The organism is Psychrobacter sp. 1Y11 (assembly GCF_052259045.1).
Lineage (GTDB): Bacteria > Pseudomonadota > Gammaproteobacteria > Pseudomonadales > Moraxellaceae > Psychrobacter.
In genome coordinates this window covers 1-57,671 of sequence record NZ_JBQQER010000004.1, presented here as the reverse complement: position 1 = coordinate 57,671, position 57,671 = coordinate 1, and the positions used below count along the sequence as shown (strand labels likewise).

53 protein-coding genes, 1 tRNA gene and 1 other RNA gene (1 of these 55 running past the window's edge) are annotated in these 57,671 nt (G+C 44.8%); 23 read left to right on the top strand and 32 right to left on the bottom strand.

The window, feature by feature from the left end; all coding sequences use genetic code 11:
- The 4 genes from mnmG to ispF all read right to left on the bottom strand — a co-directional run.
- Positions 1–1,345: the 5' portion of a tRNA uridine-5-carboxymethylaminomethyl(34) synthesis enzyme MnmG gene (mnmG, locus tag ACTXGJ_RS04750; protein WP_439243342.1), read on the bottom strand. Its footprint begins 551 nt before the window's first position; 1,345 of the gene's 1,896 nt are visible here — the first part of the coding sequence; its start codon is at positions 1,343–1,345; its stop codon lies off the left edge, out of view.
- Between the two features lie 135 nt (positions 1,346–1,480).
- Complete coding sequence (locus ACTXGJ_RS04745) at positions 1,481–2,008, bottom strand: hypothetical protein (protein WP_439243344.1); 528 nt, start codon at positions 2,006–2,008, stop codon at positions 1,481–1,483.
- A gap of 174 nt (positions 2,009–2,182) precedes the next feature.
- Positions 2,183–2,533 (bottom strand): Grx4 family monothiol glutaredoxin, encoded by a 351-nt coding sequence (gene grxD, locus ACTXGJ_RS04740; RefSeq protein WP_439243346.1) that lies wholly within the window; start codon positions 2,531–2,533, stop codon positions 2,183–2,185.
- 254 nt (positions 2,534–2,787) lie between these two features.
- The gene (gene ispF, locus ACTXGJ_RS04735) at positions 2,788–3,291 is read right to left on the bottom strand and encodes a 2-C-methyl-D-erythritol 2,4-cyclodiphosphate synthase (RefSeq protein WP_439243471.1); all 504 of its coding nucleotides are present in this window, start codon (positions 3,289–3,291) and stop codon (positions 2,788–2,790) included.
- A gap of 237 nt (positions 3,292–3,528) precedes the next feature.
- Between ispF and mnmA the strand changes: the two genes are divergently transcribed.
- The 4 genes from mnmA (at position 3,529) to ACTXGJ_RS04715 (ending at position 8,798) form a co-directional block, all read left to right on the top strand.
- Positions 3,529–4,734 (top strand): tRNA 2-thiouridine(34) synthase MnmA, encoded by a 1,206-nt coding sequence (gene mnmA, locus ACTXGJ_RS04730; RefSeq protein WP_443565310.1) that lies wholly within the window; start codon positions 3,529–3,531, stop codon positions 4,732–4,734.
- 80 nt (positions 4,735–4,814) lie between these two features.
- Complete coding sequence (locus ACTXGJ_RS04725) at positions 4,815–6,602, top strand: hypothetical protein (RefSeq protein WP_443565273.1); 1,788 nt, start codon at positions 4,815–4,817, stop codon at positions 6,600–6,602.
- A gap of 146 nt (positions 6,603–6,748) precedes the next feature.
- Positions 6,749–8,140: an adenylosuccinate lyase gene (gene purB, locus ACTXGJ_RS04720; protein ID WP_443565272.1), complete on the top strand. Its 1,392-nt coding sequence runs from the start codon at positions 6,749–6,751 to the stop codon at positions 8,138–8,140.
- Between the two features lie 19 nt (positions 8,141–8,159).
- Complete coding sequence (locus tag ACTXGJ_RS04715; protein ID WP_443565271.1) at positions 8,160–8,798, top strand: DUF2238 domain-containing protein; 639 nt, start codon at positions 8,160–8,162, stop codon at positions 8,796–8,798.
- Between the two features lie 7 nt (positions 8,799–8,805).
- On the opposite strand, the gene ACTXGJ_RS04710 is transcribed toward ACTXGJ_RS04715, so the two are convergent.
- A complete protein-coding gene (locus ACTXGJ_RS04710) occupies positions 8,806–8,991 on the bottom strand; it encodes an NF038104 family lipoprotein (protein ID WP_439243354.1) in 186 nt (61 codons plus the stop codon).
- A 149-nt stretch (positions 8,992–9,140) separates the two neighbouring features.
- On the opposite strand from ACTXGJ_RS04710, the gene ACTXGJ_RS04705 reads away from it, so the two are divergent.
- Positions 9,141–10,319 (top strand): JmjC domain-containing protein, encoded by a 1,179-nt coding sequence (locus ACTXGJ_RS04705; RefSeq protein WP_443565270.1) that lies wholly within the window; start codon positions 9,141–9,143, stop codon positions 10,317–10,319.
- Positions 10,320–10,524: 205 nt separating this feature from the next.
- Positions 10,525–10,686, top strand: a complete 162-nt coding sequence (locus ACTXGJ_RS04700) for a hypothetical protein (RefSeq protein ID WP_198013373.1) — start codon at positions 10,525–10,527, stop codon at positions 10,684–10,686.
- Between the two features lie 195 nt (positions 10,687–10,881).
- Here the strand turns inward: ACTXGJ_RS04700 and ACTXGJ_RS04695 are convergent, their stop codons facing one another.
- Positions 10,882–11,562, bottom strand: a complete 681-nt coding sequence (locus ACTXGJ_RS04695; RefSeq protein ID WP_443565268.1) for a YoaK family protein — start codon at positions 11,560–11,562, stop codon at positions 10,882–10,884.
- Between the two features lie 181 nt (positions 11,563–11,743).
- The gene (locus tag ACTXGJ_RS04690; protein ID WP_439243360.1) at positions 11,744–12,553 is read right to left on the bottom strand and encodes an enoyl-ACP reductase FabI; all 810 of its coding nucleotides are present in this window, start codon (positions 12,551–12,553) and stop codon (positions 11,744–11,746) included.
- Positions 12,554–12,815: 262 nt separating this feature from the next.
- On the opposite strand from ACTXGJ_RS04690, the gene folE reads away from it, so the two are divergent.
- Positions 12,816–13,412, top strand: coding sequence for a GTP cyclohydrolase I FolE (gene folE, locus ACTXGJ_RS04685; RefSeq protein ID WP_439243362.1), 597 nt, complete (start codon positions 12,816–12,818; stop codon positions 13,410–13,412).
- Between the two features lie 107 nt (positions 13,413–13,519).
- On the opposite strand, the gene msrB is transcribed toward folE, so the two are convergent.
- From msrB to ffs, 10 genes are all read right to left on the bottom strand, one after another.
- Positions 13,520–14,737: a peptide-methionine (R)-S-oxide reductase MsrB gene (msrB, locus tag ACTXGJ_RS04680; RefSeq protein WP_439243364.1), complete on the bottom strand. Its 1,218-nt coding sequence runs from the start codon at positions 14,735–14,737 to the stop codon at positions 13,520–13,522.
- Between the two features lie 254 nt (positions 14,738–14,991).
- Positions 14,992–16,305, bottom strand: coding sequence for an iron-containing alcohol dehydrogenase (locus ACTXGJ_RS04675; RefSeq protein WP_443565266.1), 1,314 nt, complete (start codon positions 16,303–16,305; stop codon positions 14,992–14,994).
- Between the two features lie 413 nt (positions 16,306–16,718).
- A complete protein-coding gene (locus ACTXGJ_RS04670) occupies positions 16,719–18,356 on the bottom strand; it encodes an ABC transporter ATP-binding protein (protein WP_443565265.1) in 1,638 nt (545 codons plus the stop codon).
- 1 nt (position 18,357) lies between these two features.
- On the bottom strand, positions 18,358–19,431 hold the full coding sequence (locus ACTXGJ_RS04665; RefSeq protein ID WP_439243370.1) for an ABC transporter permease: 1,074 nt from the start codon (positions 19,429–19,431) through the stop codon (positions 18,358–18,360).
- Entirely contained in the window at positions 19,431–20,501 is a 1,071-nt protein-coding gene (gene yejB, locus ACTXGJ_RS04660) for a microcin C ABC transporter permease YejB (protein ID WP_443565264.1), read from the bottom strand. Before yejB ends, ACTXGJ_RS04665 begins: the two co-directional genes overlap by 1 nt.
- A gap of 218 nt (positions 20,502–20,719) precedes the next feature.
- Positions 20,720–21,499, bottom strand: a complete 780-nt coding sequence (gloB, locus tag ACTXGJ_RS04655; protein WP_439243374.1) for a hydroxyacylglutathione hydrolase — start codon at positions 21,497–21,499, stop codon at positions 20,720–20,722.
- Positions 21,500–21,631: 132 nt separating this feature from the next.
- Complete coding sequence (locus ACTXGJ_RS04650; protein WP_443565263.1) at positions 21,632–23,485, bottom strand: extracellular solute-binding protein; 1,854 nt, start codon at positions 23,483–23,485, stop codon at positions 21,632–21,634.
- A 260-nt stretch (positions 23,486–23,745) separates the two neighbouring features.
- On the bottom strand, positions 23,746–24,855 hold the full coding sequence (gene serC / locus ACTXGJ_RS04645; protein WP_439243378.1) for a 3-phosphoserine/phosphohydroxythreonine transaminase: 1,110 nt from the start codon (positions 24,853–24,855) through the stop codon (positions 23,746–23,748).
- Positions 24,856–24,997: 142 nt separating this feature from the next.
- Positions 24,998–25,846 (bottom strand): hypothetical protein, encoded by an 849-nt coding sequence (locus ACTXGJ_RS04640; protein ID WP_443565262.1) that lies wholly within the window; start codon positions 25,844–25,846, stop codon positions 24,998–25,000.
- A 195-nt stretch (positions 25,847–26,041) separates the two neighbouring features.
- Positions 26,042–26,138, bottom strand: an RNA gene (gene ffs, locus ACTXGJ_RS04635) — signal recognition particle sRNA small type.
- 233 nt (positions 26,139–26,371) lie between these two features.
- Here ffs and ACTXGJ_RS04630 point away from each other — a divergent pair.
- A complete protein-coding gene (locus ACTXGJ_RS04630; RefSeq protein WP_439243382.1) occupies positions 26,372–27,085 on the top strand; it encodes an SIMPL domain-containing protein in 714 nt (237 codons plus the stop codon).
- 79 nt (positions 27,086–27,164) lie between these two features.
- Here the strand turns inward: ACTXGJ_RS04630 and ACTXGJ_RS04625 are convergent, their stop codons facing one another.
- On the bottom strand, positions 27,165–28,841 hold the full coding sequence (locus ACTXGJ_RS04625; protein ID WP_443565261.1) for an isovaleryl-CoA dehydrogenase: 1,677 nt from the start codon (positions 28,839–28,841) through the stop codon (positions 27,165–27,167).
- Between the two features lie 152 nt (positions 28,842–28,993).
- On the opposite strand from ACTXGJ_RS04625, the gene ACTXGJ_RS04620 reads away from it, so the two are divergent.
- On the top strand, positions 28,994–29,866 hold the full coding sequence (locus ACTXGJ_RS04620; protein WP_443565260.1) for a PaaX family transcriptional regulator C-terminal domain-containing protein: 873 nt from the start codon (positions 28,994–28,996) through the stop codon (positions 29,864–29,866).
- A 6-nt stretch (positions 29,867–29,872) separates the two neighbouring features.
- Here the strand turns inward: ACTXGJ_RS04620 and ACTXGJ_RS04615 are convergent, their stop codons facing one another.
- The 3 genes from ACTXGJ_RS04615 to ACTXGJ_RS04605 all read right to left on the bottom strand — a co-directional run bounded on the left by ACTXGJ_RS04615 (position 29,873) and on the right by ACTXGJ_RS04605 (position 33,270).
- Positions 29,873–31,240 carry an MBL fold metallo-hydrolase gene (locus tag ACTXGJ_RS04615; RefSeq protein WP_443565259.1) on the bottom strand — a complete coding sequence of 456 codons (1,368 nt, stop codon included), beginning with the start codon at positions 31,238–31,240 and terminating at the stop codon, positions 29,873–29,875.
- Between the two features lie 170 nt (positions 31,241–31,410).
- Entirely contained in the window at positions 31,411–32,820 is a 1,410-nt protein-coding gene (gene nhaC, locus ACTXGJ_RS04610; RefSeq protein WP_439243390.1) for a Na+/H+ antiporter NhaC, read from the bottom strand.
- A gap of 102 nt (positions 32,821–32,922) precedes the next feature.
- Positions 32,923–33,270, bottom strand: a complete 348-nt coding sequence (locus tag ACTXGJ_RS04605) for a 4a-hydroxytetrahydrobiopterin dehydratase (RefSeq protein ID WP_443565258.1) — start codon at positions 33,268–33,270, stop codon at positions 32,923–32,925.
- A gap of 115 nt (positions 33,271–33,385) precedes the next feature.
- Between ACTXGJ_RS04605 and ACTXGJ_RS04600 the strand changes: the two genes are divergently transcribed.
- The 5 genes from ACTXGJ_RS04600 to ACTXGJ_RS04580 all read left to right on the top strand — a co-directional run bounded on the left by ACTXGJ_RS04600 (position 33,386) and on the right by ACTXGJ_RS04580 (position 38,028).
- The gene (locus ACTXGJ_RS04600) at positions 33,386–34,786 is read left to right on the top strand and encodes a flavin-containing monooxygenase (protein ID WP_443565257.1); all 1,401 of its coding nucleotides are present in this window, start codon (positions 33,386–33,388) and stop codon (positions 34,784–34,786) included.
- Positions 34,783–35,676, top strand: a complete 894-nt coding sequence (locus tag ACTXGJ_RS04595; protein WP_443565256.1) for a bile acid:sodium symporter family protein — start codon at positions 34,783–34,785, stop codon at positions 35,674–35,676. The genes ACTXGJ_RS04600 and ACTXGJ_RS04595 overlap by 4 nt, the downstream gene beginning before the upstream one ends.
- Positions 35,669–36,601: an SDR family oxidoreductase gene (locus ACTXGJ_RS04590; RefSeq protein WP_443565255.1), complete on the top strand. Its 933-nt coding sequence runs from the start codon at positions 35,669–35,671 to the stop codon at positions 36,599–36,601. The genes ACTXGJ_RS04595 and ACTXGJ_RS04590 overlap by 8 nt, the downstream gene beginning before the upstream one ends.
- Before the next feature lie 35 nt (positions 36,602–36,636).
- Positions 36,637–37,422, top strand: a complete 786-nt coding sequence (locus ACTXGJ_RS04585) for an SDR family oxidoreductase (protein ID WP_443565253.1) — start codon at positions 36,637–36,639, stop codon at positions 37,420–37,422.
- 90 nt (positions 37,423–37,512) lie between these two features.
- On the top strand, positions 37,513–38,028 hold the full coding sequence (locus tag ACTXGJ_RS04580) for a DUF302 domain-containing protein (RefSeq protein ID WP_443565252.1): 516 nt from the start codon (positions 37,513–37,515) through the stop codon (positions 38,026–38,028).
- A gap of 256 nt (positions 38,029–38,284) precedes the next feature.
- Here ACTXGJ_RS04580 and ACTXGJ_RS04575 read toward each other — a convergent pair whose 3' ends face one another.
- Together ACTXGJ_RS04575 and ACTXGJ_RS04570 are read right to left on the bottom strand one after the other, a co-directional pair.
- Positions 38,285–38,710, bottom strand: coding sequence for a PACE efflux transporter (locus tag ACTXGJ_RS04575; RefSeq protein WP_439243403.1), 426 nt, complete (start codon positions 38,708–38,710; stop codon positions 38,285–38,287).
- Between the two features lie 73 nt (positions 38,711–38,783).
- Positions 38,784–39,320 carry a cytochrome b gene (locus ACTXGJ_RS04570; RefSeq protein WP_443565251.1) on the bottom strand — a complete coding sequence of 179 codons (537 nt, stop codon included), beginning with the start codon at positions 39,318–39,320 and terminating at the stop codon, positions 38,784–38,786.
- Positions 39,321–39,807: 487 nt separating this feature from the next.
- Between ACTXGJ_RS04570 and ACTXGJ_RS04565 the strand changes: the two genes are divergently transcribed.
- The 4 genes from ACTXGJ_RS04565 to ACTXGJ_RS04550 all read left to right on the top strand — a co-directional run bounded on the left by ACTXGJ_RS04565 (position 39,808) and on the right by ACTXGJ_RS04550 (position 44,043).
- Positions 39,808–41,301, top strand: coding sequence for a DUF4331 domain-containing protein (locus tag ACTXGJ_RS04565; RefSeq protein ID WP_443565250.1), 1,494 nt, complete (start codon positions 39,808–39,810; stop codon positions 41,299–41,301).
- A gap of 27 nt (positions 41,302–41,328) precedes the next feature.
- Positions 41,329–41,607, top strand: a complete 279-nt coding sequence (locus ACTXGJ_RS04560; RefSeq protein WP_439243410.1) for a hypothetical protein — start codon at positions 41,329–41,331, stop codon at positions 41,605–41,607.
- Positions 41,608–41,683: 76 nt separating this feature from the next.
- Positions 41,684–42,841, top strand: a complete 1,158-nt coding sequence (locus tag ACTXGJ_RS04555; protein WP_443565249.1) for a tetratricopeptide repeat protein — start codon at positions 41,684–41,686, stop codon at positions 42,839–42,841.
- The gene (locus ACTXGJ_RS04550; RefSeq protein WP_443565248.1) at positions 42,838–44,043 is read left to right on the top strand and encodes a HupE/UreJ family protein; all 1,206 of its coding nucleotides are present in this window, start codon (positions 42,838–42,840) and stop codon (positions 44,041–44,043) included. The genes ACTXGJ_RS04555 and ACTXGJ_RS04550 overlap by 4 nt, the downstream gene beginning before the upstream one ends.
- Before the next feature lie 101 nt (positions 44,044–44,144).
- On the opposite strand, the gene ACTXGJ_RS04545 is transcribed toward ACTXGJ_RS04550, so the two are convergent.
- Positions 44,145–45,254 carry an energy transducer TonB gene (locus tag ACTXGJ_RS04545; protein ID WP_443565247.1) on the bottom strand — a complete coding sequence of 370 codons (1,110 nt, stop codon included), beginning with the start codon at positions 45,252–45,254 and terminating at the stop codon, positions 44,145–44,147.
- A gap of 456 nt (positions 45,255–45,710) precedes the next feature.
- Between ACTXGJ_RS04545 and ACTXGJ_RS04540 the strand changes: the two genes are divergently transcribed.
- Positions 45,711–46,364, top strand: coding sequence for a DsbA family oxidoreductase (locus ACTXGJ_RS04540; protein ID WP_443565246.1), 654 nt, complete (start codon positions 45,711–45,713; stop codon positions 46,362–46,364).
- Between the two features lie 99 nt (positions 46,365–46,463).
- On the opposite strand, the gene ACTXGJ_RS04535 is transcribed toward ACTXGJ_RS04540, so the two are convergent.
- The 7 genes from ACTXGJ_RS04535 to ACTXGJ_RS04505 form a co-directional block, all read right to left on the bottom strand.
- Positions 46,464–46,730: a DUF4031 domain-containing protein gene (locus tag ACTXGJ_RS04535; protein WP_443565245.1), complete on the bottom strand. Its 267-nt coding sequence runs from the start codon at positions 46,728–46,730 to the stop codon at positions 46,464–46,466.
- Between the two features lie 30 nt (positions 46,731–46,760).
- Positions 46,761–47,165, bottom strand: coding sequence for a RidA family protein (locus ACTXGJ_RS04530; RefSeq protein ID WP_439243428.1), 405 nt, complete (start codon positions 47,163–47,165; stop codon positions 46,761–46,763).
- 84 nt (positions 47,166–47,249) lie between these two features.
- Entirely contained in the window at positions 47,250–48,908 is a 1,659-nt protein-coding gene (locus ACTXGJ_RS04525; protein WP_443565309.1) for an alpha-keto acid decarboxylase family protein, read from the bottom strand.
- A 250-nt stretch (positions 48,909–49,158) separates the two neighbouring features.
- Positions 49,159–52,671 carry an ESPR-type extended signal peptide-containing protein gene (locus ACTXGJ_RS04520; RefSeq protein WP_439243431.1) on the bottom strand — a complete coding sequence of 1,171 codons (3,513 nt, stop codon included), beginning with the start codon at positions 52,669–52,671 and terminating at the stop codon, positions 49,159–49,161.
- A gap of 330 nt (positions 52,672–53,001) precedes the next feature.
- Positions 53,002–53,562 (bottom strand): hypothetical protein, encoded by a 561-nt coding sequence (locus tag ACTXGJ_RS04515; protein ID WP_439243434.1) that lies wholly within the window; start codon positions 53,560–53,562, stop codon positions 53,002–53,004.
- Positions 53,563–53,616: 54 nt separating this feature from the next.
- Positions 53,617–54,171: a hypothetical protein gene (locus ACTXGJ_RS04510; RefSeq protein ID WP_439243437.1), complete on the bottom strand. Its 555-nt coding sequence runs from the start codon at positions 54,169–54,171 to the stop codon at positions 53,617–53,619.
- A gap of 164 nt (positions 54,172–54,335) precedes the next feature.
- Entirely contained in the window at positions 54,336–55,532 is a 1,197-nt protein-coding gene (locus ACTXGJ_RS04505) for a helix-turn-helix transcriptional regulator (protein WP_439243440.1), read from the bottom strand.
- Between the two features lie 301 nt (positions 55,533–55,833).
- Between ACTXGJ_RS04505 and ACTXGJ_RS04500 the strand changes: the two genes are divergently transcribed.
- Positions 55,834–55,908: transfer RNA gene (locus ACTXGJ_RS04500), tRNA-Gly, on the top strand.
- Positions 55,909–56,337: 429 nt separating this feature from the next.
- Here ACTXGJ_RS04500 and ACTXGJ_RS04495 read toward each other — a convergent pair.
- Entirely contained in the window at positions 56,338–56,565 is a 228-nt protein-coding gene (locus ACTXGJ_RS04495; RefSeq protein WP_439243443.1) for a helix-turn-helix domain-containing protein, read from the bottom strand.
- A 198-nt stretch (positions 56,566–56,763) separates the two neighbouring features.
- Between ACTXGJ_RS04495 and ACTXGJ_RS04490 the strand changes: the two genes are divergently transcribed.
- From ACTXGJ_RS04490 to ACTXGJ_RS04480, 3 genes are all read left to right on the top strand, one after another.
- Complete coding sequence (locus ACTXGJ_RS04490) at positions 56,764–56,910, top strand: hypothetical protein (RefSeq protein ID WP_443565314.1); 147 nt, start codon at positions 56,764–56,766, stop codon at positions 56,908–56,910.
- Between the two features lie 53 nt (positions 56,911–56,963).
- Positions 56,964–57,275 carry a transposase gene (locus tag ACTXGJ_RS04485; protein WP_443565243.1) on the top strand — a complete coding sequence of 104 codons (312 nt, stop codon included), beginning with the start codon at positions 56,964–56,966 and terminating at the stop codon, positions 57,273–57,275.
- On the top strand, positions 57,272–57,671 hold a 400-nt coding region (locus tag ACTXGJ_RS04480), incomplete at its 3' end, for an IS3 family transposase (protein ID WP_443565242.1). The genes ACTXGJ_RS04485 and ACTXGJ_RS04480, both read left to right, overlap by 4 nt.

Sequence of the window (57,671 nt, the reverse complement as noted above, 5' to 3'; positions counted from 1 at the left end):
GATCAGCATTATCTTCGCGTAGGAGCAGACGATACTCAGCACGGCTGGTAAACATGCGATACGGCTCAGTAGTGCCATGAGTGATCAAATCATCGACGAGCACGCCCAGATAAGCCTCATCACGGCGCGGCGTCCACGTCTCATAATTGCTGTTATTAGTGGTCTCCAAAGCAGCATTAGTTCCTGCTAGTAGCCCTTGCACGCCAGCTTCTTCGTAGCCGGTAGTACCATTGATCTGACCGGCGAAATAAAGCCCATCAATAGACTTAGTTTCCAGCGTCGGCTTGAGGTTTTGCGGATCAAAATAGTCGTACTCAATGGCATAACCAGGGCGAGTAATATGCGCGTTCTCAAGTCCTTTCATACTATGAATAAACTCAAGCTGTACATCGAACGGCAAGCTGGTTGAGATACCGTTGGGATAAAGCTCATGAGTAGTGAGACCTTCAGGCTCAATGAATATTTGATGACTATCTTTATCGGCGAAACGATGAATTTTATCTTCAATCGATGGACAATAACGCGGGCCCACACCTTCGATCTTACCTGAGAACATCGGCGAGCGATCCAGACTCTCACGAATAATGTCATGAGTACGCGCGTTGGTATGGGTAATGTAGCAATTAACTTGCTCAGGGTGCATTTGGGCATTGCCCATGTAGCTCATCACTGGCAATGGCGTATCGCCCGGCTGTACGGTCATGACACTAAAGTCCACCGTGCGCGCATCGATACGCGCTGGTGTGCCCGTCTTAAGGCGACCCACAGGAAGTTTTAACTCGCGCAGACGATCGGCAAGTTTAATAGAGGGCTGATCCCCTGCGCGGCCGCCTTTAGAGTTCTCAAGACCGATATGTATGACCCCGCCTAAGAAGGTTCCTGAGGTCAATACAACGGTCTGAGTTTTAAAAATAATACCGGTTGAAGTCACAACAGCGGTCGCGCGACCATTCTCAACTAAAATGTCGTCTGCGCCTTGCTGAAATAAATCAAGATTCGGCTGATTCTCAAGGGTATGACGGATAGCCGCTTTATAAAGAATGCGATCGGCTTGCGCTCGCGTGGCACGAACTGCTGCACCTTTACGACTATTTAGCACGCGAAACTGAATGCCCGCCTTGTCGGTCGCCAAAGCCATAGCACCGCCTAACGCATCAATCTCACGCACTAAGTGCGATTTACCGATACCGCCGATAGCAGGGTTACAGCTCATCTGGCCTAAGGTCTCGATATTGTGCGTCAATAGCAAGGTCTGCGCACCCATACGCGCTGCTGCTAGAGCGGCTTCGGTCCCCGCATGACCGCCGCCGATGACGACTACGTCGTAATGTTTTGGGTATTGCATTTGTGCCTCGCTTGATAGATATCGACCCAAAAATAAGGACATCAACATCTATCGTATTCAGTGATTTAAAAAATGGCTAGAGAGTTGAAATTGGTGCTAATTATAGCAATTTTTTGCCGTTATTAGTGAGCCGCATTAATCAAACTTTATATTCTTACCCGCGCTAAGTGGCACGATCTGATCGGAATGACCACTTACTAGCATATGCTGACTACCATGACCTTCTGGATTAATTTGTAAATAAGCATTCATCTGTCCAATCGCTTCGCCATCATCAGTTGCCAGTATTTTCTCTTTAATCAAATCGACAGGCGGTAGCGGCAGGTTCTTTAATAAGGCCAAGCGCTGCTCATTGTCGCCTTTGTTGACGACAATATCGATAAGCTGACGCGCATCGACCGGTAGATCTGGCGTATTTTGTGCGAGCAATGCCAAATGATAAGCACCCGCTGCATCTTGATCAGCGACGATACGCTGCTCGATTGCGGTATAAGTACCCTCTGTCGCACCGCCTGCGACGCTGAGCTGGTGAATACATCTGAGTGCTGAGAAGTCTTCGTTGTTTGCCATCTCAATAATGCGCGTTGATTCATTCTTTAGATGCTCGCGTCGTTTTTCTAAAGCGGCATCTTCATAAGCTTGTGCATTCGTTTGATTAGTCATAATACCCTCTTATTGTTTATATCGTTATGCAGCCATATATGGGGATAAATACGCCAAAAACAATAAAGCCTGAGTCAGCAGCGCATGGCTGACTCAGGCTTCGACTTCAAAGCTTAGTGTTGTTCCAGGTTTCTACTCAAGATTTATATGGTATCCATACAATCTTGTTGATAACTAGGCCGCCGGGCTATTGGCTTCAACTAACGGCTTAAGCTCGCCTGATTGATACATCTGCAAGATAATATCTGAGCCGCCCATAAGCTCACCATCGATCCACAACTGCGGGAAAGTCGGCCAATTAGCCACTTTTGGCAAGGTCGCGCGAATCTCTGGATTTTCTAAGATATTAACAAAGGCAAACGGACGACCGATTTGGGTTAATACTTCGATAGAACGCGCTGAAAAGCCGCATTGCGGAAACTGCGGTGTGCCTTTCATGTAGATCAATACTTTGTTGTCTTTAATTTGATCACGAATCAATTGTTCGACATCGTTGGCAGCGGTATTTGGGGTTTGCTCGCTCATAAAAGCTCCTATTAACGGCGGTTATTAAAGATATTGCTTAGCGTTATGTGCTACATGGGGTAGAGATAAATTTATTGCAAGCCGTTTGACTGCAATTTATTTTTGTAGATTATTTTTGGTTAGGCATCTGATGCTTAACTGATTACTTAACTGAATATTTAAAAGACAGCTTTTTTCTCAAATAGAGCATTGAGCTTGTTCATAAGCCTTATTTTAAAAATTTATTATTAATAACTATTCTTAAAAACTAGCCTTCAGGACTTATCAGTCATTAAAAGGACTACGGCACTTGCCATGATGCCCTCTTGGCGACCGGCAAATCCTAGCTTTTCAGTGGTCGTGGCTTTGACACTGATATTGCCAATATCAGTTTGCAGATCGCTTGCGATATTAGTCCGCATCGCTTCATTATACGGCGCAAGCTTGGGGCGCTCACACATCACGGTAATATCAGCATTACCAATCTTGTAACCAGCATCGATTATTTTGCCATACACATAACGCAGTAACACTCGAGAATCAAGCCCAGCATGCGCGCTATCGGTATCAGGGAAATGCTGACCGATATCACCCATCGCCAGAGCGCCAAGCAGAGCATCTGCGAGTGCGTGCAGCACCACATCGCCGTCCGAATGCGCCAGCAAGCTATGGGTGTGTTCAATCGGTACACCCGCTAGTATCACGTATTGCTGCTGTTCACCATTATTATGAAAAGCATGCACATCGATACCTTGACCTATTTTTATCATAATTATTATTCCAATTTTCCAAAATGAATTTATTATTTAAAAATGCGCTTCGTTATATAGCAAGTCAAAATATTCAAAATCTAAAAAACAGCTATTGAGTTAATCAACTGAGTTTTCGAGCGTTTAAAGGGCAAGACACGCCACTGATTTGAATTAACTGGTATAATATGACGCCTATATTATCACAAATTGTTGAGCGCTCTTTTTATGCCCGTTACGTCAACTATGCAAAATACTTCTACCGCCATGCTCGAGCTTATTCACGCCCATCGCGCTTTAAACCTTGCTGACATTCCAGACCCAAGTCAGGTGCGAGTGATTGTAGGTATGTCAGGCGGTGTCGATTCGTCAGTATCAGCCGTTCTCTTACAGCAAGCAGGGTTTATGGTCGAAGGTCTGTTTATGAAAAACTGGGAAGAGGACGATGGCACCGAGTATTGCACTGCTATGGACGATCTGGCCGACGCGCAAGCAGTCTGTGACAAAATCGGTATGAAGCTGCATACCGCCAACTTTGCGATGGAATACTGGGACAGAGTTTTCGAGCATTTCTTAGCAGAGTATCAAGCGGGTCGTACCCCCAACCCTGACATCTTATGTAATAAAGAGATTAAATTCAAAGCCTTTTTGGACTATGCATTAACCTTAGGCGCTGACTATATCGCCACTGGCCACTATACACGTCGCAGCGTCAACTATACCAATGATAACGACGTAGAAGTGGCGCAGCTATTACGTGGTCTTGATAATAATAAAGATCAAAGTTACTTCTTGCATGCGGTTGGCGGTGACAAAATCGCTAAGACTTTATTTCCTGTTGGCGAGCTTGAAAAACCAGTCGTACGTCGCATCGCCGAAGAGCATGATTTAGCGACTGCAAAGAAAAAGGACTCAACGGGTATCTGCTTCATCGGTGAGCGTCGTTTTAAAGACTTTTTGCAGCAATACTTGCCGGCACAAAAAGGCGAGATCGTCACTGATGATGGTCATGTTATCGGTCAGCATGATGGGCTAATGTACTACACCTTAGGACAGCGCGGCGGTATCGGTATCGGCGGCGTAAAAGATCGTCCTGAGGAGCCTTGGTTTGTGCTAGCCAAAGACTTAGATAACAACCAGCTAATCGTTGGCCAAGGTCACGAGCATCCGATGCTCATGAGTACTGAATTACAAGCTTATAAAATGGACTGGGTCGATGGTCTTGCGCCCAAAGCTGTTTTTACTAGTGAAGGCTTAAGCTGTATGGCAAAGTCACGCTATCGTCAGCCTGATCAAGCGTGCCGTGTGTTTGCTATCGATGAGCAAGGTCTGCAAGTAAAAGTCGTCTTTGATGAGCCGCAGCGCGCCGTAACTCCTGGTCAATCGGCCGTGTTTTATATCGATGAAGTGTGCTTAGGCGGCGGGGTTATTGAGTCTATCAATGCGCCGCGCTCAATAACGTCTGACTCATAAATAATTTTGTTGCCTTAGGATATTTCATGAGTTATCGTTTTTCATCTATTATTTCTTCTAAAAAGATTTCAAATGAGACTATGAAATACCCTATTGCATTTGCTGTAGCTATTGCTTCTTGTCAAACCTACGCAGCGCCATCGCCAACGGGTTTTGGTACGTTTACTCGTGATGCAACCCCGAAAGCTGGAAGCGTCGTCTCTGGTCGTTATACTACCCTAACAGGCGCTAAAGGTACCTATACTATCTCAGCAGGCGCTAGTATAGGTTATAGTGGTAGAACCTTTGCCGTTGGTAATAACGGCGTTGAGATCAAAAATGAGGCCGATACTAATATCGCGAATGATAGCTTTACTTATACCTTTGCGATTACTCCTGATGATAATACTGCTATTCATACTATAAAGATTGGTCAAGCAAGCTATACCACAGGAGGTAACTCGGAGGTTGCGCGTCATACGCTTAGCTATACGCCAAGCTCTGCTATTGACGCTCCTAGTCGTGTTTACGTCAAAGAAAACGCAAGTGTTCCTTTTTATTACCAAGCGATGGGCGACTACTTCATGGGTAGAAGAGAAACCTCTACTTCTGACAGCTTTGTTTATAATGACCCTAACACCCTGCCTTCACCACAACTACGTGCAAATAGTAATAGTGAGTTATATTTTTATCGCTTAGATTTCCTCAACGGTACTAATCTAGGCAATAACAGATTTAGACCTAGCACTAATAATAGTGGTCAAGTTAGTATCAGAAACAACGCCAATGGCTTTTTGCCTAGCCCTGCAACCTTTACTAACATCCTAAAATCAACCTCAACTAATCCTAACAATCAAAATACCTTTTCTCCACTATCCGTCGGTGCCAGTAGCAGCAATACTCGAAACGTACAATATATCAGTTATGGTATTGCCAATGCTGATAGTAGTTATGTGGTAGCGGTTGAAAATGCCAGTTCTGTTGAGCTGACCTACGAAGGCATCATGAAGGGTAGCAACGCTATCCCAGGGGAGACTATCGGTGAGACATTTAACGAATGGATCAGTTTCGGGGTCGAGAGCGAACTAGTCAATTATAAGTTTTCCGGATCGGTATATAACGACAACGGAAATATAAATGATCAATTTGCAAAAGACAATCCCGATACAATAGGCGGTGTCTATAATAACGAGCAGTATTTTAACGGTATTTTTGATAGCAATGAGTCAGGTATCGCCGGTAGTACAGTTAGCTTGGCAAGTAACTGTAACAGTTCCACACCCAATATTATTGCCAATCAAACGGTGACGGCAGCGAATGGTAAGTATAACTTTATAGTCCCAATCAGAACGATTAATAATAGCAATTCTATCTGTATCATCGAGAATGACAATAGCAACTATCCTATCCGTACTACCATCGCTAAACAACCTATTTTATTTAATACTAATCAGTACCTTTATGAAGATATCAACTTTGGCAGAGTTATAGCAGCCAATAAAGCCTTGGTTCTTTTAAAAGAACAAGCCGTTAATGATTGTACTATCTCAACATTGATGCCTTCCTCGCAAAATAATCTCAGTTATAGTAAAAAGGAGTTGGAAGGTGTAGATCCTGGACAATGTATCGCTTATAGAATCACTGCGACCAACCGCGCCAATTTGCCAATCACTGACTTTGTAATGCAAGATGTTCTACAAAAAGCTGGTATCAACAATGCGACTGTCACTTCGGTACTGGCCAATCCAGCACGTACATCAGGCGATTTTAATGACGGCTTAAATGTCGGTGAAAATGGCACTGTTAAAACCGCACCTTTAGCCTTAGACGCAAAAAGCCAACGTAACTTTTATTTTAATACTAAATACGGTACGACCACGACGCCCTAATTAAAGGCTGACATCAATAGATTCCTTTATTAAATCTGTATTTCTGCTATATTACGCGCATCAAATTTAACCACTCACTTATGTAGCGATTTTCAATGGCTATAACTTTTGCAGTTTTTAATTTCATAACTATTTGAGGCATGACTATGACTCCACTTACCGCACTCTCCCCTATCGATGGTCGCTACGCGTCAAAGGCCGATAGCTTACGCCCCTATCTATCAGAGTTTGGACTAATAAAAGCCCGCGTCACCGTTGAGATTCGTTGGTTACAGTCTTTGGCAGACAATCAAGCTATCGGTGAGCTGGTCGCATTTGATGATGAGACTAATGATTTTTTAAACAGTATTGTTGATAATTTTAGTGAAGACGACGCGCAAGCAATCAAAGATATCGAAGCGACGACCAATCATGATGTTAAAGCGGTTGAGTACTTTATTAAAGATAAGTTCCGCGGTAATCAACAACTAGAAAACAGCCTAGAATTCATCCACTTTGCCTGCACCAGTGAAGATATCAATAACCTATCGTATGCATTGATGCTGAAAGATAGCCGCGAGCTGGTAGTTGCCAAAATGCAGCAAGTCACCGATAGCATTGTCGATTTAGCCATTACTCATAGCGATCAGCCGATGCTCTCACGTACACATGGGCAAACAGCAAGTCCAACAACGCTCGGTAAAGAGATGGCCAATGTCGCTTACCGCTTAGCGCGTCAAATCAAACAAGTCGGTCAAGTCGAACTATTGGGTAAAATTAATGGCGCAGTTGGCAACTACAACGCGCACTTCTCAGCCTATCCTAATGTAGACTGGCAGACGCATGCTGAGCAGTTTATCGATCAGCGCTTAGAGCTAAGCTTTAACCCTTATACCACGCAGATTGAGCCGCATGATTATATTGCTGAGCTGTTCGACGTGGTTAAACGCTTCAATACTATCTTAATCGATTTTAACCGCGATATCTGGCAGTACATTAGCTTAGGCTATTTTAAGCAGCGTCTAAAAGACGGTGAAGTGGGCTCATCCACTATGCCGCATAAAGTCAACCCTATCGACTTTGAAAACTCAGAAGGCAACTTGGGCGTCGCTAATGCCATGCTTGCCCACTTAGGTGAGAAGCTACCTATCTCGCGTATGCAGCGCGATTTATCAGATTCTACAGTACTACGTAATATCGGTGTCGGCCTTGCGCAAAGCATGATCGCTTATGATGCTTGCCTAAAGGGTGTAGGGAAATTAGAAGTCAATCCTCAGCGTTTAAATGATGATCTTGAGCAAGCACAAGAAGTACTCGCAGAGCCCATTCAAACCGTGATGCGCCGCTATCGTGTTGAGAACCCTTATGAAAAATTAAAAGCCTTAACTCGTGGTAATGCGATGACACGTGAAGCGATGCTCACCTTTGTAGAGAGCGATGAGCTGTCTGCCGTTAGTGACGCCGATAAAGAGCGCTTACGTAACCTAACGCCTGCCACTTATACCGGTAATGCTGCAGAACAAGCACGGTCTATCAATGACTGGATTGCCAAGCTGTAGTTTATGATTTAATTTAGTCATGATTTTACTGCCAAAGGCCATACTGGCTAGCACTGTTCTAGTATTGATTACCATAGTGCTAGCGAGTATTGAGCCCCTGGCTTGGTCGAGTTACCTACTCCACCAAGCCGGTACTTTGCTGTTTATGGCTGTGATGCTCTTTTTGTATCGTCACTGGCATCTTAGTAACAGCGCTTATGTACAAGCCATGATGTTTTTAATCATTCATATTATTGGGGCGCGTTATCTATATTCGTACGTGCCTTATGATGAGTGGACGCAGGGATTAATTGGCGTTAAGGTAAGCGATATATTTGGCTGGCAGCGCAATATGTATGACAGACTTGTACATTTTAGCTATGGGCTGCTATTATTTGCGGCGATGTATGAAAGTTTGGAACATATTTTTAAAATTAAATCAGTAAAAGCACTGATTGCCATCACCCTAATGCTTAACATGTCCACTAGCTTACTTTACGAGTTGTTTGAATGGAGCCTTGCGATGACGATGTCACCCGAAGCGGCCGAAGCCTACAACGGTCAACAAGGCGATATGTGGGACGCCCATAAAGATATGGCTTTGGCACTCTTCGGCGGGCTCATAGCGGCAGGAGGTTTTGTCCTAAATGCTCGATATTCGCAAATAATGGCTAAATAAGCGCGAATTAATCGTCTTTTTTATCATCATCACTATCGCCTGGTATGATGGCTTTGCCGACAGCAACTGTACCTTTAACAACCCCTTTGGTAGTTTTATAAGCGACTTTAGCCGGTACAGTAACAATTTTGTGTACACAAGCTTGTAGGACAAACATGCTTGCGATAATAACGATAAAATGCAGTTTTTTCATAACATTCCTATGAGTTGAAAAGCTTTTATTAAAAGCGTTGATAACATCAGTATGAGCGTTCAGCTAGGCGATAATCATAAACTATAAAACCCCTTCTATAAACCCATCCTCATTATTAATCTTATCCCTATTTTAGATATGGACTAGCTATGACTTTTATTCCCCCTTGTTTACCCGACACTATCACGCCTGAGCAGTTCTTGAGCGAATACTGGCAAAAAAAGCCGTTACTTATTAAGCAAGGTCTGCCGCAACTGATCGATATGTTTGAGCCTGACGATATGCTCGGCCTAGCGTTAGAAGAAGACGCTTCGGCGCGGCTGCTGACCCAAGCGGCAACTAAGCCAGCAGATAAGCCGCAGTGGCAGCTTAAAAAAAGCCCCTTAAGCGAAGCTGATTTTGACAACCTGCCAGCACAGTGGACCGTACTCGTTCAGAATATGGAACAGTGGTCGCCTGAGCTTGGACAGTTATGGCAAGCGTTTGACTTTATACCTCAGTGGCAACGTGATGACATCATGGTCTCTTACGCGCCCAAAGGCGGCTCTGTCGGCAAACACTATGACGATTATGATGTGTTTTTAGCGCAAGGCTACGGGTCTCGCCGTTGGCAGCTGGGAAAATACTGTGATAAGAATACGGAGTTTGTTGCTGATGAACCGATAAGGCTGTTTGATGACATGGGCGATATTATCTTTGATGAGGTGCTACAAGCAGGAGATGTCTTATACGTACCGCCCAAGCTCTCGCATTTCGGCGTGGCCCAAGAGGATTGCCTAACTTTTTCTTTCGGCTGCCGTCGTCCAAACTTAATGCAAATTATTGATAGTCTAGCTGATATCGCCACCAGTGATAGCAATTTATTTATCCCAATGCTACTACCACAAGCGCAGCAACCCTCTGGCGAACTACAAGCGGAGAGTATTAAAGCGATAAAAATCCAGTTATTACAAATGCTACAATCCGCGCACGGTGATAATATAATTGGTCAAGCGGTAAGCGAGGTCGTCAGCAAGCGCCAATATGATGCGCTCGTTCCAGAAGAGACGTTAGATACTGATGAGCTGATGCAAGCCCTAGCGGATGGCGCGACCCTACAAGCTGATTATAGTAATCGGCTGCTCTATCATAAAAGCGCCGATGGATTAAGCTTATACGCCAACGGTCAACGCCTTGACGGTCTTGATACTATTGCAAAACAAATACTGCAGCGTTTGGCAGATGGTGAGGCTCTGCAAATAGATGATGTCGCAGACATTGAGCCTGATGACTTAATGGAATGGCTAGAAAACGGCTGGATATGGGTAAATGTTGCTGATGAGTTTTGAATATGACTACTACTTGTATGACTAAAAGACCTAAGTGTTTTCTGAAGTAAATCTATTGAATGAGTTACAGTTCCAGCGCATTAGAGAGATATGTTACACTCAGACACTAAAGTTATGCAGTTATACCGTGTACATGTCTTTAGGCTTCAATCATACTTATTGGGTATACTTATGAATATGAAACAACATCCACTAGGAGTACCTCATGTCAAATCGCGATAAAACTGATGCAACTACCAAGATGGCACCTAATGATATTAATCAAGACGGTCTTTCTGAAAAAGATCAACAACGTACTGACGATTCAGCTCTCGATATGATGCAAGGTATGCATGAGCATGAAGATCATGAAGACGAGAATGAATAAAGCAGACAAAAGACAGACAAGTCGTTGATAACACTTATCATTTAGCCTTTTTTAGAGCAATAGTGATATATAGACTTTTATAGCTAACTAGTATAGCTAATAAGTAATCGAAATTAAGGAGCGCTTATCATTAACGATAAGCGCTTTTTAATGGATAGATACTTTGTTGTATGCTCTATAGCAGTGTGATGGACTTTATAAAGCAGGCGGACGTCTCTCAGGTAGCCGGTCCAAAGTTTGGTTATATAAAAATGCCGCTGCTAACACGATAACGATAGGAACGATAAAAGCAGCATAGTTGACTTTAGCAAATAAAAAAGCCCCTACTACGCCGCCGCCACAAAAGCAGTACCAAATAATGGCTTGAAAGCCTAAAGTGGGCTTACTAATAGCGCGTCCTGCTAGCCAATTACCAATAGCAGCACCCATATCTGAAGTCAGTCCTGTTAAATGCGTCGTACGAATCACCGCGCCACTATAAGTCGCTACCATGGCATTTTGTAATCCGCAAGCCATCGCTGCAGTGAGCTGACCTAGATAAGCATGCTGCTGATAGAGCCAGTAGCTCGCTATTAACAGGAGCGCTTCTAAATATAGCGCGCGTCCGTAACGCCGGCCTAATTTTAAAGAGTTTTGTCCGATGATAAAGCCGCTTAATACCGCGCCTATCAAAAAAGCGATTAAAGATGCGCCAATGAACAATACACTAGGACCATCAAAATGAGCGATGGCGGCCGAGAATAAACTTACATTACCCGTCACATGCGATACGGATAAATTGGTAAAACCCATAAGCGCCACACTGTTGACGCTGCCAGCACTGAACGCTAGCACCGCCCCGCCCCAGAGTATCCATTTCGGTAGTTTGGTTATCATAGCTCTCGCCTACGCACTGTTTAAAAACAGCTCATCATACACTAAATATCGCTCATAAAAAAAGGCAGCTAGGCAGCCGCCTTAATATTAGATAACAAGCATTATGATAGCTTTTTAGAAACAACCATTTAAAGCTATCTTTTAGGATTGATAGTACCTTTAGGACTGACAGTAATCTACGTTATTTATCCGTCTCATCCAGCATCATCAGCTGCTCGCTGATCGCAACGGTATTGAAGCCGGCATCAACGAACATAATCTCACCGGTGATACCAGATGCCCAAGGTGATAATAAAAATAGCGCGGCGTTACCGACTTCCATCTGATTAATATTGCGCTGCAAAGGCGCTATTTTTTCGCTGATATCAAGCATCTTACGAAAGGACTTGATACCACTAGCAGCAAGAGTGCGGATAGGGCCTGCTGAGATGGCATTGACCCGGATACCTTCTCCGCCCATAGAGGTTGCTAGATAGCGTACGCTCGCCTCTAAGCTTGCTTTTGCCATGCCCATGACATTGTAGTTAGGTAGTACTGAGATGCTGCCTTCATAGGTTAGTGTCAGCATAGAGCCGTGACGCATCGCTAATAATTCGCGGGCCGCTTTGGCTAAAGCGACAAAGCTATAGCTTGAGATGTCATGAGCGATATGGCTGCCCTCGCGGGTGGTGGCGCTGACAAAATCGCCGTCTAATTGCTCCATAGGGGCAAAGCCGATAGCATGAACCACCCCATCGATACCATCACCCCAATGCGCTGTCACTTGCTCAAAGCAAGCAGCGATAGAAGCATCAGAGGCGACATCACATTCAAGGACTAAGTCTGCTTCAAACTTCTCAGCAGCCATATCGACGCGTTTTTTGATTTTGTCATTAGGGTAAGTCAGAATTAATGAGGCACCTTCACGGTGTAATGCCTCAGCGATAGCCCAAGCAATAGAGAGTTTGCTGGCGATACCAGTAACGACAAAACGTTGGCCTTGAAGTAACATAATAGGTCCTTATAAAGCAGTTATAATTATCTAAATCTTCGGGTTCTTATTATACACGAATCAATTTAAGTAAACAGTCGTAAACTAAAATACTACTAGCGTAATTGACAGCGGTATGAAGTTGCGCTGATTTCAAGTATAATCACAACCCTTCCAAGCTTGCACATTCTTTATAAACCCTCAGCAGTCCAAGATAAACGCTCTTGGGTGCGAAAGGCTTTAGCGTTAAGCGATACCCACATTTTGGATGGCTGTCAAAATTATGAGTAATGACTCAACTCTAGCATCAAACTATCAAGAAACCATCGAATCTTATCGTCAACTGATAGGGTCAACCGGTGAAGACCTAGAACGTCCGGGCTTACAAGATACGCCTATGCGGGCGGCAAAAGCTTTTGCTCATCTGACCCAAGGCTATCATCAAAACCTAAGCGATATCGTCAATGATGCGGTATTTCCATCGAGTAATCGTGAGCTGGTGTTGGTCCAGAATATAGAGTTTTATTCTCTGTGTGAGCACCATATGCTACCCTTTCATGGTCTTGCGCATATTGGCTACTTGCCCAATGGCCAAGTCTTAGGACTATCAAAATTTGCTCGGATTGTGGATGTATTTGCGCGTCGCCTGCAAATTCAAGAGAACTTAAGCGAGCAAGTGGCGCAGGCCATCATGGATGTGACTGGCTGCCGCGGGGTAGCAGTGGTGATGGATGCCTCGCATATGTGTATGATGATGCGCGGTGTTAGTAAGCAGCACTCTACGACTCGTAGTACGGCTATGCTTGGCGAATATGTGCATGATAATCAAGCGCGTAATGAATTTTTAAATGCGCTGCCTACCCGTCGAGCGGCGTTTTAATTTTTGAAACGATTATAAATCATTAAATAGCTGACAAATACAAAGTTAGAGTCAATAAAAAGGACGCTCGAGTGCGTCCTTTTATTATTGAAATATAATCTTAGAGCTTAACTCGTTGCTTTTACTTCATCGATCCACTTACCATACCCTTCTGCTTCCATATCCGCTAAAGGAATAAAGCGCATCGCCGCTGAATTCATACAGTAACGTTTGCCCGTTGGCGCAGGACCATCATTAAATACATGACCGACGTGTGAATCTGCATAGCGACTACGGATCTCGGTACGAGTTGAGAAAAACCCTTTGTCTTCTTTTTCAACGATCATCTCAGGATCCAACGGACGTGTAAAGCTCGGCCAGCCGGTACCAGATTTGAATTGATCGCGAGAAGAGTACAAAGGCTCTCCTGATATCACATCAACGTATAGTCCTGGTTCTTTATTGTCCCAATATTCATTGTTAAAGGCGCGCTCAGTCCCCTCTTCTTGCGTGACTTTATATTGGATATCGCTTAAAGACTGCTTCAGCTCTTCTTTACTGGGCTTTACGAATGATGCAGGGTTAAAACCTGGGCTTGCCGCTGTTGTTGAGGTGATTTGCTGTGTATTATTCATAGTAACCTCAGCGTCTTTGGGTTTAAACTGACTAAAGTCTAGCTCATAATCCTTGCCATAGACACTCTCAATAAACTGATAGCGTCCCGAGTTGAAGGTATAAGCCTTATAACGTAGCGGATTCTTTTTATAATAATCTTGATGATACTCTTCGGCAGGATAAAAGGTTGTAGCAGGTACGATCTCTATTACTACTGGTTTTTCGTATACGCCAGAGGCTTGCAGATCTTTTTTAGCTGCTTCTGCTATTTGTCTTTCTTGCTCATTGTTATAGAAAATTGCCGGACGATACTGAGTGCCTCTATCGACAAACTGGCCTTGATCATCAGTAGGGTCAGCAATACGCCACAAGGCTTGTACGATACCATTATAAGTTATTTTGGTAGGGTCATAATAGACCTGAGCGGCCTCAGTATGGCCAGTGCCACCCGCTGACACATCACTATAAGTTGGGTTGTCAGTCTGGCCACCACTATACCCTGAAACGACTTCTACTACGCCAGGAATCTTCTCATAGCCTGCTTCTACACACCAAAAACAACCACCCGCTAGCGTCGCTACTGCTAAATTGGGATCTGTAGGAGCATAAGGATTATCAGCACTAGGGTTTTTTATGGTAGAGCTACTCTCTGTGGAGGCACAGCCCGCTACTAGAGCGCTACTAGCCAATACCGCCATACTCATAACTTTGATTTGTCGTTGAAAACTCATAAAACACTCCTAACAGTTTTGTTTGGATAATATAGCCTTATTAAACTATAGTAACGCTTAAGCATCACATAAATATTCTATTCTTGTTATATATTTATTATTTATGGTTTCTAAATAGTCAATCATTCTAGTTAACGTCTATTAAACGCTTTGTAAGAGTTGTTTTGAATAGAAAAGAGCCTATTACCTTGCGGTGATAGACTCTAATTATACTAATAATACATTGATTTAAACTAGATCAATTATGGAAGCGATTAAGCAGTTTTTTTATTTTGAGTGTCACTATTAGACCGATCTTCACTGGTGGTTTGTATTTTTTGTAAGATCTTCTTGATACCCGCTGGTGGCATATAAGTGGGCACTGCATAAGTGTCGCTGACTTCCTTGGCGGCAGCTTTGGCGATGTCATCGTAATCCGTCTTTTTCATGCCTTTAACGGTAGGATCAATGCCGACTGTTTCGATTAGCTGACGGACTTGCTCGATAAAGTAATGGGCCAGCTCCTTATCCGTTTTGGTCGCTTGACCACTCTCAACGATGCCTGTTTTTCTAGCGAGCTTCGCCAATCTTTTCTCTGATCCTTTACGGTTGACCTCTAACACATAAGGCAGAACGATAGCGTTAGCGCGCCCGTGAGGAATACTATAATGCGCGCCTAATTGATGAGCGATGGCATGCACATAGCCCAAACCCGCTTTATTAAAAGCGATACCGCCATAATGCGCGGCTATGCCCATCTCTTCACGAGCCTGCAAGTCCTCACCGTTCTCATAAGCGATTGGCAGATATTGCATTACCGCTTTGGTGGCAGAAGCGGCATAATAGTCCGTCTCAACGCTAGCATTAGCACTCATCCAAGCCTCTAAAGCGTGAGTCAAAACGTCAATACCCGTATCAGCAGTGATGTGCTTAGGCATCCCTTTCATAATAACTGGATCGATAGCCGCCGCTAATGGAATCATTCTAGGATCGATTGATAGCGCTTTTTGATGCGTGTCATTGTCCGATACTACTGCGCCAAGCGTCGCCTCTGAACCGGTACCGGCGGTCGTTGGAATACAATACAGCGGCACTCCTTTCTTTCTTGCCTTAAGGATACCGATAAGCTTTTGCGGCTTACAGTTATTGCCTTGTGACATTGCGATCATCTTGGCTGCATCAATGACTGAGCCGCCGCCGATAGCGATTATCGCATCGCACTTAGCACTGACCGTTTGGCTTAGCCCTTCTTCTACTACGGCAAAAGTAGGGTCTGGAGTGATGCCATCATAAACCTGGTAGCTGATATTGTGCTTGTCTAAATAGTCAGTGACTTTTGCTGGAATACCAAGCTTATTGAGTACCGCATCGGTCACGATAAAGACGTTAGTGCCGCCTTCATTAATAACCATGTCGCAAAGCTCAGCACAAGCGTCTTCACCGACAAATAATAAAGGTCTTGGTAACGGAATAAGGTGCGAGAATACTTTTAGCGCTTTAGCACGCGTTTTTGCAACGGCTAAGTAGCCGGCATGCTGCAATTTATCGTTGTTCATGAGTTTTGCAAGAGGAGAGTTTGTAGCGGCCATAGAAATATCCTTTTCAATAATGCGGCGATAAGTGAAGCAAACACTAAACGACTGTTTGTGTGAATTGTACCATTGTCATTATAGATATATTGCGATTATTATGAACTCACATGTTTTAGTCAATATTTAGTAGTGACTGCTTATATACTCTGGTAGTTGTCATAAACAAATAACAATCGATACTAAATAGTAAATTAAAAAAGTAAATGATCATCCGCTTATAGTCAGATCAAAATAAAGTTGTTATAACTTTGAACGCGCTACTGTTATAAATTTCACTTGCGTGCTGTTATCACAGAGGCTGCGTAAAATTCATCCTAGCAGCGCTATGACACTTTCAAAGTAATTCGACTATAGAATAATAGCCCTTTCTGGAAGCCAAAATAACTTTTATTGACGGTTAGCATCTTATACTATGAAGCACTGGCCTGTAACAAGCGCTGAGAATAAGGATGCTGCGGATGGTTAAATAACTTCTCTGTCGCCCCTGTTTCTACGCAAACGCCTTGTTTTAGCACCATAGTATGCTGACACAACGCCCGCACTACCTTTAAGTCATGGCTAATAAACACGTAACTGATGTTAAATTTAGCTTGGATCTCGCGTAATAACGTCACCACCGTCACTTGTGTGGTGCTATCGAGCGCGGAGGTCGGCTCATCCAATATCAGCAGCTTCGGCCTCATCACTAGCGCTCTTGCTAACGCAACCCGCTGGCGCTGACCACCAGATAGCTCATGCGGATAACGATGGACAAAATTAGCTGGTAGATGCACTGTTTCAAGACTCTCCAACACGGCTTGCTGACGCGCCGCCTTAGCAACGCCCTGCACTAATAGCCCCTCTTCGACCACCTGCATCACAGTCATGCGCGGATTAATACTAGCAAAGGGGTCTTGAAACACCATTTGAATCTGAGAGCGAAACTGGCGGAGTTGGCTGCTACTCAAAGCGAAAAGATCCTGACCATCGATGAGCACTTGTCCGCGCACACGTGCTTGATTACTCAGCAGTTTACTCAGTGCCAATGCAATGGTGGTCTTACCAGACCCCGACTCACCAACGATACCCAACGCTTGACCAGCAGGTAAGGTCATGTCGACCGTTTTTACCGCTTCAAACCAGCGTTTAGTGCCGCCAAATAAGTTTTTTTCTATCGGAAAATCAACTTGTAGATGATTAACCTGCAATACGGGAGTTTTATTATTAATCGTATCCGCTCCAAGTCTTAGGGCTTGCCCAAAGTCTTGCTGCATTAGCGTGCGGGTATAGTCCGCTTTTGGCTGGGCAAAAATAGCTGCGGTTTTGCCTTGCTCAATTGTTTGACCTTGTTGCATAACGATAATCTCATCGCTGTAGCGCTTGACTAGATTAAGGTCATGACTGATTAAGATCATCGCCATATTATGCTCAGACTTTAGGCTATTTAATAGCGCTAATATCTCGTGTTGCAAAGTCACATCGAGCGCGGTAGTTGGTTCATCGGCGATTAGAATATCAGGCTGCTGTGCCAATGCCATCGCAATCATCACCCGCTGGCGTTGACCGCCTGAGAGCTCGTGCGGATAGCGGTTTAGCTTATCAATAGGATCAGTAATATTGACGTCATTTAACAGCTGGACGGTGTGCTCGCTCCACTTCGACTTTGCTATGCCGTTTAGGCGCAGCGATTCGGCGATTTGCTTGGCGACAGTATGTAGCGGATTGAGCGCAGTCATCGGCTCTTGGAATATCATGCCAATGCGCTGACCACGAATGGATCTGAGCGCTCTATTTTGCGCCTTATCTTTGCTGTGGTTATTAGTAATGGGCAGGTGCGTTACTCCATCGAGTAAGACATGGCCACTGGCGCTTAGGCTATTTGGCAGTAATCCTAACAGTGCTAGGCTGGCGATTGACTTGCCTGAGCCCGACTCACCAACGATAGCGAGCGTCTGACTTTGATGCAGCTGATAGGTTAAATTATCGACTAATATGGTCTTGTTATCTGCCGTGATAGTCAGGTCTGTGACGCTTAAAACAGGTAAGTTTGGCTTAGTATTATCAGTCATATCAGCTGCGCCTTGGGTCAAAGGCATCACGTAACGCTTCGCCAATAAAGATAAGCAAGGATAAAATAAAGGTTAAACTAAAAAATCCTGATAGCGCAAGCCACGGTGCATCGAGATTGTTTTTGCCTTGTACCATCAGCTCCCCTAATGACGGTGAGCCGGGCGGCAATCCGTAACCTAAAAAATCAAGCGCAGTCAGTGCAATGATATTCGCGGTTAAGATAAACGGCAGCTGCGAAAGGCTGGAGGCTAAAGCATTAGGCAAGATATGTTTGCGCATGATTTGGCTATCAGAGACCCCTAAATTACGCGCCGCCCGTACATAATCAAAATTACGCGCGCGCAGAAATTCAGCTCGCACTAACCCAACTAGACCCATCCAGCCAAATAGTAGCATCAATGCAAACAGCACATAAATGCTAGGGCTAAAAAGGCTGACCAAAATGATAATCATAAATAGCTGCGGCATCCCGCCCCACACCTCCATAAAGCGCTGACCTGCTAGATCCACCCAGCCGCCATAATACCCTTGGATCGCACCGACGATAATGCCTATTAGTGCGCCAGCAAAAGTCAAAGCCAAGCCAAATAATAACGACACGCGTAGACCGTATAGTATCCTTGTTAACACATCGCGGCCTTGGTCATCTGTCCCTAGCCAGTTCTGAGAATTAGGCGCAGCAGGATACGGCAGTCCTAACTCTACATTCGGCGTTTGATCAGCAAAGGGTATCGGCGGCATAATATAAAAGCCCTTAGCCTCAATCAGCGCTTGCACCGCAGGATCCTTGTAATTGGCCTCGGTCTCAAAGATACCACCAAAAGTGGTCTCAGGATAAGCTTTGAGTACGGGCACATAGTAATCACCGTCATAACTGACCAGCAGAGGCTTGTCATTAGCAATGACATTGACCGCCATGCAGATGACGAATACCAAGCTAAATATAATAAGAGATATCAGCCCTAAGCGATTACTGCGGAAACGTTCAAGCCGTGCCTGCCAAATCGGATTGAGTCGTTTAGCTTTAGCTTGGCTTAAAGCAGGTGGAGCTGAAGAAGTAGAATAATTAGACATTAGCGACCCTCAAAATCAATACGAGGATCAATCAAGTGATAGCTTAAATCACTGATCAGTTGTAATAGCAGACCGAGCAAGGTAAAGATAAACAGCGTACCAAATATCACCGGATAGTCACGCTGCTGAATGGCTTCAAAACCTAGCAAACCCAGTCCATCTAACTTAAAGATAATCTCAATGAGAAAGTTACCCGCAAAGAAAATACCGACGATAGCGGCGGGAATACCAGCGATGATAATCAGCATAGCATTGCGAAAAACGTGACCGTAGAGCACTTGGCGCTCGCCTAAGCCTTTGGCGCGCGCAGTGAGTACATACTGCTTACCCAATTCTTCTAAAAAGCTAAATTTGGTCAAATAGGTCAGGCCTGCAAAGCCGCCTACCGTGCTCGCTAGTAACGGCAAAGCCAAATGCCAAAAGTAATCTTTGATTTTACCTAACAGGCTAAATTGATCGAAATTCTCTGAGGTCAGCCCTTGCAGCGGAAAAATATTCCAGTAGCTTCCACCCGCGAAAAAAACCAGTAATATCACCGCAAACACAAAGACCGGTATCGCGTGCCCAATCGCTAGTAGCATTGCCGTCGCTTTGTCCACTGCTGAGCCGTGATGCATGGCCTTATAGACGCCAAGCGGTATGGCTATCATATAGATCAGTAGCGTACTCCATAGCCCTAAAGAGATAGAAACGGGAAGCTTCTCGATGATTAGATCAGTAACCGTCTGACCCTTGAAGAACGACTCACCAAAGTCTAACTGAGCATAGCTTTTGAGCATGATCCAAAAGCGCTCAGGTGCGGACTTATCAAAACCATATTGCTCGTTGATAGCCGCTACCATCTCCTCCGATAGTCCACGTGTGCCTTGGTAGGTGCTGGTATTGCCACCAGAGCTACCCGCGCCCACGCCACCACTAAGCGCATTGTCTTTTGCGCCTTGTTCAATCAATGCTAGTTGCTGCTCGACAGGGCCGCCAGGAGCGGCTTGTACGATAACGAAGTTGGCTAATAGAATTAGAAATAAGGTCGGTAATATCAGCAGTAGTCTTTTTAAGATATAACGACCCATATTGATGACTTCCTAAGCGGAGTAAAAGTGAGATGAGACAGCGCGCTATATAGTTGATTCACTTTAAAACCGATACAGTGCTACTGGGATGCTTATTTTAAACATTAGTTATGCAGCATCGAGGAGTGCGAAGCGCACAGCAAGCAAAGAAAATTTGTACCAGTAGCCGGACAAAATAAACCTATCGATTTTGTTTCGAATTGACTATAGTGCTAACTTTAAAAGTTATCCTTCAGCTCTCGTAGCGCTGTAAACACTGTTAAGCGCTCTTCATTGTCGATTGCTACTTTAGCTTTAACGCCCGCTATCACGCTTGGCTCATCGACTCGCAAAAAGACGTTCACTTCACGCTCATGAGCTAAAGTGACTGGCAGCGTACAGAGCCCTTGTGCGGTGAGCTCCTCGCTTTTTGCTAGCGCTTGCTGCATGGCCACATTGCCAGGCTCAATAGCGAGGCCAAAGCGCAAGTTATTGACGGTATACTCGTGCGCAGGATACAGCAAAGTGTCCTCAGGCAAACCATTTAGACGTCGAAAGCTTTGGTACAGCTGCTCCATCGTACCAGTAAAGACGCGGCCACAGCCAGCACTAAAGAGCGTATCACCGCAGAAGCAGTGCTTTTGGCCCTCGATATCTAAGACGTAAGCCATGTGGCTAGCGGTATGGCCTGGAATATCCCAAACTTGCGCTGAGCAGCCCCAAGCGCTAACTGTACTCCCATCCTTGATGGTTTGATCCTGCTCAACGCCATGCTCGCTATGCGCGACGATATGAGTCATCGGAAAGTGCTCTTGTAGCTCCATCACCCCGCCGACATGATCAAAATGATGATGCGTTGTCCAAATAGAGGTCATCTCTAGGCCATGCTCTTCCATATAATCGGCGACGGGCTGCGCTTGGCCTGGATCAATGACGATGGCTTGTTTATTATTTTTATTAATTAATGTCCAAATATAATTATCGTTAAATGCTTTTATTGGAATAATTTGAATACTCATATCGAACCCTTATTGATTAAAACTGATTTTACTAATTTGTCTTAGACTTGTGTTTATATCACTGTCATTAACAGTTTAATTCAAGTTGAACGCTTAGCTTTTTCACTTTGCCTTAAAACTAAGTGCTGTAAATTAACGTTTCAAATAGCCATTAACTTTAGCTTCTGCCGCTTTATCCACCCACCAGTAATCGATGCCTACCGCATTGGTTGGCAAGGTAGTATGGCGGTATTGATTCCAGTACGCCACATTGGTGCTAGACTTGCCATATAGCGGGACTAAGTAATGACCCGCTCGTAACAGACGATCTAATACTTTAGTATAAAGCACAATCTCCTCACGGCTCTCGGCATCTCCAAGCGCCTCAACGACTTTATCTATCGCTGGATTTTTGATGCCGATCGTATTGCGATTACCAACTTCATCAGCGGCCGCGCTGCCCCAAAATGCTGCTTGTTCAGCGCCTGGTGACAAACTTTGCGCGAACACATCAGTGGTCATATCATAATCATAACTGCGCGTGCGTTCGAAGTATTGTGGACCGTCTACTTGTCGCAGCTTGGCGGTAAACCCTAGGCGCTCAACATTACGAATATAAGGCAGCAGCACCCTGCCAAGCGTATCGCCTGTCATCAAAATCTCAATCTGTGCCAGCTGACCATTCGGCTGATACAACTTCATGTCCTGATAATAAAATCCGGCATCGAGTAGCAGTTGCCGTGCTTTGAGTAAGCTGTCTCGATTAAAGCCGTTACCATCGCTCTTAGGCAGTTGCCAATCACTCAGCACACCTTGGCGTTGAATAGGATCAAGCTCGTTCAATAATGGCGTCAATACTTGCATTTCTGTAGTCGATGGCTTACCAGTAGCCGCCAATTCTGAGCCATGAAAGAAGCTTTGCAAGCGCTCATACTGGCCATGAAATAAAGTCTTATTCATCCATTCAAAATCATACGCTAAGCTGAGCGCCTGACGCACGCGAATGTCTTGAAACAAAGGCCGACGCATATTCATCACTAGCCCCTGCATCGGCACCGGATTTCGACTGTCTATCGACTCTTTCACAACCATCCCCGCTTTTGCGGCAGGAAAATTATAGCCGGTTGCCCAATTTGAAGCTTTATTTTCGGGACGAAAGCGATACTGTCCAGACTTAAAACCCTCAAAGGCAATCTCATCGCTTTGATAGTAGACAAACTTAATAATGTCAAAGTTATAGCGACCACGATTAACTGCTAGATCACGGGCCCAATAGTTAGGATCGCGCACATAACTGACCGAACGTCCTGCTTCGACACGGCCTAACTTATAAGGGCCACTACCCATCAATGGCGTTAAACTTATCTTTTCAAAATTCGCATCGATAGAGGATTTGGCAAAGATAGGAAACTGCCCCACAGTTAGTAGAATCTCTTTATTATCACCTGAGCTGAAGACAAACTTAATCTGCTGCTCATCTATAATCTGTAATTCTTTGATATCGCCTAGATAGCTGCGAATATACATCGGTCCTTTAGTGAGTATCGCCTCGTAAGTGGCTTTCACATCGCTACTAGTCACTGGCGTGCCGTCCCAAAACTTGGCTTTAGGATTAAGATGATAAATAATCCAGCTGGCATCCTCAGTATCGTAAGTCACGCCTGTTGCAAGCTGCGGATACATCGTAAAAGCTTCATTGAGCGAGCCAGTCATCAAAGTATCGTAGAGATAATCGGTGCCAACCATCGCCACGCCGGTTGTCATCCACTTATTAGCCGCGTTAAAGGTGCCGCGAGCATCCAATGACAGCGTACCACCTTTTGGCGCATCAGGATTAGCATACGGCATAAACGGCGCGTCAATGTATTCAGCGCTACTATTATGTCCAAGCGCTTTAGTGCTAATGATTTTGGCATGACTAATCGATGCGCAGCAAAGCAGGAGGCTCAAAGTAGCGGCCTTATATGACTTGTATAATATAGCTTGTATAGGAGCGTTGTTGATCATAGCTTGTCTATCATTATGGGCGCTATCGGCGCTTTTTATCAAAGCAGACTTTTGACAGTAGCCTAATTCTAGCGGTGTTGCAAAATTTTATCATACCAAACTTCGCTTTTTTCACCTAATCAAAAGCGTAGACGAGTTTTGCTATTTTTTAGATATCGCCTTTAAAAAATGATTTCAGTAATTTCTCTTCTTGTTTAGCAAAAAACGCCACTTATTAAGTGACGTCTTTTGGATTTTGTCTATAATAATCACTACATCTCTTAAGCATACTTCTTTTCAAAGTCCTGCATAAAGTTCACTAGCTTTTGTACCCACTCAAGCGACACCGCATTATAGATACTAGCGCGCATACCGCCGACATCGCGATGACCTTTTAGATGTAGCAAGCCCGCTTTTTCTGACTCTTCTAAGAATACTTTATCTAAGCTGTCATCTGCTAAGGTAAAAGGCACATTCATAATCGAGCGGTATTTTTTGGCAACAGGGTTATTATAAAACTCACTATCGTCAATAGTCTTATATAATAAATCCGCTTTTTGCTGATTGATTTTGCCGATAGCTTCAACCCCACCCTGCTCTTCTAACCAATCAAATACTAAGCCCGCTAAATACCAAGAATACGTCGCTGGCGTATTAGACATCGATTCTTTTTCGGCTTGATGAGTATAGTTCATCAGCAGTGGACACCAGTCGCTAGCTTGATTTAGTAAATCATCACGGATGATGACAATAACGAGGCCTGCTGGACCGATATTCTTTTGTGCCCCCGCATAGATCATGCCGTAATTAGAGACGTCAATCGGCTGCGATAAGATGTTTGATGACATATCGACGATAAGCGGCGCATCTACCTTTGGCGGCTCAAATATTTGTAGGCCATGAATGGTCTCATTGGCGCAGTAATGAAAATACGTCGCGTCATCACTCAAAGTCCACTCATCAGATGCGGGTACGTCCGTGAAATTGCCTTGTTTACCACTAGCGACCACGTTTATCTCGCCTAAGCCTAGTTTAGCGTAGCGCTTGGCCTCTTTAATGGCTTTGTCCGACCAAGTACCTGTAGATAAATAGTCAGCGCGGCCATTGTTTAATAAGTTCAATGGAATAGCAGAAAATTGCAGACTGGCCCCGCCCTGCAAAAACAGCACTTTATAATTATCAGGAATGTCCATTAGCGAGCGCAATTTACTTTCCGCTTTTTCGGTAATCGCGATATATTCTTTACTGCGGTGGCTGACCTCCATCACTGAGACCCCGCGACCTTGCCAATCTAGCATTTCGCTTTGCGCGCGCTGCAGCACTTCAGTGGGAATAGTCGCCGGTCCAGCAGAAAAATTGGGTACCCGGTGCGGAGCAGTATTATCAGACATAATCATAATCCTAAATAATAAGGAGTGAAGTAAGGTTTTAGAACTATTGTTCAGACGAACGTATGAAGGTGTAAAAGACTATCGTACTAACGGAAAAAAGAGTATACGTATAATAACCGCTGCTTACTGCTAAGTAGAACTGCTAATTAGAGATGTGCTGCCATAGCTGGCGTTTTAGCGTCGCCTCTGCGAGCATAGCCTGCAAAGTCGGCACCTCTGTCAAAGCCGGATGAGTAAGACCTTCAGGTAAAGCGGTCAATGCTGCTACTTGAATATCTTCGCTCTGTGCAATCTTAAAAATATAACCGGCGAGACTGGCGTTAGCAAGCTCAGCGGTATCCATGCCCGCGCATATAGGAAAGGAGCTGGTCTCACAGTCTAATGATAGCGCTTGCATGATGTTTTGCCAAAGCTTTTGACTGTCGTTATCGAGCGCCTGAATATCCACTATAAGCACCCAATTGCCATAACGAGCGCCTTGTAAATCAAACGGCGCTACTTTATCTAAGCTTATAGTCTCAGCGTTATGGTTTGCTTCCTCAATACGCTCTGATTTGCTAAAGCTATTTAAATCGTTAAAGTTGTAAGACTTGTTGATAGCCTTTAAACTATCATTATTATTAGCAACATCAACATCAAAACTGTCATTATCGAAGCTATTGATTTTTGCGTGATCAGTAGTTGATGCCTCATCGTCTGGAGCGACTGGCGCAGTAGTAGAGCGTTTATCTACTGAATCATCAATTCGTACGTCTGGTTCAACTTGCTCATCCAATACTGGCTGCTGCTCAGTTAATGAATGGGTCGCTTCTACTTCGCCCGCGCTATCAGCAATATCGCTTATTTTTAGCGTTGGTGAGTCTGGTCGCACCCATTGTCCGATACCCATCATCGCCAAAATCTGTCGCTGCTGAGCTTGTTGCTGGCGAGCATAAAGCTCAGAGCGTTGGCGCTGCTCAGTAGATAAAAGAGGCTGTCGGGTGTCACTCATTTAGATGATTTATCCTACTCATTTAGACTCAATATCGTAGCGTTTAAGCTGGCAGTATGCAAGCAACTCAACTTATCTATTATATTAATTGATGATTATATCTACATAAAATTTTGACCAAAAAAAACCCTCTAGAAGGGCAAATAAATCGAAGAGCAAATAAATAATAGCCAAATTTTGGACAAAAAAAAGCGACTCCATCAGCACATCCTCGGCACACAATGAATCTAATACCGTTGCTACCTTCCGGTCCTGGCGGGGTTCATAGAACACTGTTGCGAGGCTACCAATGGAGCCACCAGTTGCAAATTATACTTACTTTTTTCTATTTTACAAGCCCTAACGCTATAAACTATATCTTTTCACACTATAGTTAGACGCTGTGGTTAGCTTTAAGCCTGCTAGAAAGCAGTAAGGTTGTGACAAAACACTTATATTATTTATTATCAGATTTGTTATGTTAATAATCTCTAAAAAAACTATTAAATTATGTGCTTTTAAAAACTATTCATTTAAGGAGTTACGATGAAAAACTTACTAACGACTAAACTGGCTTTAATGACTGGCAGCGCTTTTTTATTGAGCGCAGCAATGAGCACCGCCCACGCCGAGCCCTCCGGTTACGATCAAGTCACTTTTCAGACGGAAGTCAAAGAAGAGATCGCTAATGATGAAGTACGCGCCAGCCTCTATAAAAAAGCACAAGCGACTGATGCTAAGACTTTGGCAACGACTCTCAATACTTCAATCAATAGGGCCTTAGCGATTGCTAAGCGCTACCCTAGCGTCACCGTCAGCACCGGTCAACAAAGCACTTATCCGCGTTATGATAAAAACGACAAGATCATCGGCTGGACCGGACAAGCCAATCTTGACCTAAAAAGCACCGACTTCACCGCGACCAGTCAGCTTATTGCAGATCTGCAAGAAACTTTAGTGATGAACAACCTAAACTTTGGTATATCAGAAAGCAAAAAAGACGCTTTGGAACAAAAACTAATGACTGAAGCGTCTCGAGCTTTTCAGCAACAAGCCAAAAACTTAACTCGTGCTTGGGATGCGCGCGGTTACCGCGTGGTAAGCGTCAACCTCAATGCTGGAAATACTAACTACCCACGCCCTATGTATAGCAGCATGCGTGCCGCTGATGCTGAGGCTTCAGTACCGAGTCAAAACTTTGAATCGGGCAATAGCACCGTTTCTGTTACCGCCAACGGTACTATCGAGCTGACTAAGTAGCTAGTCGATTAGTGATAATACTAATCGATAAATGATGCTACGTGGGTGATCCTAATTGGATGATACTGAGTCGATAGTGCTAAGTCACTGACCTTGTCGCACCCGCAGCGCGTTCGATCAGCTGATCTACGGGCGCTTTTGGACCGAGCGTGCCAAAAGCCAGTCCGTGCTCTCCGCCTAGACGCGAGCGGCAGAACGCTGCTGCTATGTCTTTATTTTCCGTATTTAGTAAGATGGAAGCTTGCAGCATCAACGCCAAGCGCTCTATGACGTGGCGACTTCTAAACTCTAAAGTCTCTACATCCTCAAAATAACTCGCTAGTTGCTCAAGCTCTTTATCAAAATAACTGTTTTTGCCAGCAGCGGTTTGCAACTCAGTAAACAACGCCTCACGAGTAGCCGGTTCTTTGTTTAATGCGCGGAGCACATCAAGGCACTGGATATTTCCGCTACCTTCCCAAATTGAGTTGAGCGGTGCCTGACGATAAAGCCTCGGCATGATATTTTCTTCGACATAACCGATACCGCCGAGACATTCTTGTGCTTCATTGACTAACACTGGCGTACGCTTGCATATCCAATATTTACCAATAGCTGTCGCGATACGCGCTAGCGCTGCTTCGTGCGCGTCGGTCTCAATCATACTGATGGCGCGCGCCACTCTCATGGTTAAGGCTAATGCCGCATCAGACTCTAAAGCCAAATCAGCGAGCACATTGCGCATAAGCGGTTGATTGATTAATAAATCGCCAAAAGCTTCACGTCCAGAAGTATGGTGAATCGCTTGTACGACTGCTTGCCGCATTTGCGCCGCTGAGCCTATCATACAATCAAGCCGGGTTAAGGCCACCATCTCGATGATAGTGGCGACACCTCTGCCCTCCACTCCTACTAACTCGCCAAAAGCACCGGCAAACTCTACCTCAGAAGAAGCATTCGACCAGTCGCCTAGTTTATCCTTAAGGCGTTGAATCCTTACTGCATTGAGCGTGCCATCGGGGCGAAACCTCGGTACTAAAAAACAGCTAAGTCCGTTTTCAGATTGGGCTAATACTAAATGAGCGTCAGACATAGGCGCAGAATAAAACCATTTATGACCAATGATTCGGTAACTGTCGTCGTTTTGCTTAATGGCTTTGGTGCTGTTACGCCGTAAGTCGGAACCGCCTTGTTTTTCCGTCATCCCCATGCCGATAGTACAGCCAGTTTTTTGCTCCATAGGTAAGCTACGAGGATCGTATTCTGTTGATAGCAGTTTCGGTATCCATTTTTCAGCGAGCTCTACATTGTGGCGCAAAGCTGGAATAGCCGCGTAAGTCATCGACATTGGACAGCCAAAGCCGGCTTCTGCTTGTGAGCCAAGATACATAACTGCCGCTCGCGCTACGTGCGCGCTTTGGCGACTCTCGTTACGCCAAGCAAAATTACTCATGCCGTACTGTACACCCGCCGCCATCAACTCATGATAAGCAGGATGAAATTCAACTTCGTCTATACGGTGACCATAGCGATCAAAGGGTCGAAATTTAGGGGGGTTTTCATTGGCAGCAAAGCCCTTATCTATCATGTCACCACCGGTGCGGGCCCCAAACTCGCTCAAATGAGCACTGGCCCACGACGCGCCTTCTCGAATAACGGCTTCTTTTAGCGCGTCATCAGTCTCCCAAGCGTTATAATGCGCTAAAGCGACCGGCTGATTATTGACTTCATGGGTGCTGAATTGATTGGCCGTTGACATCTGCTCGGTATCCTTCATAGTAATCCTTCCTAATATTTGGCTGACTATCCTTGTTACTCGTTACTGTTCATTTATTTTACTTAGCACTCATGACTGCCTATCTTGCATTATAATAAACGACTAAATCTTAAGTGACTAAATAATAAACGACTAAATTTAGAGTATTACACATGGAATCACATATTGTCAAAGAATGTAATTACCAATGGCCAGCCGCTCGCTCTCTCATTTTGCGCCTCCTGACAGTTGCTAACCACGAAACCCTTAGCATAGCTGAGATCATTCGCGCCGGCAGGCTATTTGCGATAAAGGAAAATAATATACGGGTAACTATGGCTCGTTTGACGCAAGCAGAATTGGTTGAGGCGGTGGATGCTGCTGTTTATCGCTTGGGCCCGAAAGCTAAGAAGTTAGGGGCTGATGTCGCCGCTTGGGAACACGCGGATAAGCGCGTTATAGCATGGGAAGGTTCTTGGATAGCCGTGACTACCGGCGGGCTGCCGCGTAGCGATCGCAAAATACTGCGCGCCCGTACCAGAGCGCTATCATTATTGGGGTTTCGTGAGCTCGATGCTGGGCTTTATATTCGTCCTAATAACTTGAGTGGCGGTGTTGAGGGAATACGAGCACGGCTACTCGATTTGCAACTAGAGCCTGAAGCTGCAGTGTTTCAAGCAAGCCGCTTTGATAAGGATCGGCAAAAAAAATCACTCGGCCTTTGGGCGCAGATGCAACTCGAAGCACACTATGAGAAAGTATCAAAGCAGCTGAGCGACTGGCAGAAGACTCAGCATAGTCTCGATAATGAAACGGCGCTGCGTGAAGCTTATCTTCTTGGCGATTTTGCTATTCGCAATGTCGTTTTTGATCCTTTATTGCCCGCGCCTTTAGTCGATGAAGCGGCTCGTCAGCACTTCTTTGATACCGTACGCCAGTTTAATGCACAGGGCCGTGAGCTATGGTATGCTTTTTTTACACAAACAAGTGAGCTCACTATGGATAAAAAGAATGATAGTGGCGCCTATAGCGTTAATATAAGCTAATACGTTTTACGCTTGCTCAGCCTGCCAAGCACTCATCCCGCCAAGATAAATATCGAGATGCTTGAAACCTTTGCTTGCTAGCCACCCTGCTGCGACTGTCGCTCGCTGACCACTAGCACACATCAACGTATAATGCTCCTGAGGGTCGAGATCACGCCAACGCTCGTTCAGATGACCGACATAGATATGCTCAGACTCATCTATCGCAGCTTCGTTTCTCTCATCAACATCTCTGACATCAAGTAATGTCCAAGCCTTGCTAGCTTTAGTATTAGCATGACCTTCAAGACGCGATTTAACTTCCTCGGTCGTTATCATCGGCGTCTGCTCTATACTCTTGCCTTGTTTGGCAGCGGAAATGACACCGACATAACCGCCTACAATATTATCCAAAGCAATTCTCACTAGATGCGTCATCGCCGTCGCCAACTGCTCCTCATCCGAGGCAATCAGCGCTATGCTCTCGCCATCTTTAATAAACCAGCCTGCAAAAGCGGAAATCATACCGACAGGCAGACTCATAGCGCTCGGCAAATGAGCTGAAGCATAAGCTAGCGGCTCACGAATATCTATTAGGTGATCGATTTTGCAATCGTTGAGTTGTTCAAGGGTCAGATTACGTGGTCTCATCACGACAGGGGCAGGCTCGCCGCCTTCCATGTTAAGGCGTTCCATGAGCTTAAAATAAGGCGGCTGATAATGGTTTTCGCTAATCTTCGCTTGAATAAACTTATCTCGGCTCTCGATTTGTAGTCTTGGGTTATTCAATCTTTCATGCCCGATGCTTGAGAACTCACGCTCTGCCATCCCTGAACCACAAACCGAACCGGCCCCATGCGCCGGATAAATCATCGCTTGATCGCCTAGAGCGATGATCTTTTGGAGTGAATCATAAAGCAGGCCAGCGACTTCTTCGCGCCGATCCGGATAAAAGTCTGTGCGCCCTACATCACCGACGAATAGCGCATCCCCTGTGAATACACCAACTGCCTCATTAGGATAAGCGCTATCAAACATAGCATACGCTAGATGATCAAAGGTATGCCCAGGAGTCTCAAGCACTTGTATCTCAAGCTGACCAATCGCAAAACTATCCCCCTCTCGCGCCGTTTGCGCATAGACGATTTCGCGCTCTGGATTGGGACCGTGATAGACATTAGCGCCAGTAAGCTGCGCTAATATAGGAGCGCCTGAGACTAAGTCTTCGTTACGATGCGTTTCAAATATATGAGTAATCCTAAGCCCGGCGGCCCGTGCTTTTTCGACATAAATGGCGCAATCACGACGTGGGTCAACCACTGCCGCTTGTCCGTTCGAGCCAAACAAATAGGACAGGTGCGAAAGCCCCGGAGTTTTTATTTTTTCAAACAGCATAGTTATCTCCTTGTGCGATATAAGTCCTGACTGTCTTTGAAGATAACACAGGATTTTAGCCTTCATCAATATACAATAACATATATTAACATGGTATATATTATACCGTTTCGATACTAAGCTGTGATACTAAGCGCTGTGATACTAAACCGAATCTTAGCCAGCTTTGATTAAACCACTTTAGTCTTAGGCTCGGTACTTTTAGCAGGACTAATAGTGATTCCAGTGAAGCCAAAAATAAGCGTCAGTAGCAGAGATAAATAGCAGAAAAAAGCGTACGGCAGATAATCAAGGACAGGCACGCCTAGAGCTTGACTGATAAACACACCGCAGACGCTCCAAGGTACTAGAGGATTGATAACGGTACCCGCGTCTTCAATGGTACGAGAGAGGTTTTTTGGGTGCAAGTTTAAGCGCTCAAAGGTCGAACGAAAAGAAGTCCCTGAGATCAAAATACTCAAATACTGCTCGCCGATGAGCACGTTGATACTAAGTGCCGACATAGCAGCAGCGAATATCGCTCTTCCTGAGGAGGTCAAGGACGCTTTGATTCCTGATAATAGCGCTGGCAGCACCCCTAACGCTGTCAACAGCCCGCCCAAACTCAATGCCAAAATCACAATCGTTTGGGTGAAGAACATGCTTTGCACGCCGCCACGCGACAGCATACCAGCTACCTCGCCAAGAGCTAGCGACTCTGCAGGAGCGTATCCACCAAACAGATAACTCCCAAGCTCTCCGAAGCTCGGCGAGCTATGCCAATAAGTGATCAATAGCGCCACGCTGATAGTGCAAATTATCGTATAGATGGCATTGATACGAAAAACCGCTAGCCCAACTAAAGCGACAAAAGGCAATACTGCGTAGCTGTGCACTAAGCCACTCTCAATCAGCTGCGCTTGTAGTAGCGTGACTTGACCAAGATTGGTGCCTGTGGTGTCTCCCGAGAAGAACCAAAACAGCAGTACTGTCAACAGCCACGCCGGTACGGTAGTGTACATCATATTACGAATGTGCTCGAACAGATCGATACCAACGACTGAGGAGGCGATGGTACAAGTATCGGACAAAGGTGACATTTTGTCACCAAAAAACGCCCCAGAAACCACTGCCCCTGCGGCAATAGCGACATTGGCATCAAAAGCATGGCTCATGCCAATAAACGCTACCCCTAAAGTGGCTGCAGTGGTCAAGCTACTCCCTAAAGTCACCCCAATAATCGAGGTTAAAATAAAGGCAGAGAGATAATAAAACTCTGGTGATATCAGCTCAAAGCCATAATACATTAAGGTCGGTATTGCACCGGACATCATTAAAGCCGCTATCATTAAGCCGATAAAAAAGAACAAATAAATCGCCCCAATTCCGCGCATGACGCCTGAGGCCATTTGCGCTTGCATATCCTCGAAGCTCAAACCTTTTATCAAGCCGATCGCTAATAATACGCAGATAGCCAACAGCAAAGATAAGTGTGGTACCCAGTCAAACCCTATCATAGTCACGCCCATAACAGCGATGACGATGGCCGCTATCAAAAAGGCCAATCGGGTTGAGAGGTGAGTTAATATTTTTGGTGACATTACCTATCCTTGACCAGCCAAAACGTATTGGCTAGAAACTGGCTATCAGGGTTATTTTGAACCGACAAGTTTAATGAGTTACGGTCGTTTTTTCCACTCTCATTATACTTTTGCGCTAAGCAGGCTATCGGTTTTTGCCGCCATGATGAAGTCATTATGGTGCAGACCCTTGGTACTGTGGGTCCACCAAGTCACGGTTACTTTGCCCCACTCCACCAAAATACTAGGATGATGCCCCTCATCTTCGGCAATTTGTGCAAGCTGATTGGCAAAAGACATCGCGCTGACAAAATTCTTAAAGGCATACTGGCGCTGTAACTGCTTAATACCATCGACGTCGATTAAGGACCAATCAGCAACTTGTGGTAATAATTCTTGTATCTCAGTCGCACTCAAACTAGGAGCGCTTGCCCGGCAGGGCTCGCAGCGGGATTTAGATAAAGTAGTCATCGTTTTTTCCTTTTATTGATGAGCGCTTGTTGAAGGTTCAATGCAGTTAGACTAGTATAATGATACTACCCAATTAGGAAGGGTAACACTCAATGATTGTTTTAAGGGAATAACTATGTATGCTGTCATTGGCGCGGGCCCGATGGGGCTAGCTACGGCGCGTAATTTACAAAAGCTCGATATTCCCTTTGTGGGTTTTGACGGGCATCATGATGTCGGCGGCTTATGGGATATCGATAATCCGCATAGCACTATGTATGAGACGGCGCATCTGATATCCTCCAAGCGAATGACGGAGTTCAGCGAGTTTCCGATGCCGGACTCGGTTGCTAGCTACCCACACCATTCTGAGCTGCGTCAATATTTCCACGATTTCGCCGACACCTTCGATCTCAAATCCTACTATGAGTTTGCGACTCGCGTCATCAGCCTTGAGCCTGAGGGCGATGGCTGGCGTCTGATCAGCGAACATAATGGCAAGCAGCAGTCTCGACTATTTACAGGTGTGCTGATTGCCAATGGTACTTTGCACAAGCCTAATATGCCAGATCTGCCGGGCGAGTTTGCCGGTAAGCTTATGCACTCATCCGAGTATCGTAGCCCGTCAATATTTAATGATCAGCGTGTGCTTATCGTTGGCTGCGGCAATTCTGGGGCAGACATCGCCGTAGACGCGGTGCATCATGCCAAGTCGGTAGACATCAGCTTGCGACGTGGCTATTATTTCCTGCCAAAATTCATCAACGGCCGCCCTATCGACACCTTAGGCGGCAAACTCAAGCTGCCACGAAAAGCCAAACAGCGCTTAGATGCAGCCATGATACATACGATCATTGGTAAGCCTTCCGATTATGGTCTGCCCGATCCTGACTACCGAATGTACGAGTCACATCCGGTGATCAACTCCTTAGTGCTGCATCATTTAGGTCATGGTGATATCACACCGCGACGAAATATCAGTGCTATCGAAGGTCATACGGTGACATTCAGTGATGGCAATAGTGGCGATTACGACTTAATCTTAATGGCGACAGGCTATCTGCTTGACTATCCTTTTATTGAGCGCAAATATCTCAATTGGCCAGCTACGCAAGATGCGCCGCAGCTGTATATGAATGTCTTTCATCCAGATTATAATACTTTATTTATGATGGGCATGGTTGAGGCGGCAGGTCTCGGCTGGGAGGGACGCAATCAACAAGCACGCTTAGTCGCGTTATATATCAAGCAGCGCGAACAAAACAGCGTCGCGGCCGATCATTTCGATGCGATTAAACGCGCGCGTAGCAACATAACGCTCGACGGCGGTTATGATTATATTAAGCTGGCACGCATGGCTTATTATGTCAATAAAGACGAATACCTAACTACTCTCGCTGAGCATATCGCTGAGTTACAAGCGGATGAGGATAAAGCAGAAGCCAAGCATAAATCTTCGAACATCAGCTCTAAAGCAAGCCGCTTTAAAAGTAGGCTATTTAATAGGCAAAAGCACAAAACGGATCCCTCAAGATGAGTGGCGCGTTACCGATAGTCTTTAACCCTGCCAGCTTAATTGTGCTTAACGTTATTTTGGCGCTGATGATGTTTGGGGTGTCACTGACGCTACGTTTTGAGGATTTTAAACGGATTATATTAGCGCCTGTTGCGCCTATCGCGGGCCTGTTTGCTCAGTTTTTATTACTACCGCTAGCGACTTGCCTGTTTACTTGGGCGCTAAATATCGAGCCAGAACTGGCTTTGGGCATGATTTTGGTAGCCTCCTGTCCTGGTGGCAGTTTTTCTAACATCATGACTTGGCTTGGTCGCGGCAATGTCGCGGTCTCTGTCAGTATGACGGCAGTATCGAGCTTAGCGGCGACGGTGCTGACGCCGCTGAACTTTGCCTTTTATGGCTGGCTCAACCCGCATACCCGTGAGTATCTGACCCAAATTACCCTAGAGCCTAGTAGCATTTTATTATTAGTACTGTTAGTACTAGCTGTGCCTTTGGTGCTGGGCATGTTGACCGGTCGCAAGTTTCCCAATTTAGTCGCTCGCAGCGAAAAACCGTTACGCATTATCTCACTATTGGTATTTTTAGCCTTTGTCGCTATCGCTTTTTCTAACAATTTTGATTTATTTATCGAGCGTTTTCATAGTTTTTTTTGGTTGGTAGTCGCTCATAATTTATTGGCGCTATTGCTTGGCTACGGTATGGGTACAGCGCTAAAACTTCCTGTTGCAGATCGCCGTGCGGTCACCATGGAAGTGGGTATTCAAAATTCGGGACTAGGCTTAGTCATCTTATTTACTTTTTTTCCGCAAGCAGGAAGCATGATGCTTATTACCGCTTTTTGGGGCGTCTGGCACTTAGTCTCAGGCCTGACGCTCTCTCAAATTTGGGCACGGAGGCCCTATGACTAAACGCATCCTTATCACTGGCGCAGCAGGCTACATCGGCCATCAACTGGGTAATCGACTCGCCGCTCATTATTCGGTGATGGGCACTGATATTTGCACTCGTGATCATTTAGACTTTGCTATAAAAATCTTAGATATACGCGAAGATAAACTCGCTCAGTTACTGATAGATGAGCGAATCACCCATGTAGTGCATCTAGCCTCTATTTTACAAGCCTCAAAAGATCGAGCACGAGACTTTGATATCGATGTCAATGGGACGCGTAATGTTCTTGCGTGCTGTGTAAAGGCGGGTGTGCAGCATTTGACCATCACTAGCTCAGGAGCGGCTTACGGTTATCATGCCGATAACCCAGCTTGGATCGATGAGCACCATGCGCTACGCGGTAATACAGAATTTGCTTATTCGGATCATAAGCGGCAAATTGAAGAGCTACTCAAGGAATTTCGGCAAAAGCACCCAGAGCTGCAACAGCTGATATTCCGGCCCGGAACCGTGTTAGGTGCTGACACTCGTAATCAAATCACTGATTTGTTTATGGCGCCGCGAATTTTAGCGCTTAAAGGCAGCGACTCACCTTTCGTGTTTATCTGGGATCAAGATGTCATCAATGCGATGGAGATGGGGATTCGCGAGGATAAACCTGGCATCTTCAATATGGCAGGCGATGGCGCACTAACCATGGCACAGATCGCGGATAAGCTGAATAAACCGCTATTAACACTACCGGTTTGGGTGGTCAAAGCAGCGCTACAAGTCGCTAAATGGCGCGGTAAACCTACCGGCCCTGAACAAGTCAATTTTTTGCGTTATCGTCCGGTACTGGATAATCGACGTTTAAAAAAAGAGTTCGGTTATCAGCCTGCCAAGACTTCTGCTGAGACATTTGCTTATTTTATGGCGGCTAATAGTTTAGGCGATTCTTAACGCTATCGAATAACTTTTATAGGGAAAGCGTCATTATGACCGTCACATTAATTACCGGCGCAGCGTCTGGTTTAGGTTTGGCGATGGCTCGTCATTGGTACGCCGCCGGTCATCACTTAGTACTCGCTGACATCGATGCCAAGGCATTAGCGGCAAGAGTAGCCGAATTCTCAGATAGCGCTAGAATCATGGCAGTCGTCACTGATATTACACAAGCTGACGACATCGATGTACTCATAAATAAAGTAAGTGCACATTTTGGCCGTCTTGATATCTTAGTTAATAATGCTGGCATCACGCACCGCTCACCAGCGCATCAAACGGATCCTGCGGTGTTTCGTAAGGTCATGGCAGTAAACTGGCAAGGGCCAGTAGAGCTGACGATGGCAGCATTGCCTTTATTAAGGCAGTCTCATGGTCAGATCGTCTGTATCGGCTCCATGGCAGGCTGGATGCCAGTGCCGGGACGAGCCGCTTATTGCGCTGCCAAAAGCGCGCTGACGCAATTTTTTGAAGTGCTGCGTTTAGAGTTAGAAGCAGACGGTATTCATATCCTAATGGCGTATCCTAGCTTTTTGGACACTCCTATTGAGGATCATGCACTCGGTCATGATGGTAATCTCGCTCAACATCAACGCTCAGTCATTGGCAGTATTCGTAGCGCTGAGTGGATGGCTGAGAGGATTGCTCAAGGCCTAGCGCAGCGTAAACGCTGGATCTTGCCCGAACCTGTCTCACGCTTCGGTAGTATCCTTTGGCGGATCGCCCCTAGCCTTTATCTCAAGCAAATACGTCAGCGCTTTGGCAATGAGCTGTCATAGGCAGGTATGCTAAACTCTACTGACAACGACTTCTCAATCCAAAATTACTATAAATCACTACTATATAAATCACCATTAAAAGGAATTTTTATGCTGAAAATTATCCCTATCGCCGCTTTGGCATTGCTGGCGACGTCTTGTGCTAGTGTCGAAAATATTTTGCCAAATAATGCCAATCACGCTACCACTATGACAACGCCTGCTACTCATGCCAAAAAAGGCTTGATCACTATGCAAAGCAATCATTCTGTCTCAGATACCGCCGATAAGCTAATCAAAGTCATCGAAAACAAAGGCATGACAGTCTTTGCGCAAGTCGATCATCAAAAGAACGCTGCTGGGGTTAATTTATCCTTACGGCCCACACAAGTGGTGATGTTTGGTAATCCAAAAGCGGGTACACCGTTGATGAATTGCGAGCAAAGCATCGCGATAGATTTACCACAAAAAGTGTTAATCACTGAAGATGCACAGCAGAGAGTCTGGCTGTCTTATAACGATCCTCAATACCTCAAAAATCGTCACAACCTGCAAGGCTGCGATACACAGCTGGCCAATATCGCCAAAGCACTCGATGATATTAGCCAAGCGGCTATTGCTAAATAGACTGATTAAGCTTTTAGGACATAGCCTTAGTAAATAGTTGATTCTATTTAAAAACGAGACAGTGCGATTGGTATAAATTTTCCTTGCGTGCTGCGTTTCTTCGATGCTGCGCAAAATTCATCCCAACCGCACGATAACATTAGCGTATTGATTTTATTTAAAACGAACTATAAATAAAAAGGGTTTGCCCAATAAGCAAACCCTTTTATTTATCATACAAAAAATCATCGAAACAACTTGACACTCTAAGCTCAGCTTAAGCTGCAACGGAATTAGGGATAGGAAATACTTTGTCATACACCCAGTTAAAAACAAAGGCATATATCAAATAAAAAGTCGCCATCGCAATATCCATTTTAAAAGCCTCCCAAAGGCTAATGTTTAGATATATCGCTATGAATGGCAAGAATAGTAACAGCAAGCCGCCTTCGAACAAGATGGCATGCAACACTCTTATTGGCACCGTTTTTTGCACCCTACCGCGCAGTTTTAGCATGGCATTATCGAATATAATATTATAAAAATAGTTCCACACCGTAGCGACAATAGAACCTACGAGCGCTATAGCTCCCATCGTGTGCAGCTCAAACCCAAAGACAAAACTAGCTAGTGGTGCAAAGATTAGCAGACCTATAATCTCAAAGCTTAAAGTATGCCTGATACGGTCTTTTTTGGTACGCATAACGATCACTATCCTAACTACAGCAGCATTTAGCAAAACATCGGTCAATCACTATAAACCACATCATTCAGCGCTACCAAATACGCTTCATCAGCTTATCTTTTTTGATAAATTGATGGTATAGCGCCGCAAGAATGTGAGCGGCAGTAAAGGCAAGAATCAACGGCCAAATGATATCAGTATGCCAGTCATTAAAGGTACGTGCTAAACCGCGATCTGGAGTGACGAAAACTTGGATTTCGAACAGGCCAAACACATCGACCGCGCGGCCGCCATAGACCGACATCAGCAGTCCTGCTATCGGCATGGCAATCAGTAGCGCATACAGCGCAAAATGCGTGAGCTTGGCGATGATGTCTTGCCATTTAGGCATTGGCGCTGATGGTGGCGCTTTGACAAATAAGCGGCTAATAACCCGAGCTAGCATCCAAAACAATAAACTTATGCCAAACGCTTTATGCAAACCAATATAAAGCGAGTCATCGGTATTGTCATAAAGAAACATCAGCGCCCACGTCACTAATAATAGCAGCGCGCTAATCCAATGAAAAACACGGCTGATCATAGGCCATTTGTTTAGCGGAGCTACCCTAGATTGAACTTGGTTCATACTTCACCTTTAAAATAGAAAGCGTTACCTTTTATCCAGACTTAACTGCCGTACTATCTAGATATCCAGACATAAATGCTCTACATAGCCATTCTTGTGCCAGCAGTTTGTCACCCATAATGGAATACCTGTGAGCTGAATACTAGGGACTATCCTAACAACTCAATAATAAAACCCTATAAATAGCAGCGCCTATGATAGCAAATCTGCGAGCAAATGACTGCTATTGCATCAATTTAATCATAGCTTGAGCCATAGTTTAAGCGGCAATAAATCATAAAAACCTTCATAAAAATAAAGGTTTACCCTAACCGATGAATACAACGATATTTCCGATGAGCGGTGTAATAATTAGAGTCAAATAGGAGTATAGTTTATATTAACTTGCTGAGTTTGTATTTTATCTAAACTTAATAAGGATGATTCAACGTTAAAGCTTAAAGTTTCTCCCTGCCTCTAACTCATTAGTTTTTATACAAGGATTCGTATGAAATACACTACCAAGGCCTTAATCTCAGCGATGGCCATATGCTTAAGTGCAAGCGCTGTCGCATCTAGTCACCGAGAAGCTCCTTCCATCACTAAGACCCCAAAAGTCGATGCCTCTGACTTCTATATGTTTAATAGTTATGAGAATGGTCGAGCAGACTATGTCACCATCATCGCCAACTACTTACCCTTGCAGGATGCTTATGGCGGACCCAATTATTTCGCCTTAGATCCAGACGCGCTTTATGAGATTCATATCGATAATAACGGCGATGCCGTCGAAGATATTACTTTTCAGTTTGACTTTACCCATAACCTAAACAGCATTGAGATTGACTCAGATGGTGATTCTTCAACGCCAAATGTAGCCATACCGCTAGTAAATGCTGGCGATGCCTCAAACCCAGCTAATGTGCAAACCAATGAGACCTATGAAATTACTATGGTGAAAGGAGATCGCCGTAGTAGTTCACGCACGTCTTTAGGTAGCTTTGATAAGCCTTTTGATTACATTGGTACCAAATCTTTCCCTGACTATCCTACTTATGCTAGAAGTTTTATCAAGACTTTAAACTTAGGCAGCTGTGGACAAGGTAAAGTGTTTGTCGGTCAACGTGCTGAGGGTTTCGCTATTGATTTAGGTAAAGTATTTGACCTAATCAACCTCAATCCACTAGGCGAGCGAGATGGTGGTACTAACATTTTAGCCAATAAAAACGTCACCTCAATCGCCATGGAAGTGCCCAAGGCTTGTTTAACTGCTGGTTCAGATCCTGTAGTCGGCGCTTGGACTACCGCTAGTGTCCGTCAAGCGACTCTAGTAAATGGCAATCCTGGCTCAGGTATTAATACCACTGCCAAAAAAGGCGGCGCTTGGACGCAAGTGTCAAGACTTGGTATGCCATTGGTCAACGAAGTCGTTATCGGTCTAAAAGATAAAGATAAATTTAACGCCTCAGAGCCAAAAGATGATGTGGCCAAATTTGCGCCTTACGTCTTCTATCCCACGCTTCCTGCATTAATTGAAACTTTATATCCAAGTGCACCGGCGCCTACCAACTTCCCTCGTCAGGATCTAGTTACTGCCTTTTTGACCGGGATACCCACAGTCAATAAACCGGCTAATGCAAAACAAGTACCGGCAGATATGCTTCGTCTCAATACTAGCATTGCCGCTGTCGCCGCCGCCAATCAAAACGATCTAGGTGTTCTCAGTATCATCCCAGGTCAAGACGATGGTCGACCTAACGCCGATACTGATGATGTCGCAGGCTTCCCGAACGGTAGACGTCCGGGTGATGATGTCACCGATATCGCTCTAAGAGTCTCTATGGGTGCACTCTGTCATGCCGGTCTGCCAGCAGAGGTAACGTGTGTTCCTGAAGATGCCGCTGCCGGTCAAGCGCTCTTCACTGACGGCGCTCTTAAGCCTGCTACTGAATTTGATTCTGTCTTTCCATATTTAACGACACCGAATCCAGGTAGCCGATAAGTTGAAACTAACCCAAGGAGAAATACTATGCGCTATCTATTTTTAGCCGTATTGGTCACTGGTTCAGCTGCTCTTATTGGTTGCTCTAACAGTGACAATAACGACTTTGACTTTGATAATCAAAATGAAAATGCTGATTCAGTTGATCAAGCTAATGCTCAATTAGCTGTTGATAGAACATCAGATGTAATTGATGCTAGCAACGATGTCAACACTGACGAGCCGCAAGATATAGACCGAATTATATTGCCTGAGGCTAACACAGCTGAGCCCGTTGCTATCACTGATGCAAACGCTTCACTGTAAAGCACTATCAGATTAACCTAGCACCTGATCATTCTACTGATTGGGTGCTTATTTATGTCAAAAGCTGAGAGATATTATGCACAGGTTAAAATCATTCTTTATATCATTAGCGCTATTCGCTGCTGCTAGCCCTACACTTTTTGCCGCGCCTTTCACTCCTGATGATGATCAGCAAATTCTAGCCACCTTACCTACTGATTCACCGCCGCCGCGTTACTTAACGACTAGCGACTTTATCTCTGGCAATACAAATACTAGCCCCGAGCAGACTCGGCAGTTATTAGAACGGGCGTATTTGCAAGAAGATCCCCGTGCACTAGGTCAAGCACAAGCGCAGTTAGATCAGTCTGATGAACAAAACGTTGAAACTCTTATGCTGAGGGCACGCGCTTTACAAGCGGCGCATAAGTTCGATGAGGCCAAAGGAGTCTTAGAGCAGATACTCAATCAAAAGCCATCCGACCCTGATGCGCTATTGACGCTATCTTCTTTGTTATTGGTACAAGGTCAATTTGATGAAGCAATGAGCTACTGTAATAGACTGAATGACGCCTCACTTCGAGTCTATCAACTGGCCTGCGTGGCTCAAATCAATAGCATGACAGGTAAGCTGTCGCAAGCGAAGGAAACCTTAAGCGGATTGGCGAGTTTAGCTCCTGGGCTTGATACCTCAACCGCGCGATGGATATACCTTATTCAAGCCGATGCTGCGCTACGTAGCCAAGACGCGTCACTAGCAAAAGAGGTTTTTGCCGTGATGGATAGCCAAACTGTACCCACACTGATGGCGCGCGCAGATTGGTTATTGGCTCAAGGCGAATATGACAAGGTGCGGCAGTTGCTCCAAGAGCATACTGACAAAGACGCTTTATTGCTAAAGCTCATTAGCGCGCAAGTTGCATTAAAAGATCCTAAAGCTCAGCAAAACTTAGCGTTGATGCAAGACCGTATTAAGGTTTGGCGTATTCGTCAAGAAAACGCCCATAAAAGAGAACAGGCAAACTATGCTCTGCTTAGCAACCAGATCGACTTAGCGCTGAAGCTAGCGCAGGAAAACTGGCAACAGCAACGAGAAACTGCTGATATTGCTATTTATACCACTGCCGCAATTAAAGCTAACAGTCAGGCTGATATTGACATTATAGAACAGTTTATAAAAGATACTGGTTTTGAATATCTAGCCCTAGAGCGTAGTCTAAATGAACGCCATCTCAGCAAGGAGACGCACTTATGAGATTTTTAACAGGGATTAGTGAGTCAAAGGCGTTTAGAGGATCAAAGACAATAAGTTGGCATCAAAGCTATCGTTATCTGCTAGCGCCGTTATTAATCATACTATTAGCGATAAGCCCCACCTTAGTGCAAGCGCATGAGGCCAGCACTGCTTATCTAAACTTAACGACGGCTGATACTGACACTACGGCTAAAAATAACTATAACGCAGAATACGAGGTATCACTCAGAGATTTAGCGTTACTGGTAAATATAGACGGTAACGGCGATCAGCAAGTGAGCTGGGCGGAAGTCAAGTCACAACAAGCGCTCATCGCTCAATTAATTGCGGCGCAAGTACAATTACAAAGCAATGGTACTGAGTGCCAAACGACTGATTTTGCCCCATTAGCTATTAATACTCGTGGCGGCTTTAATTACTTATATAGCAACTTTACTTTGAGCTGCGATGCGCCTATCGACAATCTTGATTATCAGATACTTGCAGGGGTAGATGCCAATCACCGCTTGATTTTGACCCAAGCGGATAGCCAGTTGCCTTTACAGGTGCTCAGCGTCGGACAAACACCTCTAGGTACTAGTGAAGGTGCGGGCGTAGGTTGGCTATCTATAGCAAGCAACTTTTTGCAGAGCGGCGTTCATCATCTGCTGATTGGTATCGATCATCTGTTATTTTTATTTGTGCTGTTGGTTCCTGCTGTGTACCGGCGTAAACAAAAACAACTGGTTGCCGTTGCCAAACCTAAGGCGGCGTTAATAGAGGTGTTTTGGATCGCCACTTCCTTTACGCTTGCGCACTCCATCACCTTGAGCCTGGCAGCGCTCGGTCTCGTTAGCATTCCTGCCCGCTTTATCGAGTCCTTGATTGCGCTATCGATAGCTTTTGCAGCCTTAAATAATTTAGTGCCGATGCTGCGCGTTAGAGCCGTTTATTTGGCGTTTGTGTTCGGTTTGATACACGGTTTCGGTTTTGCCAATGTTCTAGTTGATTTGCCTCTAGCGACTAGCGAGCGAGTCTTGGCATTATTGAGCTTCAATGTTGGCATTGAGCTTGGACAGCTTGTTTTCATCATTTTAGTCTTTCCGCTAGCTTTATTATTACGCCATACTAGTTTTTATAAAACGGTCATCTTTTACCTTGGCTCACTGGTGAGTATTGTTATTGCTCTGTGGTGGTTTGTAGAGCGTGCGTTTATAGGCTAGCTTTCGCAGTATGAGCTTTAGAACTTCTTAAGAGATTGAGTGGCCGTCATAGTTTTTAATGAATACCTATGAGGGCTACTCAACTATTATAATGTTATCTCTTAAGGCCGTTGATAGACCAAAGACATAGGAATGGTAGCTTCAACCGCAAGACCATCTATTTGCAAAGGCGTGAGCTGACCCGTTCTAACTTGAGTCGTGGCGACCGCATCGATGATAGGACTACCAGAAGATTCAAGCAGTTGTACCTCAGTGATAACGCCCTCTTTATCTACAGAGAGCTCTAAAAGTACAATAAACACGTCACCTGGGAGAGCATCAGTGCTACGCCAAATCAGCAAAGGAATATCGGTAATAGGCTGATGCTTCTCAAGCCAGCTGCCCTGCTCTTCCAAAAAAGGGATCAGCGCTTTGTCATCGGCGATAGTATTGCTTAAACTGTCTACGTCAGTATCAGCGGCTGGTTCTCGCTCTTGATTTAGGTCTTGATTAGCGGCTCGCTCTGCAGCTAGCGCTAATATTTTGGTAATAGCCTCCTCGTCCGCTTGGGCTTGCCACTGCGCTTGCGCAGACAATTTGCGATTGCTCTGCTGGGTGGCAGCGCGTTTTTGTATGGCTTGTTCGCGATTGAATTGTGCAGTTACTGCTCGGATCATCGCTGACAAATCATCTTCAGCTTCAGCCTCATTCGAGCTATTTTGCGTAGATGGCATATCATCAGTATTAGACGGGTTGCCCGAGGCTTTAGTTACTGGCACTTCACCTGTATCCGCTACTGACTGGTTTAAGTTAGTTTCATCTGCTAAGTCAGCTCGCTCAGTGCTTAGCTCTTTTGTGACCTCTTTATTTTCTACAAGCGTCTTCTCTTCTACCAGTGGCTGTTTTGGCTCGACAAGCTGTTTTGGCTCGGCAGCTTTTACGATGCTCGCCTTAGCAGTGCTAGCTTTTTCTTCTAATGCGACTTTTTGTTTTGGTGAAACTACTTTTTTAGTTTGAGGATCTAGATTGGTAATAGTCTCAGCTCCTCCTGCTAAGCTAGCCGAATCAAGAGTAATAAATTCCAACTGAATCAGGGCTGACGACTTAGTTTTTATGCTAGGTCGCTCTATAGGTTCAGTCAACATGCCCGCCCATACTACTATTCCATGTAAGGCAATAACCAAAATCATTACCCAGACATGAACAGGCCGATAAAATGGTTTATTTATCATAATATTTTGGCAATTAGTGCGTGGTATCGAAATCGGTTCATAGTCCAATCATCAAAAATTCGTCTATTTTTATAGCTATTACATTGAATAGTCATTACTTATCTTGCGCTAAATAAATATATAGCACAAGTAGCGTTATAACCTTAAATCAACCACTTATCAGACTTAAATTTTGAATTTCTCGTTACTATGTCTTTTAATGGATTGAGTTATATAGTCGATTTACTTTAAAAACGATATAGTGCTACTGGGACGAATTTTGCGCAGCTTCGAAAAGTGCGAAGCGCACAGCAAGCAAGGAGAATTTGTACCAATAGCACGACGCTATTGACGTATCGATTTTATTTCGTATTGGCTATATATCCTGACTAAAACAAGACTCGTCTTGAAAAGGAGTCGTATCGTTCGCAGTTATATAGTCAGTAGTCAATAAAGCAAAAAACATAAGGACAAATGATGAATACTACCAATAAACCCCTTCGTATCGATATCGTCTCAGACGTGGTCTGCCCTTGGTGCGTGGTCGGCTATAAACAACTAGCAGAAGCGTTAAAACAAACCAATACTAACTATGAAATTTACTGGCATCCGTTTGAGTTGAACCCAAACATGCCAAGTGAGGGTCAAAATATGCGTGAGCATATCATTGAAAAATACGGTTCAACGCCTGAGCAGTCTGATGAAAGCCGCGCTAGAATCACAGAAGCGGGCGCTGATGTCGGCTTCGACTTTAACTTCACTGATGAGCTGCGCATGCATAATACTTTTAATTTGCATCAGCTACTGCATTGGGCTGAAACCCAAGGGCACAGACATGAGCTAAAGCAAGCGTTATTCAGCGCGCACTTTACTGATGGGCGTAACCTGTCTGATAATGAGGTGCTCGCTGATATAGCAGCAGAGACTGGCCTTGATCGCACGGAGGCGTTAGCCGTGCTAGCAGATCAGCGCTTTGCAAAAGAGGTGCGTGAGATCGAGCAACATTGGCAGCGCCAAGGGGTACAAGGCGTGCCTGCTATTGTCTTTAACGAGCGTCATCTAGTCAGCGGCGCGCAAGGGGTGGAGAATTTCACTAGTATCCTCAAGCAATTAGCAGATATGCCAGAGTAATTATCTTTAGATATTATTGAGAGATAAATTTCAATCTTCCTGCTTTTTTCTGACTATTATGTTGAGAATAAAGCAGGTCTTTTGAATAAAATATAGCCATTAGGCTTGGTTTAATTCAATCTTTAATTTTTTGGCCGCGTCGATAATTTGCTTTCTGGTGGCTTTGATAGCGCCTTTATCTAAGGCAGCTTCTCGCATCTGCACGGTAATATCATAATGCGGATAGCTAGCATTGCGGTGAAAAAGACGCGCATCAACCTTGATGAGCGTGGCAAACTCATGCAGCTCTTGCAGACTATCGGCTAGCATATGACACCACTGATAGCCTCTAAACTCAATCTTCACAAAATCAACATAGACCGCCATGCTCATTGCTCCTTATTCAATCGAGGCAGCTTAATCGATTACCGCTGTCATCTCAATCTCAATAAGTAGACCGGGCATAGCTAGGGTCTGTACGCCAAGCAAAGTATTGGCAGGCGGGGTCACCTCACCATAAAAGCGAGCGATAGCCGCACCGACTACTTCTAGATCATCAGGTTTAAGATCGACTATATAAGTGCGCATACGTACCACATCAGCCGGGGTCGCTCCTGCCTCATTGAGCACAGTTTGCAGATTATTAAAGACTTGCTCGGTTTGTTTGGCTAAGTCCTCTCCACCTACTATCTCGCCTTCCTTGTCCCATGCCAGCTGACCTGCACAGTGGATTACGGTGCTGCCCTGTGCTTTGCTCGCGTGCGAGAAGCCAAACTGTAGGCTGTCATACATAGTGTTTGGATTGATTTTTTGATGAGTCATTTTATTATCCTAACTTTATTGTGCTATTCTTTTCTAAAAGATGCGGTGATGCTGTTTTTATTATAATAAAGCGTTAGTCGGCACTCACTTTAGGGCGGCACTGACTTTCGCTAGCATTGGCGGCACATCATGCTTATCAGTCATGACCTCGAGCATAATAAGCTTATCAGTGGTCGCCATGGCCTTTTTCAGCGCTGCTTTAAGCTCGCCTGCGGTAGTGGCTTTCAGCGATAAGCTGTTGTCTTTATCACCGCCAAATGCTTGCGGCATCAGTTGCCAATCACAAGTAGGAATATCATTATAACGGGCGTTTTCACCATGAATCGCGCGCTCAACGGTATAACCGTCATTATTGATCAGTACAATAATAGGGTTGGTGCGCTGTTGTAGCATCACCGCTATCTCTTGAATCGTTAACAGCGCTGAACCATCACCAATGAGCAGTACGCTACGCTTCTGTTTTGAGGCTATACTAGCCCCCAAGCTTGCTGGCAAGGTGTAGCCTATTGAGCCCCACATCGGCTGCCCATAGCAAGTCACCCCATCTGGCAAGCGCACATCACTGATGCCAAAATAGGATGTCCCTTGATCGGCAAATACCACATTACCTGCTTGCAAGTGCTCAGCAATGATATGCCATAAGTCTACTTGTAGAATAGCCTCCTCGTCGCTGCCTTTTTGCTCAAAAGCATGCACCTCCCCGCTGAGAGGCTTTGGCTTGATATCGATTCCAGAAGTCATCGCTTCGTGCAAAGCTTGCAAGGAATCTTTGAGCGCGATGGGTGCAAAGTTCTGCCCGCCAATGCTTGCGCGCTCGTAATGCAGATCCACAACGACCTGTTCATCAATGTCTTGGCTAAATCCGGCTGTCGTCGTATCGGTAAATTGCACGCCAATCTTAATCAAGCATTCGCAGTTTTCAACCGCATCTTTGACCACTGGCCTTGACGCGTCTCCAGCATAAGTTCCCGCCCAACGCTCGTCTTGCTCATCAAGCAAAGTCTTGCCCCAAGATAGTGTGGTATAAGGAACTTCAGTATCTGCAATCAAAGCCTTTAGCTGAGTTTGCAGCTCTAAACGATGCACCATTAAGTCGGCAATGATAGTGGTGGTCTTATTGGGCAGAAAGTCTACTAATGACGCTTTAAAAGCCTCTAGCGCCGCTTGGCTAGTCATATCCTCTTGACTGTCATCGAGCTTGGTTGTAGGCGGATAAATAGGTAAAGCTGCGACATCAGGCGATAACATCAGATAGCCTGGACGATGCTTTTTGAGTACCATACGTATCACTCGGTCAATCTCAGAAGCTGCATTCTCAGCGGTAATCTGCGCGCGAGCGACGGTGACCGGCTCAACCATTTTTATAAAATGGTTAAAGGTGCCATCCCCTAATGAATGGTGCAATCGGCGTTTGTCATGTTGCTGCTGCATAGTGGGCGTACCGACGACTTGTAGCACAGGCGCATACTCTGCAAACGAGCCGGCAGTCGCATTGATAGCCGATAACTCACCGACTCCAAAAGTCGTCACTAAGGCGGCAAATCCGCGCTCACGCGCATAGCCATCGGCGGCATAGCCTGCATTGAGCTCATTGGTATTACCGACCCAACGAAGCTTATCAGAGTCGATAATATTATCTAAGTAAGCTAAGTTATAGTCGCCAGGTACCCCAAAGACTTCAGTGGCGCCTGCCTCGGCAATACGTTCAAATAAATAGTCAGCGATAGTGTAAGGTTTAGTCATTGTATTATTTGTCATTGTGATCGTCCTTTATAGGTCTTGATAGTAGCCGCCATTGAGCAAACTTATTTTTCGTATCTTTTAATACTTATTATTCAAATAAGTTATCATATTGACATCACTATTGGCGCTTGGTTTTACAAAATTAGAACCTATGCACTGCCTTGGTTTACCATTAAATCGCTAACAGTAAAAAGCCACTACCTACAATGCTGGAGATAGTGGCTGATATAGCTATAAGAGTAGATCAGCATTACCAAATGCGATAAGAGATACCGCCGCCAATGGCTGTACCACCTGAATCGGTGTAAGAGCCTCCTAATTTATAAGTATAACTACCGTCGATACTAGCGCCTACTAATCCTACAGCGAGAGCGGCCTCACCATTATAGTAACCAGTTCCCCCTGTTATGCGGCCTTCCCCGTAATTGATAGCGTTTGGCATAGAGGCAATAGCGATGGCGCTCGCTATACCGCCGCTAAGCTCATCTTCTAGCTCGTTGACTTTATAACCAAGGTCGCTAACTCTTTGGCTATTTCTATCAATCAGCGCATTTTGACTATTATTTACAGCAATTTGATCGTTTGATACCTGCTCGATTCTCTCGTCAATTCGTTGATCCTGTGCTGTGTTTTCACTATTGACGTAAGTGGCAGTTGCTTTACTATCGATCTCTGAACGTAGTGCGGCATCTATCGTACCCGGATCGCCTTTGTCTCCCTTATCACCTTTAGGCCCTTGGGCGCCGATTGCTCCTTGATCCCCTTTGTTCCCTTTAGGGCCTTGTGGACCTTGAACACCACCACCGCCAACTCCTGGATCGCCTTTATCACCCTTATCACCTTTTGGTCCTTTTAAGCTTGTGAGCCACTGCGATTCAGAACCCGAAAAGCCATTACTCACTGCCACTTGATAAGCGCTATCACCAGCAGGACCACCGGCGACAGTTAAGTTCTTCAAACGATCATCGACCTCATCAAAAGCATCGCCGACATTATTGAAGTTTTTGCTATTGATGGTGTAACTAGGTCTTTGGAAAGTGCCGCTGGAATCAAAGCTGGCGCCACCACCAAAGACATTAGACATGCTTTGAATCTGCGAGAAATTGACACCGTCTAGCGCACTAGCGCCTGCAGCGATATTGGTCAGGGCTGCTGGTGTAGCAGCGCCGACCCCGCCAAATGTAACTTTATCTTTAGTCGTGGCATCATCATACATAACCGCCCCTGCGACGGTACTGGCGGTGGTTTCGACTTTTTTGAGCTGAGCGACGTTGACGACATCGGTGTCTTCGGTACCGGCGGCAACGCCTGTGATCTGGCGAGTGGTCCAGTTGGCGGGGTCAGCATCTGTGGTGTTGCCTATACTGAGCGCGGCACGTGTTGATTGCCACACAGGGGTAGTGTCAGTACTAGCGGTTTTGGTACTAGGGTCATAACCTGCTATGCCCGCAGTACTTGAGGTAATACTACCACTGCCGAGCGCCACGCTGTCGCGTAAGTCGGCCCTAGCCTGTGTTCCGATAGCGATAGCACGGATTGCAGAAGCATACGCACCAAAGCCTAAGCTTTCATAATCGCTACTGGCATATTCATAGATCTTACCGCCACTACCATCATCTTTAAAACGGCGATTGGAGGAATTCGTCTCAATAGGTGTGGTTGCAGCAGTGAAAGCGGCTTGTACCACCGCGTTTTCACGCGGTACGTTTATACCATCGCCGCCACTACCGATAGCAGTCGCACCCGTTTCAGTGGCGCCACTTGAGCTACCGATAGCGTTGCTATTGGTGCCTAATGCTTCATTATCATGACCCACCGCTAGACTGCGTCTGCCTACAGACTCATTGCTATAACCCACGGCTGAACTGGTAATGCCTTCTGATTTATTACGACTGCCTAGCGCTGAGCTATAATCGCCTATAGATTCATTACGACTACCAACCGCTGAGCTATAATTACCTAAAGACTCATTATGATAACCTATAGCTGAGCTATTAAAGCCTACAGATGTATTACGATAACCCGTTGTTGTGCTACTCTGCCCTTCTGACTTATTGTTATAACCTAGTGCGGAGCTGCTACCCCCTTTAGATTCATTGTTGTATCCTAACGCTGTGCTATAACCACCTTCAGCATCGTTACTCATGCCTAGCGCTGTACTATTTTTTCCTGAAGCGTTATTAATGGAACCGAAAGCCGAACTAAAGTCTCCTAAGGACTCATTGTTGTATCCTACCGCTGTACTTGAATCACCTAATGCTGAGTTTATGACACCCATCGCACTACTTCGCACGCCCATCGCCGCATTACCTGCACCAACGGCAGTGCTATTACGACCAAGAGCTACCGCACCACCCATCTGAGCACTATTCATAAAAGCCTCACGCTGCTCAACAGTGACTGCTACACCATTAATAGCAGTGATATCCGCTGGGTTTAGTCCTGTAGCAGTCACTGGTATGCCATTGACAGCAGTTAACTCCGTACCATTATTCTCGTAGTTAGCAAATCTGTCTAAGCCACCCCCAATGGCTGTTGTGCCATCTTCAAGGGCACCTGCTCGGAATCCATAAGCGATACTACTAGTAGCTACTGCCCGACTTCTATATCCTAATGACGAGCTATAACTGCCTAAGGATTCATTTGCATAACCCATCGCTGAGCTATTGATGCCTTTAGATAAATTTGAATAACCTAGCGCTGAGCTGCTATCGCCTGCTGACTCGTTACTATAGCCCACCGCTGAACTAGAACGGCCTTCAGTTTTATTCTCAAAACCCACCGCTGAGCTATTTAGGCCTTCAGACTCATTACGAAAACCTATTGCTGAGCTTTGAGTACCTATGGACTTATTGCGACTACCAACTGCTGAGCTTTGAATACCTGTGGACTCATTTAAATGCCCCATTGCTGTGCTATTACCGCCCAGCGCCAGATTTTTATGACCTACTGCACTGCTGCTACTGCCTATCGCAGCATTGGCAGCACCAACGGCAGTGCTATACAAACCAAAGGCTACAGAACCGCCATTATCGACGCTGTTGATAAAGGCATTGAGTTGATCGGGATTGGTTGTCACATCTACACCGTTTACTTCAGTAATGCTACTTAAAGTAGTACCCGTAGCCGTGACTGGGATACCGTTTACTGCTATCAAAGATCCGCCGCTACCTATGGTGAGCGATGCAGCAGCACCTGACGAACCACCGACTGCTGTTGCTCCATTAGCCAGTGCGCCAGCTCTCGATCCTAAGGCACCGCTACGTTTACCTGATGCTCTGCTTCGATGACCCACTGCTAAGCTGTCTTCTCCTGAAGATTTATTAGAGTACCCCAACGCTGAGCTAAAACCGCCTGACGCTGTATTGTCGTAACCTACAGCTGCGCTATAATTACCTGACGCTTTATTCAAAATACCTATCGCTGAGCTAAGAGCATTTGTAGCAGTATTACTAGTACCGCAAGCAACTGCAGACGTAGACGTGGACGTAGAACCGCCAGCACCACCTCCACTATCCTCACAAACAAACGCTTGAGCACTCATAGCAGTAAGTCCAAGCGCTGCTGCAATTGCAGCGCTGATCGCATGGCGACGTAGTGAGCGACCGCTACTTGATTGATTGCTGTTAACAGTGCTGGTAGGCGCTACTGCCCCAACAGTATTAGAGCGACTGGATTTGCCATTAGCTTTGGCGATTTCGCTAACGGCGACATAGCAGCCAATAGCACGATTGAAGATGACTCTATAGACATGATTTAACATAATAAATTCCTTTTTATCAATGATAGTGAATCATAATTAGGGCGAAACGATTTAAGTCACTGCTATCTTGTATATCCTTATATAGACGATCAGCTGTGTGTATGACATCTAACTTATTCGTTTAGCTTAGGTTAAAACCCTTGTTAAAACATCCTCCACATGAGGGTTGTTTTGCACTTTTTAGCTGTTATAAACACAAAAAAAAGCATTAGAGTGGCTCTAATGCTCGTGATAGGATTATTATGCGATTTGATAGTGTAGGATATTATCTATTTAAGTTGTTTAACCTCTTAAATAAGGGGATAAAACGCTTGATGAATATGAGCCAGCTCAGCTAGCAATCACGCTATACATGAGGTTATGACTTTCTATTTGCCTATCTTTTGGTTCTAACTCCATAACACTATAGTTCACTATTCGATCCTCTTTCTTTACCATAATCGTCGTTGTTTGCTCTTGTTTGGAGACCATAAGCTCTTCCCATCCTGCATCCTTTGCTTCTTTTTTTGTTTGATTAATCATCGCTGTGAGGTCGCCTGCAACCGCACCATGAATGACAAAGCCTTTAGGTATATTAGCGGTACTTATTAGTTTCATGCCATCAGGGAGCGGTACATCACTAGGAAAGTCCTCGGGTAGCGACACATCATTACCAACGGCTATTTTTATCTCTTCATCACCATCCCCTTTCATGACGATAGTTTGCGCTTGTTTATCATCGTTATCTATACTGATATCCATATCTGAGTCAGTCATCTTGTTCACCGCAGCCTCGGTAGCCTCAGAAGTGACTTTATCAGTAGTATCTGCTGAATCACAAGCTGTCAGTAACGTGCTAAGTAAAATGCCACTAGTAAGTAACGCTGTTGAAATTTTTATTGGGGTTTTCATAGTTAACAACTCCGTTTGTTAAGATTGTTCATTCTTATTTTTAGGCTACATCGATTATACGCAGCCCCTCTTCACCCACCTGCCTGCCATATCACCTCTTGCGCACTGAAACTGCTCGCCATACTGCACCAATATCCAAGTGGCATTTGCGGTGCCGCCATCTTCTAGCTTAAAGCTGACCCGATATCTTTGACCACTGACGCTATCGTCCATTAGGCCTGTTTTTTGTGCGATGACCACCGCTGTTTTGGGTTGTTCGGTGTTGGGGTAATAAAACACTTGCGCTAGATTATAGTCCTCATGCACGCTTCTGACCGGTAGGGTAATCAAATCCAGCTTTTCTAACGTACAATTGATCAGACCCATGGCTATAGGACAAGGTGCTATTGCCGCTGAGACGCCTCTACCATTGATATGGATACGCTTAAAGTTATTAGGATTGGCGACCAGGGTTCGAGGAGCATAATGCAACATGTCATCGAAGCCCGCTTGTGCAGAGGGGCTAAAGGCAAAAGTGCTGAGTATCAACAGCAGGCCGCACACTACTGGTTGTAGATAACTAACTGCATCACTATTTACTGTCAAACTTGCGGTAAGGAACAAACGCATGTCTTTCTCCTTGAGAATCAGGCTACCTTAAGTATCAGTATGTATTCATAGACGACGTATTTCTTCCCCCACATAGGGGATAAAACAGTCGATAAAGCCCCAAAATCACGGTTTTTTGATAAAAAATAGGTAGTCGGCTGCAAATTATAAGATAGTACGTCTTATCAGCTGGTCAGCTTTTGTTTCAGCTGCTCGTGAGAATGGACATCTAAGCGGTTATATAGGTCTTTTAGGTAGCTGCGTAGCGTCGTTTGCTTAATCGATAGATGCTCACAAATTTGGCTATTATCTAATCCGATAGAGACAGACCAAGCAACTGACATCGCTTTGGGAGACAGCGGGTACTTTTTTAACTGGTACAAGACTCTAAGACGCATAGGCTGTACTAATTCAATATGAATCGAATAATACTCTGGCATGCCATGAGCGTCTGCCAGTGCTTGCATGCGATAAGCGCGAATGACCAAGATACCGTTAGGTACCGATAGATGGTAAACCGGAGGATTATGAGAACTGTGGTTTAGTTTTCGCTCCAACGATTGGCACAGGAATCTAATGATGGGCTGGATGTTATATTGATAATTGAGTAAGTATCTGTGCTTGATGACCAGACCTTGAGTCAGCAGCTCGATTGCATCATCAGAGGCGGATAAAACATCGCCATTGGCGTTGACGGTGATGCTTGCGCTTTTATTCACCACTACCCTGCTACTACCGCAGCCGCTAAGAATCCCGGCCAAGCCCTTATTATCTACTGCATCTTCATCAAAACTTAATCCAAATGCTTTTGAGTTAGCGCTATCTACAAGATTGTCACGTGCCTCAAGGTTACTTGACGATAAGCTCAGGTGTTTGATATGACTATATAATAAAGGTAGCATCGCTAGCTCTTTACGACTAAAGCCAGGCTCGTCTCTGGATTTTCTACCGACTTTTTCTCTAAAAATACCAATCATGACTAGCGGTTTGTCATGATGACTAACCGTCATGTCGATAAAATGCTGAATACCGTTAGGGGCAAAAAAATGGGTATAAACGCTACCTTGAAAGTACGCAGCAGGCGGGGTCAGTAAGTTACCGTAATCCTTTGGCAGCCCAAATAGATGCGGGAAACTGGCAGGGTCATCCTGCGCTGAGGTAAGCAAATCCCCTTTTTCACAAAACAGCTTGTGAGTGCTTTCATTTAGGTTTTCAGTGTAGTATGCCAGTGGTTTGGCTTGCTGATCGGTCAAAATAAAGGTAAAACTTAAGCAGGGCAATACTTTATGTAGCGCCTCAGAGAGAACCGGCATGACTGTCAATGGTGGTAATCCCGAGCTACATATCAAGCGTATTTGTTGCCACATCTGATTGTGAGTCATAATAAACTCGCTTCCGTAATACTCTATCCTTTACCTATCTCACTAAAAAAATACTTATATCTAATCCTAGTGTTCGATTGTCTTTAGACACAAGCAAATAAATCCTCTATTACGAATATAACAGAAATGTAACAGTAGTTAAAGGATATGCTTCTTATATCTATAAAACAGGCATAAGATCAACTGTTATTTATCGTAGAATTAAATATTTTTCACTTTGTCATTTTCTAGTTGACAGAACAGAAAAACTGCGTATAATACGCCTTCATCATCTGATGATAGTTAATCAAACGATGAATCAGCGGGATTAGCTCAGTGGTAGAGCATAACCTTGCCAAGGTTGGGGTCGAGAGTTCGAATCTCTTATCCCGCTCCAAATATTAAGAAAGCCTCACTTAACAGTGAGGCTTTTTTTTGTCCGATTTTTAAGGGCTACAGCGTTTTTCAGTGTTAGCTATTTAGTCTAACTGTTAAGTTTACCTAACATATTAAAAGCTCAAAAATTAGCACCGTGACCCAAACGTGACCATTTCGTGCCCACACTATAAACGCTGATTCCGTAATTGAGCCCAACTTAGTATTTTCATCTTTATATAAATTGATGCTAAAAAATATTTTCTTAGCACCATTTTTATGTTTACACTGCTTTTATAAATTGAGCTCATAGCGTGACCAAAACGTGACCAAATCATGGAAAAGTGAATATTATAAATAGCCCCAACCTCAGTTATATGTATTGAAAAGCCTTATATATAAGGCACTGCCATTTATTTCTCTACGCACCCATTTTAAGTTTTAAAAATCCTCAAGCCTCTTCTTCAGTATCCTTAGTGTTTGGCTTATATACAAATAAGTCACCCACCTGCACGTCCAAAAACTCACATAACTGATCAATAGTATTGAAATCAATTCTTGACGACTCTTCATTATATAGCTTATGAAGTGTGGATTTACTCATGCCAGTTGCCCTTACAACATCTGCTACGCGCAACTTTTTCTCTGCCAAAATAACGGGGAGTTTAGACACAATCATAATTTTTTACCTCTTTTCGGGTAAAAATGCTTTACTTTGAGGTAAAAAGATAATATAGTACACAAATCGGTTATTAAATACCTCTAAGCGGGTAAATATTAACTGGTTCCTTCAAGACGCATTCTTACAGGCTGATAAAATAATTTTTTATTCTATCACTTAATGCAATTACTTAATAACTGAAAAGAGGTAAATATTATGAGTAACACTTATTTAACAACCGATGAGTTAGCCGAACGTATTAAATACGATGCACGTACCATTCGCAATCAAATGAAAGACACTGTCTTAATTGAAAATATCCATTACATACGGCCTTTTGGTGGTCGTAATGTAGTGGCATAATTAAATCGGACCACGCTTAAGAGGTTATACTACCCCAAAAGAAGGAACATAGTATGACCAGTAAACGCCAAGAATACACCCGAGAATTCAAGTTAGAAGCTATCAGCTTAGTCATTGATCACAAGCGCAAGGTTGCTGAGGTCGCAAAGACGCTAGGAGTTGGCGTCTCAACCTTAGACAACTGGGTACGCAAGTATAAAAAAGAGAAACAAGGTATTCGACCAACCGAAGGTCTGGCACTAACCGATGATCAGCGCCGCATTCAAGAGCTTGAGAGAGAAGTCAGACAGCTTAAGATGGAGAAAGATATCCTAAAAAAGGCTTCCGCTCTGCTGGCATCGGACAATCTCAACGTCTATCGTTGATAACCAAACTGGTAGAGCAGGACAAACGACTGAGCAAACGTAAGCTATGTCATCTGTTTGGTATCGTCAGAAGCAGCTATTACTATGGCATACAGACTAAACCTATTGATATTGAACGTGTCAAACTCAAAGCCTTGATACGTCAGATATATAACGACTCAAAGCAATCAGCTGGTGCTCGCACTATCATCGCCATCCTGTGGAATGAGCACAGCATTAAGCTAACACGTTACTTAGCCGCCAAGCTGATGGAGCAAATGAATCTGGTCAGTTGCCAGCTTAAAACACATAAGTACAAGCACGCTGATCAAGAGCATAAAGTGCATAACAACCTCTTAGAACGCAGATTTAGCCCGGTAGCACCTAATCAAGTTTGGACGGGGGACGTGACCTATA

Coding starts and splice junctions, on each gene's coding strand:
- ACTXGJ_RS04745 (WP_439243344.1), bottom strand. CDS start 2,008: ATGACTAATCAAACGAATGCACAAGCTTATGAAGATGCCGCTTTAGAA.
- grxD (WP_439243346.1), bottom strand. CDS start 2,533: ATGAGCGAGCAAACCCCAAATACCGCTGCCAACGATGTCGAACAATTG.
- mnmA (WP_443565310.1), top strand. CDS start 3,529: ATGCTCGAGCTTATTCACGCCCATCGCGCTTTAAACCTTGCTGACATT.
- ACTXGJ_RS04725 (WP_443565273.1), top strand. CDS start 4,815: ATGAAATACCCTATTGCATTTGCTGTAGCTATTGCTTCTTGTCAAACC.
- purB (WP_443565272.1), top strand. CDS start 6,749: ATGACTCCACTTACCGCACTCTCCCCTATCGATGGTCGCTACGCGTCA.
- ACTXGJ_RS04715 (WP_443565271.1), top strand. CDS start 8,160: ATGATTTTACTGCCAAAGGCCATACTGGCTAGCACTGTTCTAGTATTG.
- ACTXGJ_RS04710 (WP_439243354.1), bottom strand. CDS start 8,991: ATGAAAAAACTGCATTTTATCGTTATTATCGCAAGCATGTTTGTCCTA.
- ACTXGJ_RS04705 (WP_443565270.1), top strand. CDS start 9,141: ATGACTTTTATTCCCCCTTGTTTACCCGACACTATCACGCCTGAGCAG.
- ACTXGJ_RS04700 (WP_198013373.1), top strand. CDS start 10,525: ATGTCAAATCGCGATAAAACTGATGCAACTACCAAGATGGCACCTAAT.
- ACTXGJ_RS04695 (WP_443565268.1), bottom strand. CDS start 11,562: ATGATAACCAAACTACCGAAATGGATACTCTGGGGCGGGGCGGTGCTA.
- ACTXGJ_RS04690 (WP_439243360.1), bottom strand. CDS start 12,553: ATGTTACTTCAAGGCCAACGTTTTGTCGTTACTGGTATCGCCAGCAAA.
- folE (WP_439243362.1), top strand. CDS start 12,816: ATGAGTAATGACTCAACTCTAGCATCAAACTATCAAGAAACCATCGAA.
- msrB (WP_439243364.1), bottom strand. CDS start 14,737: ATGAGTTTTCAACGACAAATCAAAGTTATGAGTATGGCGGTATTGGCT.
- ACTXGJ_RS04675 (WP_443565266.1), bottom strand. CDS start 16,305: ATGGCCGCTACAAACTCTCCTCTTGCAAAACTCATGAACAACGATAAA.
- ACTXGJ_RS04670 (WP_443565265.1), bottom strand. CDS start 18,356: ATGACTGATAATACTAAGCCAAACTTACCTGTTTTAAGCGTCACAGAC.
- ACTXGJ_RS04665 (WP_439243370.1), bottom strand. CDS start 19,431: ATGTCTAATTATTCTACTTCTTCAGCTCCACCTGCTTTAAGCCAAGCT.
- yejB (WP_443565264.1), bottom strand. CDS start 20,501: ATGGGTCGTTATATCTTAAAAAGACTACTGCTGATATTACCGACCTTA.
- gloB (WP_439243374.1), bottom strand. CDS start 21,499: ATGAGTATTCAAATTATTCCAATAAAAGCATTTAACGATAATTATATT.
- ACTXGJ_RS04650 (WP_443565263.1), bottom strand. CDS start 23,485: ATGATCAACAACGCTCCTATACAAGCTATATTATACAAGTCATATAAG.
- serC (WP_439243378.1), bottom strand. CDS start 24,855: ATGTCTGATAATACTGCTCCGCACCGGGTACCCAATTTTTCTGCTGGA.
- ACTXGJ_RS04640 (WP_443565262.1), bottom strand. CDS start 25,846: ATGAGTGACACCCGACAGCCTCTTTTATCTACTGAGCAGCGCCAACGC.
- ACTXGJ_RS04630 (WP_439243382.1), top strand. CDS start 26,372: ATGAAAAACTTACTAACGACTAAACTGGCTTTAATGACTGGCAGCGCT.
- ACTXGJ_RS04625 (WP_443565261.1), bottom strand. CDS start 28,841: ATGAAGGATACCGAGCAGATGTCAACGGCCAATCAATTCAGCACCCAT.
- ACTXGJ_RS04620 (WP_443565260.1), top strand. CDS start 28,994: ATGGAATCACATATTGTCAAAGAATGTAATTACCAATGGCCAGCCGCT.
- ACTXGJ_RS04615 (WP_443565259.1), bottom strand. CDS start 31,240: ATGCTGTTTGAAAAAATAAAAACTCCGGGGCTTTCGCACCTGTCCTAT.
- nhaC (WP_439243390.1), bottom strand. CDS start 32,820: ATGTCACCAAAAATATTAACTCACCTCTCAACCCGATTGGCCTTTTTG.
- ACTXGJ_RS04605 (WP_443565258.1), bottom strand. CDS start 33,270: ATGACTACTTTATCTAAATCCCGCTGCGAGCCCTGCCGGGCAAGCGCT.
- ACTXGJ_RS04600 (WP_443565257.1), top strand. CDS start 33,386: ATGTATGCTGTCATTGGCGCGGGCCCGATGGGGCTAGCTACGGCGCGT.
- ACTXGJ_RS04595 (WP_443565256.1), top strand. CDS start 34,783: ATGAGTGGCGCGTTACCGATAGTCTTTAACCCTGCCAGCTTAATTGTG.
- ACTXGJ_RS04590 (WP_443565255.1), top strand. CDS start 35,669: ATGACTAAACGCATCCTTATCACTGGCGCAGCAGGCTACATCGGCCAT.
- ACTXGJ_RS04585 (WP_443565253.1), top strand. CDS start 36,637: ATGACCGTCACATTAATTACCGGCGCAGCGTCTGGTTTAGGTTTGGCG.
- ACTXGJ_RS04580 (WP_443565252.1), top strand. CDS start 37,513: ATGCTGAAAATTATCCCTATCGCCGCTTTGGCATTGCTGGCGACGTCT.
- ACTXGJ_RS04575 (WP_439243403.1), bottom strand. CDS start 38,710: ATGCGTACCAAAAAAGACCGTATCAGGCATACTTTAAGCTTTGAGATT.
- ACTXGJ_RS04570 (WP_443565251.1), bottom strand. CDS start 39,320: ATGAACCAAGTTCAATCTAGGGTAGCTCCGCTAAACAAATGGCCTATG.
- ACTXGJ_RS04565 (WP_443565250.1), top strand. CDS start 39,808: ATGAAATACACTACCAAGGCCTTAATCTCAGCGATGGCCATATGCTTA.
- ACTXGJ_RS04560 (WP_439243410.1), top strand. CDS start 41,329: ATGCGCTATCTATTTTTAGCCGTATTGGTCACTGGTTCAGCTGCTCTT.
- ACTXGJ_RS04555 (WP_443565249.1), top strand. CDS start 41,684: ATGCACAGGTTAAAATCATTCTTTATATCATTAGCGCTATTCGCTGCT.
- ACTXGJ_RS04550 (WP_443565248.1), top strand. CDS start 42,838: ATGAGATTTTTAACAGGGATTAGTGAGTCAAAGGCGTTTAGAGGATCA.
- ACTXGJ_RS04545 (WP_443565247.1), bottom strand. CDS start 45,254: ATGATAAATAAACCATTTTATCGGCCTGTTCATGTCTGGGTAATGATT.
- ACTXGJ_RS04540 (WP_443565246.1), top strand. CDS start 45,711: ATGAATACTACCAATAAACCCCTTCGTATCGATATCGTCTCAGACGTG.
- ACTXGJ_RS04535 (WP_443565245.1), bottom strand. CDS start 46,730: ATGGCGGTCTATGTTGATTTTGTGAAGATTGAGTTTAGAGGCTATCAG.
- ACTXGJ_RS04530 (WP_439243428.1), bottom strand. CDS start 47,165: ATGACTCATCAAAAAATCAATCCAAACACTATGTATGACAGCCTACAG.
- ACTXGJ_RS04525 (WP_443565309.1), bottom strand. CDS start 48,908: ATGACTAAACCTTACACTATCGCTGACTATTTATTTGAACGTATTGCC.
- ACTXGJ_RS04520 (WP_439243431.1), bottom strand. CDS start 52,671: ATGTTAAATCATGTCTATAGAGTCATCTTCAATCGTGCTATTGGCTGC.
- ACTXGJ_RS04515 (WP_439243434.1), bottom strand. CDS start 53,562: ATGAAAACCCCAATAAAAATTTCAACAGCGTTACTTACTAGTGGCATT.
- ACTXGJ_RS04510 (WP_439243437.1), bottom strand. CDS start 54,171: ATGCGTTTGTTCCTTACCGCAAGTTTGACAGTAAATAGTGATGCAGTT.
- ACTXGJ_RS04505 (WP_439243440.1), bottom strand. CDS start 55,532: ATGACTCACAATCAGATGTGGCAACAAATACGCTTGATATGTAGCTCG.
- ACTXGJ_RS04495 (WP_439243443.1), bottom strand. CDS start 56,565: ATGATTGTGTCTAAACTCCCCGTTATTTTGGCAGAGAAAAAGTTGCGC.
- ACTXGJ_RS04490 (WP_443565314.1), top strand. CDS start 56,764: ATGAGTAACACTTATTTAACAACCGATGAGTTAGCCGAACGTATTAAA.
- ACTXGJ_RS04485 (WP_443565243.1), top strand. CDS start 56,964: ATGACCAGTAAACGCCAAGAATACACCCGAGAATTCAAGTTAGAAGCT.